Origin of the sequence: Paenibacillus sp. LHD-38 (assembly GCF_031157315.1) — a bacterium.
In the GTDB taxonomy this organism is placed as follows: Bacteria; Bacillota; Bacilli; order Paenibacillales; family Paenibacillaceae; genus Pristimantibacillus.
Map to the genome: position 1 here is coordinate 1 of NZ_JAVIFU010000040.1, position 57,671 is coordinate 57,671.

Annotated in this window: 47 protein-coding genes and 2 pseudogenes (1 of these 49 running past the window's edge); 41 read left to right on the top strand and 8 right to left on the bottom strand. The window is 45.4% G+C overall.

The genetic code is table 11. The features are described from left to right. Positions 1-457 precede the first annotated feature (457 nt). The 5 genes from RCO25_RS25835 (at position 458) to RCO25_RS25855 (ending at position 4,681) form a co-directional block, all read left to right on the top strand. Positions 458-1,102, top strand: a complete 645-nt coding sequence (locus tag RCO25_RS25835) for a hypothetical protein (RefSeq protein ID WP_308998959.1) — start codon at positions 458-460, stop codon at positions 1,100-1,102. Positions 1,103-1,318: 216 nt separating this feature from the next. Beyond that, entirely contained in the window at positions 1,319-2,062 is a 744-nt protein-coding gene (locus RCO25_RS25840) for a GNAT family N-acetyltransferase (RefSeq protein ID WP_308998960.1), read from the top strand. A 272-nt stretch (positions 2,063-2,334) separates the two neighbouring features. Further along, a complete protein-coding gene (locus tag RCO25_RS25845) occupies positions 2,335-2,856 on the top strand; it encodes a hypothetical protein (RefSeq protein WP_308998961.1) in 522 nt (173 codons plus the stop codon). A gap of 551 nt (positions 2,857-3,407) precedes the next feature. After that, on the top strand, positions 3,408-3,746 hold the full coding sequence (locus RCO25_RS25850; protein ID WP_308998962.1) for a hypothetical protein: 339 nt from the start codon (positions 3,408-3,410) through the stop codon (positions 3,744-3,746). Positions 3,747-4,216: 470 nt separating this feature from the next. Further along, on the top strand, positions 4,217-4,681 hold the full coding sequence (locus tag RCO25_RS25855; protein ID WP_308998963.1) for a hypothetical protein: 465 nt from the start codon (positions 4,217-4,219) through the stop codon (positions 4,679-4,681). 232 nt (positions 4,682-4,913) lie between these two features. On the opposite strand, the gene RCO25_RS25860 is transcribed toward RCO25_RS25855, so the two are convergent. From RCO25_RS25860 to RCO25_RS25870, 3 genes are all read right to left on the bottom strand, one after another. Next, a complete protein-coding gene (locus RCO25_RS25860) occupies positions 4,914-5,717 on the bottom strand; it encodes a class I SAM-dependent methyltransferase (RefSeq protein ID WP_308998964.1) in 804 nt (267 codons plus the stop codon). Between the two features lie 242 nt (positions 5,718-5,959). After that, complete coding sequence (locus RCO25_RS25865; protein ID WP_308998965.1) at positions 5,960-6,916, bottom strand: ABC transporter permease; 957 nt, start codon at positions 6,914-6,916, stop codon at positions 5,960-5,962. Beyond that, the gene (locus RCO25_RS25870; RefSeq protein WP_308998966.1) at positions 6,909-7,829 is read right to left on the bottom strand and encodes an ABC transporter ATP-binding protein; all 921 of its coding nucleotides are present in this window, start codon (positions 7,827-7,829) and stop codon (positions 6,909-6,911) included. The genes RCO25_RS25865 and RCO25_RS25870 overlap by 8 nt, the downstream gene beginning before the upstream one ends. Before the next feature lie 353 nt (positions 7,830-8,182). Here RCO25_RS25870 and RCO25_RS25875 point away from each other — a divergent pair, with 353 nt between their 5' ends. Further along, positions 8,183-8,443, top strand: a complete 261-nt coding sequence (locus RCO25_RS25875; protein WP_308998967.1) for an MFS transporter — start codon at positions 8,183-8,185, stop codon at positions 8,441-8,443. 477 nt (positions 8,444-8,920) lie between these two features. On the opposite strand, the gene RCO25_RS25880 is transcribed toward RCO25_RS25875, so the two are convergent. Next, positions 8,921-9,751 carry an AraC family transcriptional regulator gene (locus RCO25_RS25880; protein ID WP_308998968.1) on the bottom strand — a complete coding sequence of 277 codons (831 nt, stop codon included), beginning with the start codon at positions 9,749-9,751 and terminating at the stop codon, positions 8,921-8,923. Between the two features lie 117 nt (positions 9,752-9,868). Here RCO25_RS25880 and RCO25_RS25885 point away from each other — a divergent pair, with 117 nt between their 5' ends. The 7 genes from RCO25_RS25885 to RCO25_RS25915 all read left to right on the top strand — a co-directional run bounded on the left by RCO25_RS25885 (position 9,869) and on the right by RCO25_RS25915 (position 20,073). Then, the gene (locus RCO25_RS25885) at positions 9,869-12,124 is read left to right on the top strand and encodes an FAD-dependent oxidoreductase (RefSeq protein WP_308998969.1); all 2,256 of its coding nucleotides are present in this window, start codon (positions 9,869-9,871) and stop codon (positions 12,122-12,124) included. A 69-nt stretch (positions 12,125-12,193) separates the two neighbouring features. Continuing rightward, complete coding sequence (locus tag RCO25_RS25890; RefSeq protein WP_308998970.1) at positions 12,194-13,735, top strand: response regulator transcription factor; 1,542 nt, start codon at positions 12,194-12,196, stop codon at positions 13,733-13,735. A 35-nt stretch (positions 13,736-13,770) separates the two neighbouring features. Then, positions 13,771-15,549: a cache domain-containing sensor histidine kinase gene (locus RCO25_RS25895; protein ID WP_308998971.1), complete on the top strand. Its 1,779-nt coding sequence runs from the start codon at positions 13,771-13,773 to the stop codon at positions 15,547-15,549. Positions 15,550-15,779: 230 nt separating this feature from the next. Then, positions 15,780-16,712, top strand: a complete 933-nt coding sequence (locus tag RCO25_RS25900) for an ABC transporter permease (RefSeq protein WP_374992165.1) — start codon at positions 15,780-15,782, stop codon at positions 16,710-16,712. Beyond that, positions 16,706-17,566, top strand: coding sequence for a carbohydrate ABC transporter permease (locus tag RCO25_RS25905; protein ID WP_169084203.1), 861 nt, complete (start codon positions 16,706-16,708; stop codon positions 17,564-17,566). The genes RCO25_RS25900 and RCO25_RS25905 overlap by 7 nt, the downstream gene beginning before the upstream one ends. A gap of 69 nt (positions 17,567-17,635) precedes the next feature. Further along, positions 17,636-19,189 carry an extracellular solute-binding protein gene (locus RCO25_RS25910; RefSeq protein WP_308998973.1) on the top strand — a complete coding sequence of 518 codons (1,554 nt, stop codon included), beginning with the start codon at positions 17,636-17,638 and terminating at the stop codon, positions 19,187-19,189. A gap of 74 nt (positions 19,190-19,263) precedes the next feature. Beyond that, entirely contained in the window at positions 19,264-20,073 is an 810-nt protein-coding gene (locus RCO25_RS25915; protein ID WP_308998974.1) for a phytanoyl-CoA dioxygenase family protein, read from the top strand. Positions 20,074-20,463: 390 nt separating this feature from the next. On the opposite strand, the gene RCO25_RS25920 is transcribed toward RCO25_RS25915, so the two are convergent. Beyond that, positions 20,464-21,285: an AraC family transcriptional regulator gene (locus RCO25_RS25920; protein ID WP_308998975.1), complete on the bottom strand. Its 822-nt coding sequence runs from the start codon at positions 21,283-21,285 to the stop codon at positions 20,464-20,466. A 144-nt stretch (positions 21,286-21,429) separates the two neighbouring features. Here RCO25_RS25920 and RCO25_RS25925 point away from each other — a divergent pair, with 144 nt between their 5' ends. From RCO25_RS25925 to RCO25_RS25970, 10 genes are all read left to right on the top strand, one after another. Further along, positions 21,430-23,733 carry a glycoside hydrolase family 2 TIM barrel-domain containing protein gene (locus RCO25_RS25925; RefSeq protein WP_308998976.1) on the top strand — a complete coding sequence of 768 codons (2,304 nt, stop codon included), beginning with the start codon at positions 21,430-21,432 and terminating at the stop codon, positions 23,731-23,733. Between the two features lie 181 nt (positions 23,734-23,914). Continuing rightward, complete coding sequence (locus tag RCO25_RS25930) at positions 23,915-24,928, top strand: response regulator transcription factor (protein ID WP_308998977.1); 1,014 nt, start codon at positions 23,915-23,917, stop codon at positions 24,926-24,928. Positions 24,929-24,930: 2 nt separating this feature from the next. Further along, positions 24,931-26,763 carry a cache domain-containing sensor histidine kinase gene (locus RCO25_RS25935; RefSeq protein WP_308998978.1) on the top strand — a complete coding sequence of 611 codons (1,833 nt, stop codon included), beginning with the start codon at positions 24,931-24,933 and terminating at the stop codon, positions 26,761-26,763. 80 nt (positions 26,764-26,843) lie between these two features. Continuing rightward, the gene (locus tag RCO25_RS25940; RefSeq protein ID WP_308998979.1) at positions 26,844-28,364 is read left to right on the top strand and encodes an extracellular solute-binding protein; all 1,521 of its coding nucleotides are present in this window, start codon (positions 26,844-26,846) and stop codon (positions 28,362-28,364) included. 101 nt (positions 28,365-28,465) lie between these two features. After that, on the top strand, positions 28,466-29,425 hold the full coding sequence (locus RCO25_RS25945; RefSeq protein WP_308998980.1) for an ABC transporter permease: 960 nt from the start codon (positions 28,466-28,468) through the stop codon (positions 29,423-29,425). Next, a complete protein-coding gene (locus RCO25_RS25950; protein ID WP_308999006.1) occupies positions 29,425-30,294 on the top strand; it encodes a carbohydrate ABC transporter permease in 870 nt (289 codons plus the stop codon). Before RCO25_RS25945 ends, RCO25_RS25950 begins: the two co-directional genes overlap by 1 nt. Positions 30,295-30,369: 75 nt before the next feature. Next, positions 30,370-32,385 carry a glycosyl hydrolase 115 family protein gene (locus RCO25_RS25955; RefSeq protein WP_308999007.1) on the top strand — a complete coding sequence of 672 codons (2,016 nt, stop codon included), beginning with the start codon at positions 30,370-30,372 and terminating at the stop codon, positions 32,383-32,385. 32 nt (positions 32,386-32,417) lie between these two features. After that, a complete protein-coding gene (locus RCO25_RS25960; protein WP_308998981.1) occupies positions 32,418-35,510 on the top strand; it encodes a glycosyl hydrolase family 2 protein in 3,093 nt (1,030 codons plus the stop codon). Positions 35,511-35,765: 255 nt separating this feature from the next. Next, positions 35,766-36,719 (top strand): D-2-hydroxyacid dehydrogenase, encoded by a 954-nt coding sequence (locus RCO25_RS25965; protein WP_308998982.1) that lies wholly within the window; start codon positions 35,766-35,768, stop codon positions 36,717-36,719. A gap of 304 nt (positions 36,720-37,023) precedes the next feature. Then, on the top strand, positions 37,024-37,356 hold the full coding sequence (locus RCO25_RS25970; RefSeq protein WP_308998983.1) for a hypothetical protein: 333 nt from the start codon (positions 37,024-37,026) through the stop codon (positions 37,354-37,356). 300 nt (positions 37,357-37,656) lie between these two features. Here the strand turns inward: RCO25_RS25970 and RCO25_RS25975 are convergent, their stop codons facing one another. From RCO25_RS25975 to RCO25_RS25985, 3 genes and pseudogenes are all read right to left on the bottom strand, one after another. Beyond that, positions 37,657-38,565 (bottom strand): transposase, encoded by a 909-nt coding sequence (locus RCO25_RS25975; protein ID WP_308998984.1) that lies wholly within the window; start codon positions 38,563-38,565, stop codon positions 37,657-37,659. Positions 38,566-38,722: 157 nt separating this feature from the next. Further along, on the bottom strand, positions 38,723-39,502 hold the full coding sequence (locus RCO25_RS25980; protein ID WP_308998985.1) for a stalk domain-containing protein: 780 nt from the start codon (positions 39,500-39,502) through the stop codon (positions 38,723-38,725). 583 nt (positions 39,503-40,085) lie between these two features. Next, a pseudogene (locus RCO25_RS25985) lies at positions 40,086-41,332 on the bottom strand (IS110 family RNA-guided transposase). A gap of 293 nt (positions 41,333-41,625) precedes the next feature. Between RCO25_RS25985 and RCO25_RS25990 the strand changes: the two are divergent. The 18 genes and pseudogenes from RCO25_RS25990 to RCO25_RS26075 form a co-directional block, all read left to right on the top strand. Beyond that, positions 41,626-42,240 carry a chloramphenicol phosphotransferase CPT family protein gene (locus RCO25_RS25990; RefSeq protein WP_308998986.1) on the top strand — a complete coding sequence of 205 codons (615 nt, stop codon included), beginning with the start codon at positions 41,626-41,628 and terminating at the stop codon, positions 42,238-42,240. 40 nt (positions 42,241-42,280) lie between these two features. Next, positions 42,281-42,901: a chloramphenicol phosphotransferase CPT family protein gene (locus RCO25_RS25995; RefSeq protein ID WP_308998987.1), complete on the top strand. Its 621-nt coding sequence runs from the start codon at positions 42,281-42,283 to the stop codon at positions 42,899-42,901. A 187-nt stretch (positions 42,902-43,088) separates the two neighbouring features. After that, the gene (locus RCO25_RS26000) at positions 43,089-43,379 is read left to right on the top strand and encodes a hypothetical protein (protein ID WP_308998988.1); all 291 of its coding nucleotides are present in this window, start codon (positions 43,089-43,091) and stop codon (positions 43,377-43,379) included. Between the two features lie 58 nt (positions 43,380-43,437). After that, on the top strand, positions 43,438-45,216 hold the full coding sequence (locus tag RCO25_RS26005; RefSeq protein WP_308998989.1) for a sensor histidine kinase: 1,779 nt from the start codon (positions 43,438-43,440) through the stop codon (positions 45,214-45,216). After that, positions 45,191-46,750, top strand: a complete 1,560-nt coding sequence (locus tag RCO25_RS26010) for a response regulator transcription factor (protein WP_308998990.1) — start codon at positions 45,191-45,193, stop codon at positions 46,748-46,750. Before RCO25_RS26005 ends, RCO25_RS26010 begins: the two co-directional genes overlap by 26 nt. A 137-nt stretch (positions 46,751-46,887) precedes the next feature. Next, complete coding sequence (locus RCO25_RS26015) at positions 46,888-48,216, top strand: ABC transporter substrate-binding protein (RefSeq protein ID WP_308998991.1); 1,329 nt, start codon at positions 46,888-46,890, stop codon at positions 48,214-48,216. A 99-nt stretch (positions 48,217-48,315) separates the two neighbouring features. Then, the gene (locus RCO25_RS26020) at positions 48,316-49,194 is read left to right on the top strand and encodes a carbohydrate ABC transporter permease (protein ID WP_308999008.1); all 879 of its coding nucleotides are present in this window, start codon (positions 48,316-48,318) and stop codon (positions 49,192-49,194) included. Positions 49,195-49,219: 25 nt separating this feature from the next. After that, a complete protein-coding gene (locus RCO25_RS26025; RefSeq protein WP_308998992.1) occupies positions 49,220-50,053 on the top strand; it encodes a carbohydrate ABC transporter permease in 834 nt (277 codons plus the stop codon). Between the two features lie 188 nt (positions 50,054-50,241). After that, the gene (locus RCO25_RS26030; protein ID WP_308998993.1) at positions 50,242-51,705 is read left to right on the top strand and encodes an IS1182 family transposase; all 1,464 of its coding nucleotides are present in this window, start codon (positions 50,242-50,244) and stop codon (positions 51,703-51,705) included. Positions 51,706-51,880: 175 nt separating this feature from the next. After that, positions 51,881-52,237, top strand: a complete 357-nt coding sequence (locus RCO25_RS26035) for a hypothetical protein (RefSeq protein ID WP_308998994.1) — start codon at positions 51,881-51,883, stop codon at positions 52,235-52,237. 341 nt (positions 52,238-52,578) lie between these two features. Then, the gene (locus tag RCO25_RS26040) at positions 52,579-53,424 is read left to right on the top strand and encodes a DMT family transporter (RefSeq protein ID WP_308998995.1); all 846 of its coding nucleotides are present in this window, start codon (positions 52,579-52,581) and stop codon (positions 53,422-53,424) included. A 269-nt stretch (positions 53,425-53,693) separates the two neighbouring features. Further along, positions 53,694-55,067, top strand: a complete 1,374-nt coding sequence (locus tag RCO25_RS26045; protein ID WP_308998996.1) for a hypothetical protein — start codon at positions 53,694-53,696, stop codon at positions 55,065-55,067. A gap of 551 nt (positions 55,068-55,618) precedes the next feature. After that, positions 55,619-55,747 (top strand): annotated as a pseudogene (locus RCO25_RS26050) (shikimate kinase); the annotation flags it as partial. Continuing rightward, positions 55,723-55,938, top strand: coding sequence for a hypothetical protein (locus RCO25_RS26055; RefSeq protein ID WP_308999010.1), 216 nt, complete (start codon positions 55,723-55,725; stop codon positions 55,936-55,938). The pseudogene RCO25_RS26050 and the gene RCO25_RS26055, both read left to right, overlap by 25 nt. Before the next feature lie 151 nt (positions 55,939-56,089). After that, positions 56,090-56,257 (top strand): hypothetical protein, encoded by a 168-nt coding sequence (locus tag RCO25_RS26060; RefSeq protein ID WP_308998997.1) that lies wholly within the window; start codon positions 56,090-56,092, stop codon positions 56,255-56,257. A gap of 82 nt (positions 56,258-56,339) precedes the next feature. Beyond that, on the top strand, positions 56,340-57,125 hold the full coding sequence (locus tag RCO25_RS26065; protein WP_308998998.1) for a hypothetical protein: 786 nt from the start codon (positions 56,340-56,342) through the stop codon (positions 57,123-57,125). Beyond that, positions 57,125-57,391: a PqqD family protein gene (locus RCO25_RS26070; RefSeq protein WP_308998999.1), complete on the top strand. Its 267-nt coding sequence runs from the start codon at positions 57,125-57,127 to the stop codon at positions 57,389-57,391. Before RCO25_RS26065 ends, RCO25_RS26070 begins: the two co-directional genes overlap by 1 nt. Next, a protein-coding gene (locus RCO25_RS26075) for a signal peptidase I (protein WP_308999000.1) crosses the window boundary here: on the top strand, positions 57,381-57,671 show its 5' portion. The gene runs 177 nt beyond the window's last position; 291 of the gene's 468 nt are visible here — the first part of the coding sequence; the start codon lies at positions 57,381-57,383; its stop codon lies off the right edge, out of view. Before RCO25_RS26070 ends, RCO25_RS26075 begins: the two co-directional genes overlap by 11 nt.

Genomic DNA, 57,671 nt, shown 5'->3' on the forward strand with positions numbered 1-57,671 from the left:
TCATGCGTTGCAAGATGCTCTGCTTCAATTCCTTGTTCACTTGGTTCATTGTCCTCCACCTCGGCCTCTTTTTCCTCACTATACGTTCTTTTGAGGGGGGCGACAACTATTCTGACACATGGGGCACTATCCATTTTTAACCTACGATTCGAAGTAAATACGGGGCTGTTTTACGTTCATCATAGCTAGTTAAATGAAGGACTCTATACAAACGAAAAAGGAGCTGCCGCGGCAGCTCCTTTTTACAGCTGCACAAACTATAGGTTTTTGTACATATGTAGCTGATTGGCGTTAGCGGGCAGAATAATGGAATGAAGAAGGAAAGAAACCCCAACTCGTAGAATATTACTATCTACACTAAAAGAAAGGAGGAGGATTTAATATGTACTTTCACTGCTATAAAAAGCCGATAAGAATCCGCAACCTCCCTCAATCTTAACAATTGAGGAGGGTAAATATGAAAATAAATGATAATTATTTGAAAGAACAGTTAAACCATGTTTATTGGTTGAATGGCGGATGTTGCGCTGGGAAGACCACAATGACAAAGAAATTTATTGAGGAGTTAGGTTTTCAAACACTGAGCGATGATGTCTTAAGATATAGACCATTCACTAGCCCTGTTGAATACCCTGCCCTTCAAAATCCTCATCCCAATTTAGACTGGGAGAGGTGGTTTAATAGACCCACGGATGTAAAATATCAATGGCTTTGTCAATTAGTCGTAGAGATGATGGAATTTTTTGTTATCGATTTGTTGAAAATGCCTACTGATAAACCAATCATTATAGATTTAGGAATAATGCCCGAACATATACTACCCTTTATTCCCAAAGAAAGAACGATCTGTCTTTACACGTCTGATACAGAAATAGAAAGACTATATTTTTTTAGAGAAGACCATAAGATGATTTTGGACGTCATTAACGCTCATACATCAAATCCAGCGGAAACGATTAAACATGGTAACAAAACTATGGTTAAATTCTCTAATGAAATTAGAAAAGCCTGCGTTAAAAATGGTATCAAAACACTGGAAAGAACACCTAGCTTGAGTGTTGAAGAACAATTTAAATTAGTTCGTGAACATTTTGGATTATGAGTTGAGAAATCCCATAGCTTATTTCGCTGACAGGCTGCCAACATTAGGCAGCCTGTTAATGCTAATGGGTACAATTGTTGAAACATAAGCGATGGAGCCAATCCATCGATTCGTTGTGCTAATTGGCAGAAGGGTTTTATAGTCAATCCCTATTCGTAATGTAAAAAAAGAATTTCATTTTCTGCGCCGTGGGCGAAGCGAAAGGAATGGGTAACGATGATTATGACACAAAAAGAAATGCTGTTCATTGTGCAATCACAACTTGCAATTGACCTGAATTGCTCGATCGATGACCTGAACGGTGAGAAGGACAGCATTATTTTTGTTGAAGCTAAAGAAAATCCTGGACGAAGACCATTTCCTAGGAAGGCACGTTTTTTCGAAATTGTATCTATGGGGAAATCAATTGTAGTGTCGGCTACACCAGAACGGTTGTCAATTGCAAAAAGACAGATGCAAGGCAAAGATAGGGATACGGTATTTTCCTTGCCATTTATCAGAGGTCTTTACTTGCATTTTCTGCCTGATGTAAAAAGAATAAAGCTAATGTCAACACCGAATTTTTTTTCATTTGAACTGATTAAGCGAGAAGAAGTGGTCAGTTTACTTGATGTTACAAGATTTAATAATGCTATTATATATGATACGCATCTTCCTTGGCAGACTGATCTGGCTGTACTTGCAAAGCAAGACGGGGAAATTGTTGGTATGGCAGGAGCAAGCAAAACCTGTGCAAAACTGTGGCAAATTGGCATAGAAGTATTACCCGAATATCGTAATTTGGGATTGGCTAGTTATCTTGTAAACAGGTTAACTTTTGAAATATTGGAACGTGGTGAGGTACCGAGTTATGACGTAATCGCCAGTAACCTTGCTTCACAAAGAGTAGCTCAACGATCAGGGTATTTACCCGCATGGGTGTCTGATTGGCGATGCAATTTTGAAGGGTTTGAACCTTAAAAAGTTTCAACTAACGGGTACGATAGTGGAGGAGCTTGCTTTACTGCAGCTCCTTTTTTTTCATTCGTCAGTACCAAACAAATTTCTAAACGTTTCGGAAACATATTTCGAGTACGCATTTAGAGTGGAATAAAATCAATGGTAGCTGCAATCTATATATTTTTTAGAATTGAGGAGTTTTTTATTACATATTTAAATATGTAAGTGAAAAACCGCATAAATATAGGAGGACAGGAAAGAATGGCTATTAAAAACCACAATGGGGTGATAGCATGCAAGAAGCTCGAAAAGATGGGTGGAAGTCTGATGAAGATCATTTACTAGCAGAGATCGTCCTAAGACATATTCGAGAAAAAAGTTCACAGCTAGTAGCATTTAATGAAGCTGCACAACAATTAGGAAGGACAGAAAGTGCATGTGGCTTTAGATGGAACTCCCAAATACGTAAACAATACGTATCGGAAGTTGAAGCAGCCAAACAAGAACGAAAGCAAAGCTCCTACGCTAAACAGGTAACGCAACAGATAAAAGTTTTCACTATTGAAGAAGAAATAGAACAGGAATACATGCCAGATTACATGGAACAGATTATTCTATTAGCTGACAAGCAGAAGCAACTTATTATAAATATGGCTAATCAAATCAGCAACTTAAAAGAGCAATTACAGCAGAAAAACAATGAACTTGAACATTTTAAAAAGAATGATCAACAAAACAACATTACTGAAGAGACATTAAAAGAAGACTTCGAAACGTTACTCCAAATATTCCATAGAGCAAAGCAATTGGCTTAACAATTGTCAAAGGATAAGAACATTGTCCGATTGAAGTCCGCTTAAATCGCGGGCTTTTTTAGTTATAGGATTAAGTTCTTTTCAATTGACGATGACAAGTACATTATCCGATTGCCGACAGAGATAATATACTTAGCGAAGATCGATTTCCTTTAAGTCTCCAAATCAGCATCACCCTTAAAAATCTAGAGGCCGCCGCCGGTATTAAGGGTCTCGGCGTGGTAACTCTTCGTTAAACTAACGGGCAGGATAGTAGAATTACCTGTATTTTTAATAAATTGATATTTATAAGCATACTATTGTTTTAGAAGATGATATAGAAATCACTGAAAGGAATGATGGGCATGAAAAGCAAATTATCTCACTCGATAATTATAATTATCTTTCTTTTAACCGCATGTTCATTAAATTCTTCAAGTACCACGAAAATCAATAAAACAAGCTTGTTGGAAAATACACAAACAATAACAATCGCATCTAGCTACGTTTTTGATATATCCGATACACCCAGGCTTGTTGGATAGGCAGATAATGTATTTATTGGAAAAGTGATGAAACAGAATGGAACTAAATCATTGGATGGTTTTCCTGAAACTCAGTTTAAGGTGGAAGTGTATGAAAATGTAAAAGGAAAATTTAACGGAATAGTAATCGTAAATCAACAAGGTGGATACCAAGGAGATGAATTAGTTCTAATAGAAAATGACCAATTAGTTAACGAAGGACAGTCATATCTATTTGTAACTAAACATTTGAAGGAAGAGAATTGGAATACCTTAGTACCAGTTTATGGCGATATTCTAATTGACAATGAAGAAGCAAAAAAAGAACTAATTGATAAATTCACAACAGCTTATAAAAATGAAATCCCATTTAATATGAGCAGGTAATTCAACTAACGGGCAGGATAGCGCAACTTTGTATAGATAAATAAGTATTATATTAATCAATTAATTAATTGCGATTAGGACGTGCTCTAATATGCTCATAATATTTCTAATTGGTTTTATCATGGTCACAATGATGTTCTTTATGATCTTTTATAAATTGATTGAAAAAATAATGAAGCTCCGTAAACTATATATTGGGATCCTTTCAGGTACGATTGTATCTGTTATTATGTATCTTTGGATGATGAGCACGTTGAATAACTTACTAACCCCTATGCCATGAGACTCCAAATGATTGGACTAACGGGTACGATAGTTGAACAATTTTTCCTCTAGTTTCGATTAGAAAACCGGGTTCCCTTACTATAAAAGCCCCCGGTTCATGCGGATAATTGCTTAGCGTACGATTAATTCCGTTTCGTGAGGTGACCCCTATATAGATTGTGGACTTCAAAAAAGGGGAATATGAAATGAAATTTCGAATGGTTGTTTTACTCCTAGCATTTATTACTGTTGTCACAGGTTGCGCGAGTATAGTTACCCAAAAAAATGTTATTCAAGATGGTCCTGAGTTACATCCTTCAGGTGAATCCGCTGCACTTATCGCGGATAATAACGAAATTATTTATTTTCCAATTTCTGGGTCTAGTTTTAATAAAGATTTCAATATTCCAGCCCATTTCGGATGGGTAAAAGTTCGGGTTCATAATACATCATCTGAAACCCTGAGGGTCCGAGTTACTCAAGGCACAATTACGGGAACGGAAAAAATGTTCTTCGAGGTAGCTCCTGGTGCTCAAAAGGCTGTAAATGGAACGCAACCTTGGGAAACGGACACTCACTGGGTTGCCCTCAGCACTAAAAACGGTGGGATAATGTCAGGGTTTCTGTCTGTTGAACTGGAAAACACGAAGGAAGAACCAAAGAAGATGTAATTGATCCGCTAACGGGTACGATAGCAACAACCAAGGAGCAGTTTGCTGCGGCAGCTGCTCCTTTCTTCGTTAAGCTAACTGGCAGTTTAGCGTAACAACGCCTTATATTTATGATACGGATCACCGTAATGTATCTACCACAAAATATACATCAATATATAAAGACAAAGCCACTCTTGAGAATGGAGTGGTTTCTTTGAATAGAACTTTTCTTTTATTTCACTATCGTATTCTATAGTTTTCGTGCCTTGATTACAAAGGTTACAGGAAGCATCTTTGCTTTTTTTGCAAAATCGCCGTTACTCGATTGCATAATTTCTTCATCAGATTCCTCAATCATTTGCTCAATCGCAAAACCCTCTTTTGCCAACGCATTCACATAGGTTGATAGTTTTCGGTCTGATAATGTTAGCGTACTTTCGCCAAGAGTAACCGAATACCAAGATTCATCGAAATAACATTTTTTAAAAACAAGCCTATCATTTTCTGCAGCAACACATTTGTGTATCGGGTGAGACCAGCTGAAAATAAATACCCCGTCTTTTTTTAGGTAAGAAGCAATGCGGCGAAAAGTACCCTCAAGGTCAGTTGTCCAGCCTATGGCATAAATCGAATAAACAAAGTCAAAATAATCCTCTGGTATGCCACATTCTTCTTCCATGGGAGAACAGATTAATGTCGTTGAAAGACCGCACGCCGTCAAATGCTGCTTTGTCTTTTCGATTTGGTTTTCCGATAAATCCATCCCCCATAGTTCAGATGCTTTGCGTTCCCCCAAATATTGCAAGGATTGACCGCTTCCACAGCCTATTTCTAGCATTTTTTTTCCCGAGACATCGCCAAAAAGCTGGCACTTTTCTTCCGAGACAAATGCTCCAAAGAAAGGAAGTGCGGTTGCTCCTAAAACATCATTTCCTTTTGTATCCCAAAATAAGCTATTTGTTTCATGAATACTACGCTTATCCATGTCGACCGAGATGGCACTAACCTCACCACCGCCTATCATGTTTGTTCTATAAACAGAATTCTTGTCCATGCCGTCGTCCTCCCCAAATAAGATTAACTAAATATAACCAAATATTCCAACCTATCATATCGCACGTATGTTCTTATGTAAATGCCGTCTATTATGAATTTAATTACGAACTAGAAGACGAAATTGTGGCTTCAATGAAGTAATTATTAAGCTAACGGGACACGTTAGTTGAATTAAAACAGAAGAACCTCGACACAGCTTCTTGCAAGCAGTGCCCGAGGTTCTTAGTATTGGAATTGCCCTTAAGCGGCGACGTCGCGTCTCGTAAACAGTAGCCAAGCTAAGAATTGGAATACGATGTAGTAGGCGACAAGTATCATAATCGAGAACGTCAACGTCATTTCCGGTCTTAGCGGCGACGCGCCTTGCATATATTGCGTCAGGTCGATGTTGGAGAAGAGCAAATACTTGACCCAGCTATAGCCGCTGAGAAGCGCCGATAACGTATTGCCGACCAGCATGAACAGAAGCGAGAAGGCTATGGCCATCGAAGAGCTGCGGAACGCGGACGAAATCATGAAAGCCATCGTTACGTACATGAGCATTGATACGATCGAGAAACCGTATTTCTCCAACGAATTCAAGAAATAGGAACTTTCTTGGATAACACCGCCATCGGTAATCGATATTTTCGCTTGGCTTGTTCCTTCGAAGCCTTCGAGAATACCTCCGGCCGCGTAAGCAGACGCAAATGTCAATATGAGCAGCAGAAGCGCGAACCCAAGCGTGGCGATGTATTTGCTGATCATAATCTTCGTGCGCGAAGCCGGACCGACAAGAAGCAGCTTGATCGTGCCCCATGTGAATTCGGCCGCAATCATATCGGCAGCGATAATGACGGTTAGAATCGTCGCTAAAATAATTAAGTATGATGATGTATCTACATAATTCCACAATGACAATTCGTTAGGATTTATATTTTGTTCCAAATAATATTCATTGAGCTTGATTTCGTTAGCGAAGTATGTTTTGTCCTCTTCCGAGAGTTCTTTGTTTTCTTGAAGCTCCTGCTGCATGTTGCTATTCCGTTCGGTCAGGTTGTTTTGCCAGTCGATCGTATTATTTTGGCTTGATTCCCACTTCATGATGCCGCTCATCAATGCGATTGTTAAAACGAGGAAGGCGATCATAAGCCATGTACGAGGACGACGATATATTTTCATATTTTCGTTTCGAATTAGTTTAGACAGACTAGACAACCATCTCACCTCCGGTAATTTCCAAGAACTGTTCTTCAAGCGACTTCTGCGCCGCTTGAATGCCGAGCACGTCAATCTCCGAGCTTACAAGCAGCCTTGTAATATCGGGGATGGCAGCTTTGTCAGCCGCAATTTCGAGCTGATTGCCTTTCACCGTAATGCGGGTTGCATCGAAGATGGCGGATAGCAGCTGCCGAGCGGCAAGTAAATCGCCGACTTCGATAACGATCTTCGACTGTATCGAATCGCGAGTTTCCTGCAGCGAGCGAATATCGATGAGCTTGCCGGCTTGTATTATCGCAACCCGGTCGCACATAAGCTCCATTTCGGACAGAAGATGGGAAGAGACGATGACGGAGATGCCTTCTTCTCTCGTCAGCTTGCGCAAATAATCGCGCAGTTCTCGAATGCCCGCAGGGTCGAGCCCGTTTGTCGGCTCATCAAGGATGAGCAACGATGGACGATGCAGAATCGCTTGGGCAACGCCAAGCCGCTGCCTCATGCCGAGAGAGTAACGCTTAACCTTCTCGTGAATACGGTTCTGAAGTCCGAGAAGCTTAACGACCTCATTGATCCGTTCCTTCGTAATGCCTTTATGCCGACGGGCAAAATGAACAAGGTTTTGATAACCGGTCAAAAATTTATACATTTCCGGATTTTCGACGATCGCTCCTACATGCGTCATGGCAAGCTCGAAGTGCTCGCGGACGGATACGCCTTTAATTAGGGCCTCGCCCTTCGACATCGATATCAAGCCAACAATCATCCGTATTGTTGTCGTCTTGCCGGCACCGTTCGGTCCGAGAAATCCGAATACTTCGCCTGCGGGTATATCGAAACTAAGATTGTCGACGATCTTACGTCCGCCAATCGATTTGGTCACGTTGCGAAGCTGCAAAACGGCTTCTGTCATGCGTTAAAACCTCCTAGTGTTATCGTACATATGAACTATACTGGAGGTTGCTTTGTCATAAAATAGACCTTTGATCAGGATTTCCCCCCTGCTTAGGTCGAGTATGAACGTTTTTCAAAGCATTTTTTAAACAAATACATAAAAATATGCTTGATAAAACAACTAAGGATTATTTACAACATAATGAGGTATCTCTCGAATTTGAACAGGAGGGTATAGGTGCACTGGTGTCGATAGATCTATGCGGTGAACAGAATCATAAATTGAAGTTCTGATCATTACCCTGACTAGACAAAACCCGAAAGATGATCACTTTTTCTAAAGTGTCTATCTTTCGGGTTGCAGTTCACTTTATGGGATCGGCAGCTCCTTTTTTTAATGGCCCTTATATGGCGATGATTCAGAGAGCGTATGAACCTGCGGTGTTGGGACGAGTTATTTCACTTGTTACAAGCGTTATGTTGCTTTCCTCGCCAATTGGACTCATTCTAGCGGGACCGATTGTTGATAGATATGGTGTCCAAATGTGGTTCTTCTGGTCAGGTGTTGTCATTATATTGACCGGTGTCTTCATATTTATTAAGTTCAAGCGTATGCATGCGGATCTAACATAAAATAAAAAAGACTCCTAATTAAGTTCAATTAATGGGAAATAATAGTTGCTTTCATAAGTGGAAAATGAAACTTCAAATCGGAAGAACCTATTCGTTGTACAAAAACGGATTAAACCAGCTCTTTAGGTTGATCAGTCTTTACGGTAACGAGGAACTATAATTGAACAAGAAAGGAGCAGTTCAACGACAGCTGCTCCTTTCTTTATTAAGCTAATGGCTGTAATGTAAAATATCTTTATTTCAATTAGAGGTATAAGCCAAGAGTATGCTGAATATGGAAGTTTACAATGGCATGAGGAGGAATAATGTGGAACGTCCTGGTACGTGTCATGTTTGTGGAGAAGGTGTTTTTAAACTGCTATTTATCAATCGTATACTAGTGCGGAAATGTAAGGAATGCAATGCGTTATTTGATACAGAGAAGCTTGCTCCATATATCGATGAGGCTGCTTCTTCCTTCTTTCCGCTGTGTTAACGCTATACCCGATTCATCCGACGATATTCAGAGGGGCTGACCTTCACTTTTTTTGAAAATATTCGGCTTAAATAAAATCCGTTGCTGTAACCGCATGCTTGGGCAATTTGCTCTAATGGCAAATGGGTCTCGGTCAGCAGTAATTTGGCTTTTTCTATTCGAAGCGTGGATAGGTAGTGAGAAGGCGCCAAGCCTACGCTCCGCTGGAACCTGCGGCTAAGCTGTACAGGACTTATGCCGAGCTCAGCTGCAAGATTATGCATGCTAATATCCTGATAGCGATTCTGATGAATGAAGGCCTTGGCCTGTTCAATAAGCGGATCAGCAAGTTCAGCCTCCTGATTGATGGGGGAGGATTCCGTCTGGCGGCAAAATTGCCAAATATCGTTCAGTATATGATTTTGCCAATACAGATTCTGATCCTCATTGTATCCGGATTGCTGCTTTAGGCTATTCAAGTTGTCGGCCAGACGATTCCGGTGCTGAATGATCAGCTTGTATACGGATTCGGACAGCTGCTGCTGGACTGCCTGTTCACGTTCATTCAAGCCGAATGCGTCGCTTGAAACCAAGCCAAGGGTAAATCCGATAAAATGAAACGATAACGCATGGATCACGCTGCGATGAAAGCGAAAGCCCGGCGGACAGACGACCACATCTCCCATTCGAGCTGTTCCCTCTACTTCCCCTATTCGATACGAGAAGCTCCCGCTCTCCACGGCAAACAGCACCCATAGATCATACGTATCTACGCTTAATTGAAACTGGGACTTGCTATCCCAAAAGATATGGTGAGAAAGAATAGGATAAAGGCTGGAGCTGAGTAGCGTCACTTTTCTCTACCTCCACGATGAAATAAAGTATATGGGTATATGATAGCGTAGTGCATGTTAAATCACTAGCCTCCATATTATGATGAAGTCAAATCGATGTAGTGGAGGTTTAGCCAGATGAAAATCGAACATATAAAATCCGATATTACCGTAATTGGCGGAGGGCTTGCGGGTGTTTGCGCCGCCGTCTCTGCTGCCCGTCTTGGGCAGACCGTGTCTTTAATTAATAACAGACCGGTTCTCGGAGGCAATTCCAGCAGCGAGGTCCGGGTATGGGTGTGCGGTGCAACGGCGCATGGAACGCAGCGTTATGCAAGAGAAACCGGCATCATGGGTGAAATGTTCGTCGAGAACCAATACCGAAACCCCGAAGGGAATCCTTATTTATGGGATCTTGTTGTTCTGGAGACCGTTCGCGCGGAAGAAAATATTCGCTTATTCCTTAACACGGATGTGCATGAGGCGGAAGCGGAAGGACCGGAGCATGACCGGGTCATTCAAAGCGTAACAGGCTGGATGATGGGCTCAGAGCGTAAAATTCGTTTCGAGAGCAGCATGTATATCGATTGTACCGGCGATGGCCTTGTTGGCTTCCTTGCCGGAGCGAAATACAGAATCGGCCGCGAAGCCAAGGATGAGTACAACGAGGATTGGGCACCGGAGGTGGCGGATGACATTACGCTTGGCAGCACGCTGCTGTTTTATACGAAGGAGGCCGACAGGCCGGTCAAATATATTCCGCCAAGCTTTGCCAAGGATATAACGCAAACGACGATTCCGATGAAGCGAGTAATCCGCAGCGGAGACTCTGGATGTCACTATTGGTGGATTGAATGGGGCGGAGAGTTGGATACGGTCCATGACAACGAACGGATACGTGACGAGCTGTGGTCGGTTATTTACGGGATTTGGAACTTTATTAAAAATTCAGGCCAATTCGATGCGGAAAATATGACGTTGGAATGGGTAGGATCCATTCCCGGCAAACGGGAGTATCGGCGTTTTCTCGGGGATTATATGCTGAACCAGAACGATATTATGGCGCAGGAGCCATTCGAGGACCGTATTGCCTTCGGGGGCTGGTCCATCGATCTTCATCCACCGCAAGGCATGTACTCGGAAGAGAGCGGCTCGAAGCATCTATACCCGGACGGCGTCTATCACATCCCGTTCAGAAGCTTGTATTCAAGTAATGTTCGCAATATGTTGTTTGCTGGCCGGGACATTAGCGCGACACATGTTGCTTTCGGCACGACAAGAGTGATGGCAACCTGTGCTGTAATCGGGGAAGCGGCAGGCAGCGGCGCTGCGCTTTCCGTACAGAAAGGGATTACGCCGCGTGTGCTTCACCGCGATTATATGAAGGAATTGCAGCAGGTTATGCTGAGGCAGGATGCATCAATCATTGGTGTGGCCGGCAATGATCCGGATGATCTGGCAAAAACCGCCCGCATTTCCGCATCCAGCACGCTGGAGCGAATTGCAATTGAAAACGCCACAATCGTGCATTCACTGGATCGCGATATCGGCATATTGTTCCCGGTTCATCCCATGCTGTCATCGGTTGAGCTGCTTGTCGATGCAAAGCAGATCACAACGCTTGAGGTGGAGCTATGGCACACGGGCAAGGGAGAGAATTACGTACCTAAGCAATGGGTGAAATCAGCTTCCAAGTCCGTTGCCGCGGGCAACAAGCAGTGGGTTAAACTGGATTTGGGTTGGCAGCCGGAGTCAGCCTGCAATGCTTTTGTTATCGTCAAAGCGAATGAGGCTATAACGCTGCACGTATCGGATGAGCCGTTAACCGGTGTGCTTTGCTTTGAGAAGGGGGATAAGCCGGTAGTATCCGCATTGCTGGAGGATCATCAGCCCGACCAGCCGGTCGCGCAGTGGAGCATGCGCAAATGGAATCGTCGGCCGGTATGCTTGCGGGTAACGCCAAATACGGAATCCTATGCGGCGAGTCAAGTTACCGACGGCTATATACGTCCTTATGCTGGCCCGCATATGTGGGCATCCAACCCATTATCCGCAAATTCCCAGGAATGGATTCAATTATTTTGGGATAACGAGCAGGAGATTGGTGAAATTCATCTAACCTTTAACGATGACGTAAATGAAGATTTAATCAACCTGCATCATCATCGAACGCCATTTGCTGTTATTCCCGAGGTCGTGCAAAGCTATCGCATTCAAGCTTACATCGCTGGGGAATGGGTTACGATCATAACGGAGCAGGATAATCACAAACGAAAAAAAGTGCATCACCTCCCAGAAGCGATTATTACTAACCAAATAAAACTATGCATAGAGGCAACGAATGGATGTCCCCGTGCGGAGGTTTGCGAGATCAGAGTCTATGGTTTATCCTAATCTATTACTATTGGAATCGCTTACAGCATAGACTGGTATAGGTTAGGCGAAAGGAAGGGAGAAGGTATCATGGCTGAGAAACCGTTGAACGTTCTAATTGTCGATGACGAGGTTCCGCTGAGGCAGGAGCTTCGCCTATTCCCATGGGAGGACTGCGGCGCCGTCTTAATCGGCGAGGCCGGGAATGGCGAGGAAGCGCTGCAAGCGTGCGGGGTCTGCATGCCGGATGTCGTGGTTACAGATATCACGATGCCGATTATGGACGGAATTACGCTCATTAGGGAGCTTAGGAAAAGATATCCTGCCATTCAAATTATTTTGCTGACTTGTCACAGCGATTTCCATTATGTTCAGGAGGCGCTCCGGCTCGGAGCGCTTGAATATTTATTAAAGGTATCGATGGAAGAAGAGGAAATGAAGCAAGCGATGATCAAAGTAAGAGAAGCGATCATCAAGGAGCGCCGTTCCCTTGATAATGAAAGATCTGAACGGCGGCTGCTGCAAGCGGCAGCGTTCGGGAAGCTGCTGCGCGGTCATGCGCTTAATAGCGACGATTGGAAACCTATCGAGCTGGATGGAGCGGGGACCTATAGATTGGCGCGTTTGATTCTGGATGCGCCGAATGCCTCTTACATTCCCGCGAGGCAGCGAATCCAACAGACATTGAAAGATAGAGAAAGATCTGATCCAAATTGGCTGACTTGGCTGACTACAGGTGAGAATGAGTATTTCGTCCTACTGGCACAACAGCAATCCGAAGCGCAAGCAGTTGCAACGCTTAGCGGGGTCGTACAAGCTCTTGAATGCTGCTTGAAGGAGTGTGAAGAGCTGCCCGAACACCTGGTGATGGTGCATGCGATTATCAGTGAACCAATCACAAGGAAGGAAGAGCTTGCGTATTCGCTAGCTCATACGACTGAATGGAAAGACGCGCTTTTTTATGATGGCTCGTCTGGGAGCAGCGTACGGATCGGCAGGCCACTTCCTTTGAGCGAGATGACGGATAAGCATGCGAAGGAACTGAATGAGATGTTAAGAATGGCTAGCAGGTCCTCTGCATACCTAAAAAATTGCATACAAGGGGATTTACCCGAATGGTGTTCAGCGATACGCATTCGGCCTCAGCAGCTCAAGCAGCGCATGCTGAATTGGCAGATGGAATGGCTGAAGGTCCATGAGGGTGCTGAGCTTGATGGCCGGGGCATTACGCAATTGATGGGAGCGCAAACCTTGGGGCAAATGATCGCTTGCCTCATCCATAATATCAACGAAATCGAGAGCGGGGGATCGCGCTCGCGCATCGAAATACGCTCCGCGATCCAGTGGATTCAAGCGAACATGCAGCAGCCCATTTCGCTGCCGATCCTTGCTGAGCAGGTCGGCTTAAGCCCGCATTATGTCAGTCGGTTATTTCGTGAACAGACCGGCGACACGGTTAATCAATATATTACCCGTCTTCGAATGGAGAAGGCGGTCGAGCTGTTGAAGCGAACCAATAAAAAGGTGTACGAGATCGCGGAAGAAGTCGGAATTCCGAGCTATCGTTATTTTACCGTTACGTTTCGTAATTGGACAGGGGTGTCTCCGACGGATTACAAACGGAATCCTTAAACAATTGCGGGATCGGATACGGGGGTATGGAGCATATGTCTAAGTTGGTCAATTGGTATAGCAGTCTAGGTCTTGCTACCAAGCAGTTCATCTATTTATTCATCGTGACGCTTCTGCTCGTGATGGTGCTTGCCTATCGCAATCTGAGCGAGGCAGAAAGTCTATTGAAAAATCAAGTCATACGCGATGCCGAGCTGCTTGTAGGCCGGACAAATCAATATATTGATGCCAGTCTCGACAATGTCGAGAACATGCTCCTGCTGCTCTCTACCCGTTACGATCTGTTCGAGGAAGGAAATGAGGCGATTGCGGACGATACGCTGCGCAAATTCGCCGATAATAACAATTCGATAGCCAAGACGCTGTATTTGGTTCGAACCGATGGGAAGGTCTACGCGAACTCGCAAGTCAATTATGATATCATCGGCAATCCAAAGCTGCCGGAGCTGTATGAGCTGGCGCTTCAGAATTATGGGGCAATCAATGTAAGCGAGCCCTATTCCTCCCCGATGTCTGGTCACACGCTGGCCTATGTTTTGCCGGTTACCGATTTGCACAGACAAGTGAAGGGTGTTGTCGTTGCAGAGGTGAATCTGGATTTGCTTACGGAGCGAATCGCTCCGATGATTTACCAATCGTATGCTTTAGTAACGAAAGACGGGAATATTATTAACCGGCTTGATTCTCGCGATAAAATGCTTCCTTTTCAGGCTGCGGTGTATCCGCCTGTACTGGAGGATAGCTTTCGGGAGCAGCTTGTTTCCCTTAAAGTCGGCGTTAGCCAGATCGAAGGAAATGGTTTGAAACCGCTTGTTGCCGTGAAGTCGACGAAAAACCGGCTGGGCTGGTCCTTAGCGGCATTTATTGAGGAAGACTATTTCTACCAAGACCTGCAGCAGTTAAATTATAATTACCGAACGGCCAGCATCGTGTGGATGATCATTCTGTTGATAAGCGCCTACCTGATGAGCCGATCCTTCACGAAGCCTATTCGCCGGTTCGTGGAAAAGATGGACCGGTTAAACGATGTGCAGATTGTCGCGAAGCTGCCGGTCACAAGAAAGGATGAGATCGGCCGGCTGACACAAAGCTATAATGACATGCTGGAGCGAATTCAAACGTTGCTGCAAAAAACGAAGTCGGCGGAGGAGCAAAAAAAGGAATATGAGCTAAAAATGCTGCGGAGCCAGATTGCGCCTCATTTTCTATATAACACGCTAGCCTGTATAAGCAGCCTTGCCAAGCAGCAGAGGATTGACGAGGTGCGCGATACCATTCGATCCTTGGTTAAGCTGTTAGCCTTCAGCTTCGATAAACAATCGGAATACGTCTCAATCGAAGAGGAACTGGAAGGGCTGCGAATGTATATGCACATTCAACAGGTGCGTTACGGCAAACAATACAAGTACCGTTTGGATATCGACCCCAGTCTGCTGCAAAACCGGATTCTTAAGCTAACCCTGCAGCCGCTTGTAGAAAATGCCTTGTTTCATGGCATTTCACCGCGTAGCGGAGGTCTTATTACCATTAAAGGGAGGTTGGAGCGGGGCATGATTAGGCTTTATGTTCGTGATAACGGCGTAGGCATTTCAAAAGCCGAAGCTCGCAAAGCGCTGCATGACCATTTCGGGCAGGAGCGCTCGAAATACCGTTTTACCGGAATTGGCTTACGCAATGTGCATGATCGAATCCGTATTCATTATGGCATGCCCTATGGCTTGCGAATAGGAAGTGCCAGCGGCGTCGGAACCGTTATCCGGGTGGACATCCCCGTTCTTACCGAAAACGATGAGCGTTTAGGTGTTTTGAGCTAAGCGTTCTATCAGAGTTCGAGGCTGTCCTGCGGGATGGCCTCTTGGTTTGTTTGGCACATTTAGAGCCGCAATTACATACGTTCCTTTTCTCTTAAATCCATACACTTTTTACGTTTTTGTGTATATCGGCAATCGGAGGTACAACTTATACTTAAGACATACTTTGAAAGCGCAATCATAAAAGGAGGGCTTACATGGAAGCCGATCAAAGCTACATACCAGCCTCTCGAATGCAGCCTACTCCGCAAACGAAGCTGCAGTCGGTTTTAAGAACGATCTGGCGTTTCCGGGCATTTTACATCATGCTGCTCCCGGGTGTGATCTATTTTATTATTTTCCGATATTTTCCGATGTACGGGGTCATTATTGCCTTTAAAAACTTTGCCATCATGGACGGCATAACCGGGAGCGCCTGGGTAGACCCGTGGTATAAGCATTTTAGAGATTTTTATCAATCCCCCTATTTCAGCCAGCTCTTGACGAATACGTTGTTAATTAGCTGTTACAAGCTAATCTTTGGCACATTCCCCCCGATCATACTTGCGCTGCTGCTGAATGAATGCCGCGTTCGTTGGTTGAAAAATATTGTCCAAACACTGACTTATTTGCCGCATTTCTTATCGTGGGTTATTATTTTCGGCATCCTGCTGACCTTGTTCTCCCAGAACGGGGGACTGGTGAATCGATGGATTGTGGAGGCGGGCGGCCAGTCCATCCCATTCTTGACCTCAACGGACTATTTCCGCAGCATTCTGGTCGGTTCCGAGGTGTGGCAAAATCTTGGCTGGGGAGCGATCATCTACTTGGCAGCAATGGCAGGAATCGATCCTACTCTCTATGAGGCGGCAAAAGTAGATGGCGCGAGCCGGCTGCGGATGATTTGGCATATATCGCTTCCAGGAATTCAAAGCATCATTGTCCTCCTCTTCATTCTGAAGCTGGGCCATCTGCTGGATGCCGGGTTTGACCAAATCTATATCCTGTACAATATTCAGGTGTATCCGGTTGCCGACATTTTGGATACTTGGGTATACCGAACAGGCTTGCAGCAATTGAACTTCAGCTTAGCTTCAGCAGTCGGATTATTCAAGTCACTCATTGGGCTGATATTAGTGCTAGGAGCTAACCGGCTGGCGAAAAAGTGGGGTGAGGGAATATGGTAAAAAGCTTGGACGATAAAATATTTAATGGCGTCGTATATGTTATTCTAGGGCTGTGCGGTCTTGCCGCCATTCTACCGATGCTTTATGTCGTATCGGTATCCATCACTCCATTCGGGGAAGTATTGCGAAACGGCGGATTTATTTTGTTCCCGAGCGAGATCACGTTCTCTGCTTACCGCACGCTGTTAACAGAGTCAAATATACCGAAAGCGTTTCAAATAACGGTCCTCATTACGGTTATAGGGACGGCAGTCAATCTCATATTGACGGGCTTGATGGCTTATCCGCTCAGCCGTAAAAACCTGCCAGCAAGAAGGTTCTTTCTCCTGATGATTGTGTTTACTTTATTGTTCAGCGGAGGACTTATTCCGACCTACCTGGTCGTCAAATCGATGGGGCTGCTTGACACGATCTGGGCGATGATTTTGCCAAACGCCGTATGGAGCTTTAACGTGCTCATTATGAAGAGCTTCTTCGAGGGACTTCCTGAGGAATTGTTCGAATCTGCTAGGATGGACGGCGCCAAGGAATTTCGGATTTTGCTCCAGATCGTCACGCCGCTCTCGATTCCGGTCTTGCTTACTGTCGGATTGTTTTATTTAGTTGGTCATTGGAATGAGTTTTTCCAAGCGATCTTCTATGTGACAGACCGGACGCTGTTCCCGCTGCAGGTCATCGTCAGAGAAATTTTGATGCAAAGCCAGCAGCCGCTTGAAAATGCGGAGAACATCATGCCTACCCAGACGATGCAGATGGCTTCCGTTATGATTGCGAGTCTGCCCGTTATCGTGATCTATCCCTTCCTCCAGAAGCACTTTACGAAGGGAATGCTTCTCGGATCGATTAAAGGTTGACCTAGTCGCCGTATGGATAACTGGCCAGCTATACGGACCTATTCAATAGATAGATTTCAGAAAGGGGATATGAAGATGAGAAAAGTATTTTCATTCTTGCTGACCATTTCATTGTTAGGTGCTTTGCTTGCGGGTTGTTCGGGAGGCAGCGGCGAAACCAAAGACGGAAATACAAAAGAAGGCGATACGCCTAGTAAAGCCTCTACCGCTAAGCCAAGCAACGGGGAAAGCGACAAACCGATTAAGCTGGAAATTATCGAGAGCGGCAATAACCTGCCTACGCCGGACAAGGATATCATTAAGAAGGAGCTGGATAAGGCGCTGAACATCGACCTGAATCTGACGGTCTATCCTTCGAATGATGATTACGTAAACCAATTGAATGTTCGCATGTCCTCCGGTAATTTCCCTGACCTGTTCATGGTGAGCCGGCAGCAGCTCATTCAATTTTCCAAACAAGGACTATTGCTAGATATAACCCCATACATGGATAAATTACAGCAGACGGTCGACTACATCGGTGAAGATAGCGTCAAGAAAGGCATGGTAGACGGGAAAGTTTACGGTATCTCCAAATCCCCGCAAATCCCTTATAACACGTTGTGGATTCGCAAGGATTGGCTGGATAAGCTGAAGCTGCAGGTTCCGACAACGATTGAACAATTGAAGGACGTAGCGGAGGCCTTCACCACTCAGGATCCCGATGGCAACGGCAAACCGGACACGTTTGGTTTGACTGGAGGTAAGCTGTTCGCATTTTCACCGGTATTCGGAGCGTTCGGTGTCGGTATGCCAGGAAATTTCTATGAGAAAGACGGGGCAGTTGTTAATGCTCTGTACGACCCGGCAATGAAAGACGCACTGACGCTCATTCAGCAAATGATCGCTTCGGGCTCGGTTGATCCCGAATTGCTAGCCAACAGCGGGCTTCAGCATCAGGAGAAGGCCATTAAGGGGCAAGCTGGCATGGTCTATATCGATTGGCCGAATATGACGAAGGAGCAATTCGTCGAGCAAATCAAGACCGTTAATCCGAATGCGGAGTGGCTGCAAATGGCCGCGCCAAGCGGACCAGGGGGACAATTTGACGGCTCGTGGGATATTGGCGCAGCACCGGGGCGATTTGCTATTCCGAAGGCACTGGAGAAGGACCCGGAGAAGCTGCAGCGCGTCTTCGATCTGCTGAACTATATCTCGAACCCGGAAGGCGGCTCGATGCTCGTTCAATTCGGGGTGAAGGACACTCATTTCACCATTGATAATGGAAAGCCAAAGATGACGGATAAGGCAGGCGACGTCGGTTATTCATGGTTATACCAATTCACAGGAAGGCCTGAAATGGAATATTTGCAAGCAAAGTTCACCTTGCAGTCTGATGCAATCAAATTTGCTAACGATCAGCCTCGCATTAAAGCGCTCAACGGATTTGCCGATAATCCCGAAGGCTTTAATTCGGCTGACGCCGATCGGTATATCGAGGAAGAGATCGCGAAATTTATTTATAACAAACGCCCAATAAGCGAATACGATGCGTTTATTAAGACGCTTGAGACATCCATGAATTATAAAGCGTTCCTGGATAGCGCATACGAGCAGTTGAAGGCGCTAGGGTACGGAGGCTAACGCATTGAAGGCTGCAAATGGAGTGTGAAAGAAAAGCGGCTAATTACATGTATGCAAGCAGGAGGAGAGGCCTTATGGAAACGACTTCGCTGAATATTCTTGAATTGAAGAACCAATTTGACGAGCAAGGGTACTTGATTATACCGGATGTTTTATCACAGGATAAGGTAACCCGTTTGAATGCAGCGATCGATGAAGTTCTCGCAGAGGAGCAAGAATCGCTTGCTCACAATATTTATAATAGCGTTTCTCGGCATGCTGAGATCGCTTCGTTGATCGACCATGCCACCATCCTACCGTTAATCGTTAATTTGCTTGGCCATAATATTCAGCTGCATATCTCCCATCTGACGGTGAGGAAGCCTAATCCAAACGATGTGAAAACAGCTACGCACAGCTTCATCGATTGGCATCAAGACGGCCCTCATCCGCAGTTTCCGGTCATAGCAGGCTTAACGGCTACCTATTATATTAAGGTCTGTTATATTTTAAGCGATATGTCGCAGCCAAATAGAGGCAATACAAAGGTGATTCCGGGCAGCCATAAGCAGCCATACAATCCGAACCATAAGGATGTAAGCCAGCAATTGGATGGGGAGATACAGGTATGCGGAAAGCCGGGGGACGTGTTTATTTTTGCGCAAAATCTGTGGCATGCCGGCTCAACAAATCATTCCGAGTTCACAAGAAGACAGCTGTTTCTAGGCTACAGCCCGATCTGGATGCGTCCAATCGATTACCATCAGGCAGACGAGGTTCTCTTGAAGGACGCTGATCCGATCCGCAGTCAACTGTTGGGACAAATTAGCGACAATAAATTTAAGTATTATGTCCCTGAAGATTCGATGGTGCCGCTCAAATCAATGCTCATCGGCCATTCTTAATGTTTGAATCGGGCTCAAATTAAAGCTGAGTAATCGTTTCGCTTATGTGGTGACATTCCCGCAGCGCAATAAGGATCAGTTAAAAACGAGTAATTGTCGTTTTTAACTGATCCTTTATTTATATATAAGAATTTATAAGTTTTGACTTATAAATGTGCTTATATATCTCCGCGAAACGAGCTTTTGCCGCTAAAGGACGGCTGCAGCCGTTTACGCTTGTCCAAGCAGATGTAATTAGATCGCTTTCACCAGCAGCCCCGCATAAAATTCCGCACCATGACGCTTTAAGTGGACACCGTCCCAGTTGGATTAATCCAACTGGTTTTTTTGATTAGTAGTCCGCTGCCTTCACCGAGACAATGAATCTATGGTGAGGCATTAACGGTACGATCAATAATGAATTTTTCTGAATTGGCTAGGACTTAATTGTTCATGCTTCTTGAAGACGGAACAGAAATAGTTGACATCTTCAAATCCCGTTAGCGATGCAATTTCTTTCACTTGCATGTGAGGATGCTGCAATAGTAGCTCCTTGCTTTTCTTGATTCGAACGGAATTAATATACTGGAAAATTCGAATGCCTGTCGTTTTCTTGAACACTGTGCATAAGTGCTGGGGCGTATAATCCGTGATTGCGGCCATGTCTTCTAAAGTCAGAGGCTGGGCAATGTTCTGTTCAATGTAATGGAATAGCGGTTTCAGCCTAATATTCAGATTCGAAGCACTATTGTTTGGCTGCGTGGAAGTATATTGCAAAATATACGTAAGCACTGCATAAATGATGTTTGAGCACTGTACGCCCATTAAGGGGGCATCCCGCTGCTCGATATCCAGTATTGATTGAATTTTGGCCGAGAACACTTCGGGCCTTGATATGAATAAAACTCCAGATGACGAGATCCCGGCTGTACGCTTCAAGAACGCTTCCACCTGATGACCGTCAAAGACGACCCAATCCACGATCCACGAGGGGCTTACGGCGTAATATTCATGGGCAATACCCTTGAGCAGAAGCATGGCCATCCCTTCTTTTACTCGAAACGTCTTTCCTTCCACCCGCAGCTCGCCTTCGCCTTCTACGACTTGAATCCACTGGTATAGATAGCCGTTCGGACGGACGACATGCTCTTGATTCCAATTTCGCCCTGCCTGCACAAGATAATAAGGTAACTCCCTATCCGATTCCGTAATGATGGGAATGTATCTTTTCATAATTTAATCACCTTAATATATTCCTATTCTTCTTAATATCATTAGATTGTTAGCCATTTTATAGAGTCTTAAAATAAAAATATAACAAAGGTATAGAATGTGCAAGCGAATCTCAACTAAATGAAACGAAAGGATGTTAATCGTATGTGTCGTGTAGAAACAAAAATCATGGATGGTTGGGAATTTACCTTAAGAGAACCTGAGGATCATCACTTCGAACCCGTTCATTTGCCACATGATTGGGCAATTACGGCTCCAATTAATCGAAACATGAGACAAGCGAAGGATCAGGGATTCAGAGACAGATGGGGAATTGGCTGGTATCGAAGGCATTTAGTCATCAAAGAGATAAAGGAAAGCTTTGTCTACCATCTGCAATTCGATGGCGTTTATGAGAACAGCACGGTATGGGTGAACGGCACAGAGGCCGGTGGACAAAAATACGGCTATTCCAGATTTACACTTGATATTACGAAATACATTAAGGAAGGGGATAACCTCATCCTGGTCAAGGTTGATAATACATCCTTCCCGGCCGACAGATGGTATTCGGGTGCGGGGATTTATCGCACCGTCAAGTTGCTTGAATTAAGAGAGAACCATCTCCAGCCGGAAAATATATTTGTGAAAACAACTGTTAGTGGGGATAAGGGTATATTAACGATCCAGACGGGCGCTACTTCCTTGGTTAAGGCCTGTGTCACGTATGACAACATATCGGTGACCGGCGAGTCTGACAACGGAACGATCCATATCGAAATCCCGCAAGTCAAGCTGTGGAGCCCGGATCAGCCGAATCTATATCATGTGGAATTAACGCTTATGGAAGGTAATCAGATCGCGGACATTTATCAACTGCGAATTGGTGTTAGAACAATTGAAATGGTTGCTGGCAAAGGAATGTTAATTAATGGCCTAGTAACAAAGATAAAGGGGTTCTGCGTTCATCAGGATGCAGGCTGCGTCGGCGTGGCCGCCACTCCTGAAATTTGGAAAGATAGACTAATCGAATTCAAAGCAATGGGCTGTAATGCTATTCGCACCGCTCACCATATGCCAGCAGCAGAACTTCTCGATCTGTGCGACGAGCTGGGACTGCTTGTCTATGAGGAGCCGTTCGACAAATGGACGGGCGGCTCGTACCGAAGATATTTCGAGACGGAGTGGCAGCGAGACCTGGAATGTATGGTCCGGAGGGATCGGAACCACCCGTGTATTTTTATATGGGGGGTCGGGAATGAGGTTGAAAATCAAGGGCAGTTTTCCATGCTGAAGATTCTTCAAATGCTGAAGGACCACCTGCTTACGCTCGACGATACGAGACCGGTCACTTATGCCATGAACCCGCACTTTAAATACGAGAACAATGTTGATCTATCGAAGGTGGAAGATATTCAACAGTTTGTTGATACGGAAAGTGATACGGAAATCTACGACCAGGCTGATAGGGTCGAACGCATTCGGAGAATTGGCGAGATTGTAGACGTTATCAGCTGTAATTATCAGGAGCAATGGTACCCTGCCATACATGAGGCTATTCCCGACAAATTAATTTTAGGAACGGAGACATACCAATATTTCAGAGGCGATCCTGATCAAATGCAAAATTTTAGCGAAGATGTGCCTTGGATCGATGTTGAGAAACACGATTATGTGATCGGCGGCATGCTATGGACAGGCATCGATTATTTGGGAGAATCCATGGGGTATCCTGCAAAAGGCTGGGCGGGTTCCTTGTTCTATACCAACAACGAGCGTAAGCCGCTTTCCTATTTGTATGAAAGTTATTGGTCGGAGAAGCCGATGGTCTATATGTCCGTGATAGACTATTCCTTGCAGGACGAAGGAGTGAAGGAACACTGGGACGTGCCAAGATACGCAAGCCATTGGAACTTCCCGCAGTTCAATAAGACGGTTATTCCGTATATGATCGCCACAAATTGCGAAGAAGTAACGCTGGAACTGAACGGCAAGCAGTTCTATGTGAAGCAACCATCTTCCTATCCGAACAGAATAGTCACCGGCTATCTGCCTTATCTGCCCGGAACCATAACGGTGAGAGGGTTCATAGACAAGCAGGAAGTCTGTCAGTATACATTGAGAACGGCAGAGCCTGCTTCGAGACTGAGTTTTGATCTAGAAGAAATCAGATTGGAAGCCGTGGAAGGTTATCAGAAGTTATTCACTGTCCGGGCATTTGACAAGGAAGGAACCCCTGTATTCCGTGAAAGCGCAAAGGTAACTTTTCAGGTTACCGGACCAGCGGAGATCATAGCTATCGATAATGGAGATCTTTGTTCCAGCGAGCCCTACGATCGGAATTGGATGCATATGTACCGAGGATGTGTAAGTACAGTCATAAGATTCACGGGAGAACGAGGGCGCGTTGTGTTGTCAGGTTTTGCTGAAGGAATGTATCCTGCGGAGCTTGTCATTACTATCGATTAATGTAGCACGTAATAAGGGGATGTGTAAGCGTCACACAGCCCTCATCTTGAAAAAACAAGGTGGGGGCTGTTTGACGTTTAAGCTTAAAGGGAATCGCTGTGTAGTAACTTGTAATATTTCTTCCTTCCAACAAGGAACCAAATAAGCTATTGTTACTTTAAAAAAAGCTATGGAGGTTCGTATGTTAAAAGTATTGGTGGCAGAGGACGAGCCATGGATTAGAGCGGCTATTGTTGAAATGGTGGAGAGTATAGGCCATGACATTAAAGTAGTGGGGGACGTCACAAACGGCGTAGAGGCATGGCACATGATTCAGCAAATGTGGCCTACTGTATTAATTACAGACATTATGATGCCGGAAATGGATGGACTGGAACTGGTTCGAAACATTTCGGAGAACAAAATTCCCATGGCCGTTATTATCATCAGTGGATATGAAAATTTTCAATATGCGCAAAAAGCAATTAGTTACGGTGTCAACAGGTATCTTCTTAAGCCTGTCAATCGGGAAGATCTGCGGGATGCTTTGTTGGAAGCAATGGGGAAATTGACTGAAATTGAGAAAATGAACCATTATTTAATTCGAATCCAAACTTACTTCGATACCATCAATGATGTCGATCCCTCAGGGGGCATAAAAAGTATATACAAGCTTGTTGATGATATAAAAACTATCAAACACTTGAATTACGGGGCTTATTTAAGCTTGCTTCGAATTATCGAATCCAAGATCGGCTCTTTGCTTGCCAGCATCGAAGTCGAACATAAAACGATGTCCCAATTCAATGGAATTCCGGATCAAGAGATCCGGGCGCATTTAGGCAAATTGGCTGAATCTTGGTTTCTTAATCCGGAACGTAATAAAAAGGAATTCAAACAAATCATTAAATCCGCTTGTGATTTTATTCATACCCATTATCAGGATGACCTCACACTGACGCAAATGGCGGAGTATACGGATTTAAGCATCTCTCATTTCGGTTCCCTCTTTAAGAGGTATACTGGGGAATCGCTTATTAGTTATATCAACCAAGTACGGGTGGAGAAAGCGAAGGAGTTGCTTCGAAACTCTAACGATAAATTATATTCGATTTCCGAAAAAGTGGGGTTCTCGAGCCAGTCATATTTCATACGAGTTTTCAAAAATTATACTGGGATGTCTCCCAATGAATATCGGAAGAGTCTGGGGATATGAACATGAAAAGGTTACTCTATCGCTTGTCCTTAAGGCAAAAAATCATCTTGAGTTTTATCAGTATCGCAATGATTGCAGTGCTATGCATGAACTACATCTCTCACTTCTACTATAGTCGCACGACCCAGCAGGATTTTTACAACATCGCAGAAACGACGACCGAAAGCCTCAACCATCAATTGGAAATCTATTTTCAGCAGATCGCCAAATCCACTTACGCCATGAATGCAGGGGTATTGAGCTATTCAAGCGTACTGATGCAGCAAGGGGATTCAAGCTTGATTCAGGATTGGCTCCGAGACGGTTTATCAATAGGTCCGGAGAAGCAAGCAATGATCCGAGAAATTCTTAACAAGTACATTGCGTTTAATTATCCTGAAATTGATAATATGTATCTCATGTCAAAGGATCACAGAGTACTACAATCGTCAGGCACCACCACCGATACCGAATTGGCAAGACAACCATGGTATCAGTTACCATTGAGCACAAGTTTGGAAATAATGCCTACCATGTATAGGGAAGGGAGTAGTATGCCTCTTATATCAGCTTCTATCCCGATTTTTGATGTGAATGATACGAAGATTTCCGGACGTCTTGTGTTGCAGATGAGATTGACAGAAATCAAGAACATGATCGGTAACATGCGGATCGGCAAAACCGGTTACATTTTTATGGTATCTTCGGATGGGGAAATTGTGTATCACCCTAATTCCAGTTTGCTATCCTCTCCTATCGATGATACGGAGCTATCTTGGCTTAAACTTGGGGAATCGAACTCCCTGCAGGAGTGGGAAGGGGAAAAATATCTTGTTTCTTACAGTATTTCGAACCTAACTGGATGGAAGACGATAGCGCTTGTGCCGCTGGAGGAGATGGCGACAGGACTGGAAATAGCTCAAATTTCCGCAGTCGTTGTAATGGCGCTACTCATTATGCTTATTATGATTGCTGTACCCTTCGCGGCAAATCGTATTACACATCCTATGATGCAACTGAAAAAAGCAATGGAAAAGCTGCAAACTGGTGATTTGTCCGTCCGGGCTCCCATTACTCCAGGGCGCGACGAAATACAACTGCTTAGTGTGAGTTTCAATCGAATGGCGGAAAGGCTGAGCGAACTCGTCAATACGGTGTACAATATGGAGCTCAAAGAAGTTCAGATGCAGTTGCTCCAAAAAGAAGCAACGATTCAGGCGCTGCAAAATCAAATCAACCCTCATCTCTTGTACAATACCTTGGATATCATCAAGAGCATCGCTTTTTTGGAAGGGGTTCCTAAAATAGAAAAAATGGCTGAAAATTTAGCGTACTTGTACAGGTTTACCTCCAAACTGGATCAGAAGGAGATCAGTCTTAAAGAGGAACTGGAGCAACTTAAAAAGTACCTGGAGATTATCCACATACGGTTTACAAAGCATTTCGAAAGCAAAGTGTACGTGGACGAAAAATATTTGGACGCACGCATAATTAAGCTATCCTTACAGCCTATCGTTGAAAATGCCGTGAAATATGCAGTTGAACCCCGTAACGGAAAGGCCGCTGTTCTGGTCAGTGCGTACCCTGATGGTAATGACCTGATGATCGAGATTGCGGACAACGGTTTAGGTATGGATGTAGCCATTTTACGCAACCTCCAAGAACGTCTGGCTTCCATCACGAATCAGGCGGAACAGAGAATGAAATCATACGATTCGCTGGGACTCACCAATGTTCACCATCGATTGGTGCTTTTTTACGGAAAAGGATATGGAGTCGACATTCACTCCTTTCCAAAGCAAGGGACAGTCGTTTCGGTGAGAATTCCGTTTATCAAATCGTATAACATTTCGTGAGATTGTACAATTTTTAGGGCTGGGAGAGGCTATATACTTAACATTGTAAAGGACATATAACCAAGGGGAGTGTTATTCAAATGAAGCTATTGAAGATGGTTGCCGGATCCCTCCTGGCCCTTAGTTTGATTGCAGGTTGTTCATCCGGCAATAGCAACAACGGTGGAAGTTCACCGAGTGAAGGGCCAACATCGGAAGCCGTAAAAAATGAAGAGATAATTCCGATCACGATAGCCGCTCAGTACTGGGGTGGACCGAAATGGGCGGAAGACCACCCGACCATTAAGTATTTGAATGAAAAATTTAACGTTGACATTGAGTTGCTGCTTATTAACGGGCCTGAATACAACGAGAAGCTGAAAGTGATGGCAGCGTCGGGCTCTTTGCCTGATTTTTACCGAGTAGACGGACCCACTTATCTCGCATGGCAACGTGAAGGCGCCTTTGTGGAGCTAACAGATTTGCTGCCGAAATACCCGAACCTGACAACGGTGTATCCGGCCGACCATGAAGCGATGAGGGTACTGAATCCGAGTGGAAAACTATTCGCTTTACCTGATATTAGCTGGACTGTAAGGGATACGGTGCAAATTCGACAGGACTGGCTGGATAATCTCGGCATCACACTTCCTTCCGCCGAAGAGTTTACGGTCGATAAATTTTATGAAATTGCGAAGGCATTCGCGAAGCAAGATCCTGACAAAAATGGTCTTAACGACACAATCGGCTTTGCGGCCAACAACTATGCTCTACGAAATGCATTCGGCATCGCAAATGAATGGATCGAGAAAGATGGAAAGCTAATCCCGCATCAGACTCAGGTTGAGGAGTATAAAGCTTATCTGGCCTTCATGAAGAAGGCTTACAGCGAAGGTGTACTGGATCAAGACTTTGTGCTTCGCAAATCGACTGAAATCGAAGAGTTAATAAAAGCGAACAAACTGGGGCTGTATACTTTTAAAAACAATTACAACGTTGTTTTACCAGATATAAAAAAGGCTGTTCCGGAAGCGAATCCAGTTATTGTTCCCATGGCTCCGCCTATTGGACCAACGGGGCTTCGTGGAAACACGAACGTGCCGATTGGCATGAGCAAGCAGGTTATCAACGGGAAAGCAAGTAAGGAGAAAATCGATCAGATACTGCAAATTCTTGATTGGTGGGTCACCGATGAAGGTACGAGTGTCATGAAGAATGGTATCGAAGATATCCATTATAAGAAGAACGCAGAAGGTAATTACGAGGTCACCGAACGGTGGGAGCCCGAGATGCCGCGGTTCTTGAACAGCTCTCTATTTGCTCGACCGGGTACGGATTTTAACCTCTATCCCTGGACAAGCCAAGAAGACATTAAACTTCATGAGGAATACACGGCGCTCGCCGAGAAATATCCGTGGCCGAATGCTGCTATGGGACTCGAATTCTATTCAGACACTTACACGACAAAAGGTGCTGATTTGAATAACAAATTCCTTGAAGCGACTTATAAGATTATTGTGGGCCAGGAGCCGATCGAATACATCGAAGAGGCTTCCAATGACTGGCTTGCAAACGGCGGAGAAAAGATCATAAACGAAATCAACGAAGCGGCACAGAAATAACGACTAACACGAGCTTCGGTTTGGACAGGCCGCAACTTTTCTTGCGGCCTGTCCTACTCTTATCGATCGTGTTACGTCGGACTAGGAGGGAGTAAGAAACTATGCATCAAACCGCAACACATACGAAAACTGCAGGAGTACCTTCGATTCCTTCGACGAAAACGAACGGAAAGTACCTGAAACGCGCATACCCGTTTTATTTGATGATCTTACCCGGGCTGCTGTATTTCCTGATCTTTCGATACGGTCCGATGTTCGGTTTATTCATCGCATTCAAGGATTATACACCGTTCCGAGGCGTTTGGGAGAGCGAATGGATCGGAGTCAAACATTTCGTTCGATTATTCTCAGAGAGCGACTTCTTGCTATTATTAAAAAACACATTATTTTTAAATCTTCTGGATATTATAATTGCTTTTCCATTCCCGATTCTAATCGCCATTTTGCTCAATGAAGTGAGAAAGAAATTTTTTAAAAACGCCGTGCAAACCATTTTGTATGCGCCGCATTTTTTATCCTGGGTCGTCATTGTGGGAATCACGATGTTATTTTTTCGGTCACAGGATGGCGGCGTAAACATGTTGTTGGAAGTTATGGGGTTCGACCGGGTCAATTTGATGACGGACCCGCAATATTTTCGATGGGTGTGGTTATTTCATAATATTTGGCAAGGGGCCGGTTGGGGCGCGATTATTTATTTAGCGTCAATCGCTTCTATCGACCCGGCTTTGTATGAGGCTGCGACGGTAGACGGCGCAAGCAGGCTTCGCCAGATCTGGCATATTACCGTGCCATCGCTGAAAAGCGTCATCCTGATTATGCTTATTCTGCGGCTAGGCAATTTTATCGATGTCGGCTTCGAACATATTTTCTTATTGCAGAATCCATTAAACATTCAAGTATCGGACGTTTTCGAAACGTACGTGTATCGTCAAGGTCTTGTGTTAGGCGACTTCAGCTATTCTACAGCTATCGGATTATTTAAATCCTTTGTCGGGCTCGTGCTGGTCTTAGGTGCCAATAGAATCGCGAAGCGTTTCGGAGAGGAAGGTGTGTATTGATGGTGAAACGTCTCTCAAAGGGCGACCTGATTTTTACGTGTATTGTATACGTATTTCTTATCGTCTTCACGATTTCGATATTGTTTCCGCTGATTTACGTCATTACGACTTCTTTTGCTCCGGTTCGAGATTACTATACGAGGGGTTTCTTTCTTCTGCCAAGCTCTTGGACATTGGAAGCGTATCAATACTTATTGCACAATCCCGGCTTTATTAGCGCATTCAAGAGTTCCGTAATCATTACCGCCGTCGGAACGGTTATAAATATAACACTTACCTCTTTGATGGCATACGGTTTATCGGAATCATGGATCAAAGGCCGGTCCGTTGTAAACTTTTTGATCTTGTTTACGATGCTATTCTCCGGCGGCCTGATCCCCTCATATTTGGTAGTGGACGCACTTGGTCTCATTGACACGTATTGGGCGCTTTGGCTCCCGGTGGCGATCGCCCCTTTTAACGTGATCGTCATGCGCAGCTTCTTCGCTGCCCTTCCTTATGAACTTAAGGAATCGGCAAGGATAGACGGCTGCGGGGAGTGGAGGATGTTAGCAAGGATTATCCTGCCTTTGGCAAAGCCGGCAATCGCTACGTTTACCTTGTTTTATTTGGTGGGGAACTGGAATACCTATTTTTCGGCCGTCATCTATCTTAATAACGATTCAAAGTGGCCGCTTCAAGTGTTCTTAAGACAAATGCTGATCCTCAATGACGATAAAATAGGTCAGTTAAATGAAATGATATATTCTTACACTCCAGCAGCCCGAATGGCAGCGATTCTGATTACGGCATTACCGCTGCTTATCATCTATCCGTTTCTTCAGAAGTATTTCAACAAGGGGATGTTAGTAGGGTCAGTTAAGGGATGACGGTTATACAAGAGGAGGAGGAGAACTTTGGCATTTATCATTGAACGGAATACAAGGTACCGCATTCCGGAGGATATGACTTCGCCCGTCCGTCATGCTTGGGAAATGGTAGAGCGAGACCATAAACAGGTTCTCGGCGCAACTTCGACCCTCGTCTCGGGAAAAGCCGAGATAGCAAACGTCGTAATCCGTTACTCAGTACCAGAAGACCGCTGTCCGGCGTGGCCGGAGGCGTACTGCTTCCGCTTTGTACAGAACGACGGGAGCACAGAACTTCACATTGCCGCGGGCGACGATCTTGGGCTTGTGTTCGGTATGCTCGAATATAGCCGAAAGCATCTTGGCGTCGATCCTTTCTGGTTCTGGGCGGATCTTCCCCCTGAGAGGCATAGTCGGATTGAGCTGCCTGCTGATGATTATGATTCTCCTGAGCCGTATGTTCGGTTCCGCGGCTGGTTCGTTAACGATGAGGTTTGTCTGATCGGATGGAAGGAGGTGTATCCTCCGACCCGCGAGGTATGGATGCCGGTTTTCGAAGCTCTACTGCGCTGCGGCGGGAATATGGTTATCCCCGGCACTGATCTGCCGAAGCATGGCATTCACGCAGATCTGGCAGCGGAGATGGGGTTATGGGTAACGCACCATCACGCCGAGCCGCTTGGCGCGGAGATGTTCCTGCGGGCCTATCCCGGAAAAAAAGCAAGCTATCGAGAAAACCCGGAGCTGTTCGAGACGTTATGGGAGGAAGCGATCGAGCAGCAGAAAGACCGTAACATTGTTTGGGTGTTATCTTTCCGAGGACAAGGAGACCAGCCTTTCTGGGCACAGGATCCTGCGTTCGACACACCGGAAAAACGTGGTGAAATGATCAGTCGTGTCGTTCGCAGGCAATATGATATGGTGCGGAGTAAGGTATCAAATCCTCAGTGCAGCGTCGCGTTGTACGGAGAGATCGCGGAGTTGTATAAAGCGGGTCATGTAAGTATTCCGGAAGATATTATTAAGATCTGGGCGGACAACGGCTACGGAAAGATGGTTTCCCGACGAAACAACAACGAGAATAATCGCATTCCTTCATTGCCAGGCACGCATGACAATGGCAAGCACGGCATTTATTACCACGTAACGTTTCACGATCTGCAGGCTTCTAATCATTTGGCTTTGTTCCCGTCTCCGACAAGCTTCATCAGAGATGAGTTGGAGAGGGCATTCCAGGCCGGCGCCAAAGATTACCTTCTCGTCAACAGCGGCAATATCCGGCCTCACATCTATACGCTGGATTTGGTAAGCGAACTATGGATGCGGGGTGAGGCGGATGCGGAAGTACATCTTCATTCGTTTGTTAGCCGAATGTACTCCTCAGGCAGGGTTGAAATTGCCGACTTGTACCGCGACTACGCTCGCAATACGGTAACGTATGGTCCGAATGAGGACGACCGGGCGGGAGACGAGTTCTATCACCATCCAGCGCGCAAAATCGTCGGACACTGGCTTCAGGGGAAATCTGACTATCCGCTTGAACAATTATATTGGGCAACGGGGGAGGTTGATTTTCCGGAGCAAGTCGAATGGTTTCGCCGGAAGTGCGCCGATGCCTTTTCAGGCTGGCTCGAGTTGCGGGAACGAATCGAAAGACTTATTCCGAGGCTTGCGGAGCCGGAACGCCTCCGGTTGAAGGATCATTTGCAGCTGCATGTAGAGTTGCACTTGTCTGGCTGCGGAGGCTTCGATAAATTGGGGCAATCGTTCGCAGCATACCGCGAAGGAAACTGCCCTTTAGCATTCGTTTATGCCTCCCAGGCGATATGGAAGTATCAAGAGGGGCTTGTCGCGCTGCAGGCAGCCGAGCACGGAAAATGGGCTGATTTCTTCCGAGCAGACTGGCTGACGAATATTACGAGTACGGTGCAAAACATGGATACACTCCGTCGCTGGCTTCGCATGCATGGAGACAGTCCCGATTTCTTCCTTTGGTATAAGCAATTTCTTATGCCTGAAACTGAAAAATATATATATTTGGAAAACACTCACCGCAATCCACTGTCAGATGACGAACTGGCGAAGAGACTGGCGGATCAGTTCGGTGTGTGATTCGTCATGAATAAAACACTCGGAGGACATATATGGGACATCAAAAATATGAGGTTGACGCATTGTTTCAGGATCCCCCTGCCAAATTCCGCGGTGCACCGTTCTGGTCGTGGAACTGTGAGCTGGATAAAGAACAGATTGTAAAGCAGGTGGAGTATTTTAAAGAAATGGGCATGGGTGGTTTCCATATTCATGCGAGAACCGGGCTTGATACGCCGTATCTCGGCGAACAATTTATGGACGCTGTTAAAGCCAGTATCGAAAAAGCAAAGCAAGAGAATCTGCTTGTCTATTTATATGACGAGGATCGCTGGCCTTCCGGATTTGCGGGAGGAATGGTGACGAAAGAGGAAAGCTTTCGCGGTAGACACTTGGTATTAAAGCCGCGTTCCGGAGATACCAGAGTCTATGATCCCGAACGGTCTTCGAATGAGAGGACGCTGATATTAAGCTACGATATCACGCTGGAAGACGGATATTTAACATCCTGGCGGATTCTGGGGAAAGGCGAGGAAGGCGAGAATGTATGGGATTTATATTTGGAATTCAGGCCGAAGCTTCCATGGTTTAACTACGAATCCTATGTGGATGTAATGAATCCGGAAGCGATCAAGCGTTTTATTGAAACGACCCATGAATTGTACTATAGGGAAATCGGAGAAGAATTCGGCAGTGTCGTTCCGTCTATTTTTACGGATGAGGCTCAGCTTACAGCGAATACTTTTTTAGGGTTTGCAGATGGAAAAGAAGGTGTTACATTCCCATTTACCGATAAACTTTCCGAGCTGTATATGGAGCGGTACGGAGATGACTTCTTCAATGATATATTCCCGCAATTGGTATGGGAGCTTCCGGATGGTAAAGGATCAACGGCGAAATACCGGTACCGCGATCTTGTAGCGGAAATGTTTGTAACTGCCTTTGCCGATACCATAGGGGAATGGTGTAAAGAGCATGGGATCACCATGACTGGGCATATGAAGAGTGAGGATACTCTGCATGCCCAGACAGCTGAACTCGGTGAGGCGATGCGTTTTTACCGGAGCTTCGGACTCCCGGGGATTGATGTATTATGCGACGATCGGGTTTATTCCACTGCTAAACAGGCGCAGAGTGCAGCACATCAATATGGTCGTGAAGGCGTTATGTCAGAGCTCTACGGTGCTACGAATTGGGATCTTGATTTCAGAAGGCACAAGCTTGGTGGAGATTGGCAGGCTGCGCTGGGCGTTACCCTCAGAGTTCATCATTTGGCTTGGATGAGCATGGCGGGAGCAGCAAAAAGAGACTGGCCTGCATCCATTTTTTATCAGTCGCCTTGGTATAAGGAATATGCCCTGATTGAAGATCACTTTGCAAGGGTCAATGTGGCGATGACGAGTGGAAAGCCGCGAGTTCGCATAGGCGTAATCCATCCGCTGGAAACCTTCTGGCTATATACAGGGCCGAATGAGCAGACGAAGACAATTCGTGATGAGCTTGAGAGAAATTTTCAAAATGTCATTGAATGGCTGCTTTTTGAACAGCTGGATTTTGATTTTATAAGTGAATCTCTGCTTAAAGATCAATATGTGGAAAGTTCGGACAGAAAATTCCATGTCGGCGAAATGTCCTATGATGTGGTACTGGTTCCCGGTTGCAATACGATTCGTAGCACAACGCTTTCGGCATTGCGAAAGTTTAGAGAAGCCGAGGGGGATGTCATATTTGCCGGGGAAGCGCCAACTTATGTGGATGCCTGTATTTCGGAAGAAGGAAGCTTGTTTGCAGATGTCTGCACTTGTGTAACATTTTCGAAAAACAGGATCGTTCGGGCGTTGGATCAATATCGGGATATCGAAGTTAGAAAGCCGGACGGTACAACGGCGAATTCTATTATATATCAAATGCGCGAGATCGAAGACGACGGCCGCTTTGTATTTCTGGTCAATGGGAGAAAAATCGCCAATGAGGATTTAATAAAGTCGGAATTGCTTACGGTAAGTATTCCCGGGGTTTGGCAGGTGACGCATTACGACACGCTGAATGGTACCACGAAAGAAATAAAGCCCGATTATGGAAAGAACAGCACGGTATTCAAATGGAGAATGCATGAAGAAGACAGTCTTCTCTTGAAGCTTGAAAGAAACGATGAGGCCTGTGTCAAGACATGCCCGGCGGAAATCGTGGATGCAGCAAAGGGCGCGGATTGGGAAAAAGTGTTGACGATCGTGAATCATGTGAATTACTCGCTTTCTGAGCCAAATGTGCTTGTGCTCGATATGGCGGAATATCGGTTGAATGGCGGCGAGTGGCAGCCTGTAGAGGAGTTACTTCGCATGGATAATAAGCTCCGCCGACAGCTTGGCATGCTGGTACGCCATGAGAGAGTTGCCCAGCCGTTTGCGAATCCGAAGGGGAAGCTGGAGCATGTGCTTGAACTGCGTTTCAAGGTTGATTTGGAAGCGGGCCTAGATGAAATGTATCTGGCGTTAGAGCAGCCGGAAATGACGGAAATCTTTGTGAATGGCATCAAGATCGAGAAGAAAGACTGCGGATACTATGTGGATGAGAGCATCAGAAAAATTGCTCTCATGCCGGTGCTTGCCGGGGAACTGGACATTCACGTAAACATAGCTTATGCGGATTACTTCAATGTGGAAAATATGTATCTTCTCGGCGATTTCGGGGTAAAAGTGGTTGGAAATAAGGCCGAAATCATAAGACTTCCTGAAAAACTCGGATTTAGCGATATTTGCAGTCAGGGGCTGCCTTTTTACGGAGGGAATGCCCTGTATGAATGCGAATTCGAAGTGAAGGAAGCCGGCGAATACGAGATAGGGGTCACAAAATTCCGCGCGCCGCTAATCGGTGTTAGCGTGGATGGAAGTAGAACGGGAACGATTGCATTTTCGCCTTACCGTGCATCGCTCGGATATCTGGAAAAAGGGAAGCACACAATCTCTTTGGAGGTATTCGGAAACAGGATCAATACGTTTGGACAGCTTCATCTGTCCGACGAGAAGCTGAGATGGTACGGCGACGGTTCATGGAAGACGGTGAATGAGAGCTTTTCTTATCAATATCAACTCAAAAAAATGGGAATCTTGAGAGAGCCGGAAATTTTTAAAAGAAAAATGGAATAGTTTACACCGGATTACTAGTAAGTCCGCTGGAGAAGATAGGACACTGCCCTAGCGGCAGTGTCCTATCTCGTATATCCGATATGATGAAACATGCAGCGGGGTCACATGATCTGCTATTTCAGAATCTGGTGGTGGAAGATCTGGCATTTATTTTCTTATGTAAGTTAGTATACTTAAGATAAGCTCTTTCTTACCAGGCGGCGATTCTTTATACTATAGAAAAACCTATTGTTTGGGAAAGAAGAGGATAGCCATATGCCTAAGATCGTATTTTTACGTCTACTGTCCCAGAACCAACTTGAACAGATTTACACGGTAATTCCCTCTGAATGGGAAGTGATTCATGGCGATAAAGAGCAGTGGACTCCCCATCTGAAGGAAGCTGAGATTATAGTCGGCTGGAACGGAACGGTCGCGGAGCAATGTTTGAATCCGAACACGAAATTAAGATGGATACAGAATTGGGGGGCAGGTGTGGACGGAATGCCGCTTGCCGAGATGGCTGCCCAAGGGATCGTATTGACAAATGCTAGTGGCGTACACGCTTTTCCGATTTCCGAAACGATCTTGGCGATGATGCTTGCTTTTTCCCGAAAGCTTCATCTTTCGATCCGCCATCAAATCCAAAATACCTGGAAATCTACGGGAGAGTTGGACGAAATTCATGGCCGAACGATGGGCGTGATCGGAGTCGGGGAGATCGGAGAGGAAACGGCCAGGTTGGGCAAAGCGTTCGGTATGAAGGTACTTGGGGTAAGACGATCTGGAAAGCCTTCACAATATGTAGATCAAATGTTCGATAATCTCGGACTCGATGAGGTGCTCCGGCTAAGCGATTACATCATCGTTACACTCCCATTAACACCGGAGACATATCGTTTATTTGGACGCAGGGAAATTGGTCTCATGAAAGCTTCCGCACACTTTATCAATATCGGCAGGGGCGGAACGACGGATACTGATGCTTTGCTTGAAGCGCTGTGTGAGGGCAAGATCGCCGGTGCAGGCTTGGATGTATTCGAGCAAGAGCCTTTGCCCGAGACGAGTCCGTTGTGGCAGATGGACAATGTCATCATCACCCCGCATAATTCGGGATCAACGGTGTATTATGATGATAGGGCAATGGAAATTTTCATAAAAAACATAAAGGCATACCTTCATAACGGTCAACCGTCCTGCAATCTCGTGGATTTCGATAAACATTATTAAACAGAAAAACTATAATTGCTGTGGACACTTCTACCGAGGAGTGTCCTTGTTTTGTTGACAAAATAAGTCTGATGCCACATGAATTCGTATTTCGCCCTATTTGCTAGCCATTACGCCAACGGGTCGTTTAATGCAAGACACGGAGGCGGCCGATCACAATGATCGGCTGCCTTTTCAACGCTAAGGGGCAGGGGAGTACAGAAAGTACTAGCACCTGACAGGGTACCCTTTCCAAAATAAATATCATGATAAAGGTTTATATGGTATCATATGGATGAAATAATCGCCTAGGGGTTGATGCATTTTGGCAATAAAGAAACGTTTTGGTTATGGTTCGTTTTCTTTAGTTCTTCTGCTTTCGGGATTCTTAATAAACTGGAATTTTGGGAATGAGTTGATTGTAAGCCATTCTCTCTTTAAAATAATCGGACTGGATATATACTCAAACGGAACTGATGGTTTTCACTATACTTTTTTAGCTTCAATACCTTTCTGGTTAGCGGCAGTATTGGTTTCCAAGAGGTACGTAAATGATTTTGGGGCAGTCGTGAGTAATAAGATTGGCGAGTTTATGCTTGCGATAAGCGTGGTTGTTACGATAATTTTTCTAATACTCCCTATTTGGATTAAGTTTTAGTGGGAATTACAAAGCTTAAGCATCTCCATTCGGTTGGTAGGTGCTTTTTTATTACTCAAATGGGCTTTTGACAAGTCATTACGCTAACGGGCACGTTAGTTCAATAAAACAGCGGCAGTCTAATACTTCATTTTCCTTGAACACCAAGGTATGGACATGCCTTTCCAGCTATCGCTCCTTCCTGCTTAAAAACGGGAAAGCAAATGCAAAGGGGCTGTCCCAAAGTAGTAAGCTCGCTGGAGAGATAGCTCGCTTTGAACAGAAATGTTGGAAAACGTGAAAAAATAGCGGTACAGGGGACTATTCCTGTACCGCTATTTTTCTATTCTGGTCTATGGCTGCTTGCTTATGTAGATTATGGGCAAGCGAAAGCCACCCGACCTCTAAGCTTACTTTTGGCAAGCCGCGAAGCAGAAACCGCCGGAATCCCCGGTTATTCTTTATCTGCCCGAATACACTTTCGGGTTCAATCATTCGTCTCACCGACAGCGCATAACCTTCCTCGCTGCACAGCTTTTCCCTCACCTGCTGCTTGTAGCGCATATATCTCAGACTGACTCGAATCTCTCGGTCGCCTTGCGCCTTCGTACAAGCGGGTTTGAGGGGACACCCTTCACAGCTCACGCTGCGGTAATGACGATGTCGGATTTCAAATCCACTTTCTGTTGTATCTTTACTTTCATGGCGAAAGACTAGTTTCTGTCCATTCACTTTCTCCTGCAGCTTCGCATTCTGTTTCACCATCGCTTTCCCCCAGACAAACGTATAGCGGTTGGCATTTGCTTCGATCTTGGTGCCATCGACAAAGTAATGCTCAAGGTTCACGTACTTCTCTTCAGCCAGAAACTGAAGAACGGCGGTAAAGACAGTTTCCAATGTCTCTTTCATTCGCTCAGAACGAAACCGATTGATGGTACGGAAGTCTGGTCGTTGCCGGCCTGCAATCCACATAAACATAATATTTTCACGAACGGCCTTAGCGATTTGACGGGAGGAGTAGATGCGCTGGGTGTAGGCATAAATGATGACTTTCGCTAACATTTTCGGGTGATAGCTGTCTCGGCCGCCGCCGGGATAAGCGTCGGCAAAGATGCGATCGCTCAGACGGTTCACAGCATCGTTCACGACACGAACGAGGTGATTTTCGGGGATATCTTCCGCCAAATCCATTGGCAGGGTAAGTTGGTCCATGGTATATTGAATGTACATAGAAATCTTCCTTTCGAAGATGGTTGGGTGGTACCTCCATTTTACCAAAGGTTGGTTTCTTTGTTTTTTTCAGATTTTAAACATTGAAGAGGGTGCCCTAAGCCTATGGCTTTTGGGACACCCTCTTTTTAAAAAATCAGTTAACATGCATAGATAATCAAGCTTCCGTGTTTTTATCGATGATAATTGCGCTGGAGGTTTCTGTATCCCATGTTACATTGGTGTTCAGTGCTTCGCTTAGAAAACGTAGTGGTACTAAAATTCTGTTGCTTTTAACCTTACCGGCAACGTCAAGCGTAACGGTTTTCCCATTAATCTTAGCGATTTTGCTGCCTAGCGTCAGTTTGACCACGACACCATCACGCGTAACGGTCACCGTTTTCGAAACATTATCATAAGTAACTACGGCATTCAGCGACTCGGAGATCGCGCGGAACGGAACAAGCGTGCGTCCGCTCTCAACAACGGGAGATACTTCAGTACCTAGCGTTTTGCCATTTACATAAACCTTCACTTTTTTGTCGCCGAGCTTTACTTTGATCTTGCTAAGTTTCTTATATTCTTCAATATTGGCAGGATCCTGCGAGACAACCTCAGCTTGCACTTCTGCTGCAGCTTTTAGTTCTCCATCCTTCTCCAATGTAGTAACCAGTGTAGCTAAACTAGTGTCAGCATTCACATCAATGTTATATTTTGTTTTAAGCAGCTCCGCAATCCGAACGCCTGCGGGTTTATCTTTGACGTTTTCATACGCATTTTGAAGACCTTTAGAGCCATCGTTCTTTCCGTCGTCATAAACGGAACCGCTCACAGTAGTACCTTCTGCTTCTACTTTAATAGTTGCTTCGTTTTTGCCTTGATTTCCAGGTGCGGCAAAAGCAGTGGACGCCATTAGGCTAAGTGATATTACACCAGCCAAAATTACGGATTTTTTCATTTTATTACCTCCATGAGTATGTAGTTTGTGCAACACCTACAACTATTCGGAGGGCATAAAGTTTTTTTGAGGGTACACTGAAATACCTATTACAGGATATATGAAGTATCTCCTACTAATGTGAAATTTGTTAAAGAGGGAGGAGATGTATCTCCAGAGGCATACGACTAATCTGTATTTTACTGGTAGACCCATTACGCTCCCTTGGTACGATATGATTTTCTCACGAATGCTCGCTTATTCGCAGGATTTCGCCCGGTTGGTCAGGGCTGAAAGACAAGAAGTGGAACGCCCTGTTAGACTTCGGCAACATGAAGGCGCACGGGAATAGAGGGGGGATATAACCATCCCATATACTTCCATTTACTGCACGCATTCTCCACGCCGCCCTTGGAGGTTTTCACTCCCATGTCTTAACGGATCAAAGCCCTCTCATTCCTTCGTTACGCCTATCCAAGGGGTGGAGGCCGGTCTTGCTAACGGTACGGGTCGGTGCCCTTTGGTTTAATGAATCCGGTACGCCGTGCTTTCTTTGAAATCCTGCGAATAAGCCAAAACTCGTACAACGAAACGGGTTGTTAGGTTAAGCTGCTTGCAAGAGCGGTAACGTTTTTTGTGGCATGTAGGCTTGACCGCTGCGCGCCATCCCGACTAGTATTCTAGCCAATTTACCGCATAGTTTCATAATGGACCTCATTTTCTTCATCTTCTTGCATTGCACATTGTAGGCATGCATCGCTTGAAATTCCGAATTGTTCATGACCAAACTCATAGTAGCCATGAAGAGGAAACGGCGAAGGCGGGATCGTCCGCGTTTGCTAATCTTCATTTGCCCCGTCCATTTGCCTGAGCTCGCTTCTGCGAGGTTAAGTCCTGCATGGCGCAGCAAAGCATTTCCGTGAACAAATCCGCTTAAGTCCCCAGCCTCACCCAAAATACCAGCTAGTGAAATGACACTAATTCCTTTAATCGCGAGGATGGATTTTGCAAAGGGAATGCGTTCTAATACGGTTGAAATTTCCTTCTCCACAACCTCTAGCTGTTCGTAAGCAAGGTCGTACTCGGCGAGCAATTGTTTCAAGTGAAACTTGTAGTAATGCGCAGCTGACTGAGATCCTACAGAATGGTTGGCCAGCTCGATGAGTGCTTTTGCTTTTCTAGCACCACAGTGCCGTTTCATGATGGTTTTCCATCCCTGAATCAGGTTCTGAGGCTGCAGCTTACTGAGCTCCGCTGGAGTAGGGAAGAGGCGAAGCGTAGCGATGGAACCGATACAGGTGATGTCCTTGAATACGTGGCGTAGTTCAGGGAAAACAACGTCAACCCAGCGGTGAATCTGGTTTTTGGCACTAACTAGCCGCTTCACGACGAAGTCACGATTAGAGAGAAGCACACGTAGATCCTCGAAGGCTTCGGGGGTCGTGCGAGTTTCTGAGTAGTAACCGTTCTTGACCATGTCGGCGATAACGAGTGCATCCTTTCTGACACTCTTTGAAGGCATATTGTCGCGATGCGGATTGACTAAAACGACTTCAAAATGGTGTTCTGTGAGCCACCGAGAGACGTTAAGCCAGTAATGCCCGGTTGTTCCATCCCGACGACGGCTGCGCTTAATTGATGGGTGGTTTGCAGCTTTTGAATCCATAGCAAAAGATTGTGAAACCCCTCCTCGTCATTAGAAAAGGATAAGTAGTCTCCGATGATGATGCCACGAAAATTTACAGCGCGGGCAACATGCATCTGCTGGGCGATGTCGATCCCGACAACTAAATGCTGAGCAGTAATTTTTTCAATGAGTTGATTTTGTTTCGCTTGCGATTTAAACTTCATAGTAGAGCGTCCTCCTGGATGATGGGATTTTTAGGGCTATGACCCGTTGCGTACTCCCATCGTACCGAGGCGCTCGTTTTTTTGCAAAGCGGAAATTTAACGCTCTACAGGAATGCTAACGGGCAGAATAGCACAACAATATAAGATTATTTTCTAGTTCAATTTTACACCTTATTATTATGAATTTACAGACTGTTCCATTAGCCGCATAGTTGCTACAATCTCTAATGTAACTTCCAAAGATGGAAAAAACATTCACAGTATGAGCGAAATCATTGTATGGAGGGAAACGCATGTCACATGAAGATAAACTCGGACAAATAGTCATTCTGAACGGCAATCCGCGGGCCGGGAAGTCCAGTATTGCCACCGCGATCCAGAATATGTTTGAGGTTGTATGGATGAATGTGGGGGGCAGTCAGATCAAGAAAATGACCCCCGAACGCTACCAGCCTGGGATCTCGCTTCGGCCCGGTGGAGAACGCCCTGAACTTGAGCCTCTCATTGTGACGCTGTATCAAGCCATGTATGAGGCCATTGCTGCACACAGCCGTCTGGGACTGAATGTCGTGGTGGATGTCTGGCACCACGATGCTTATTCGATTCCGCGGGGGATTCTTCCCAACTGTGCCCGGATCCTGAGTGGACTGCCGGTTTTGTTTGTGGGTGTGCGATGCCCATTAGAGGTAGTCATGCAGCGGCGGATCGCTACCTGGAATTCCGGCTACGAAGAGGACGGCTCTGTGCCAAAGCCGGTGAGATTGTGGCAGCAGGCTGTGCATGTGCCAGGTATCTATGACCTGGAGGTTGATACCTCGGTGCTCAGTTCCGAAGAGTGTGCCGCCCTGATCCGCCAGCGCCTCGAAGAGGGGCCGCCGCCTTCGGCTTTCCAGCGTCTTGAGGTTTAGGGCAGGAACTTCTATTCATTACAATCAAGGGGGGAAGCAAATGTTACAGGTAGATAAGCTCGGACAGATTATTATTTTAAACGGGACTCCGCGGTCAGGGAAGTCCAGTATTGCCACTGTTATTCAGAATACGTTCGAGGGTGTGTGGTTGAACATGGGAGTCGACCGGTTCATGCAGATGACCCCTGAACGCTACCGGCCAGGGATTGGGCTTCGTCCTGGTGGAGAACGCCCCGACCTTGAGCCACTCATTGTGACCCTGTATCAAGCCATGTATGAGGCTATTGCTGCGCACAGTCGCCTGGGACTGAATGTTGTAGTTGATGTCGGTCACCACGATGCTTATTCGATCCCGCGGGGGATTCTTCCCGGCTGTGCTCGGATCCTGAGTGGACTGCCGGTTTTGTTTGTAGGTGTGCGATGCCCATTAGAGGTTGTCATGCAGCGGCGGATCGCTACGTGGTATTCCGGTTACGAAGAGGATGGCTCTGTGCCAAAGCCGGTGAGATTGTGGCAGCAGGCTGTGCATGTGCCAGGTATCTATGACCTGAAGGTTGACACCTCGGTGCTCAGTTCCGAGGTGTGTGTCGGCCTGATCCGCCAGCGCCTCGAAGAGGAGCCGCCGCCCTCAGCTTTCCAGCGTCTTGAGGCCATGACGTAGGTGGTGGAGTATCCACTCTGAAACTACTCAGAAAGCGCAACAGTCGTATTATCTACCAGGTATGGCAGGGGTCAGACTACGTAAGATATTAAGCCTGAACCCCCGTTTCTATTCGGAACTCCAGGCGGAGCTGTCATTCGGAAACGCTGAGGCGAAGGATGCAAAATCAATTGAGGAATTCATCGAGATGTACAAGCTATTTTTAGATCAGAGCAGCCCTGAATGGCGTGGAGCGGATAAGGAAATCATTGCTCGACGGAACGGGGCTAAACAATTAACAAATAAGCTCATGGGGAAATTAGAGCAAGCAGTTATCCAAGAACTGGCTTACCAGGAGGCGATATGGTCAGCAAATTATGAAAAAGCGCTCGAGAAGGCGACGAGCGTTGCATCTTTACTCGATGGTGACGATTTAAAGGGATATCGAGGATTTTGGTATTATCTCGCAGGCAGCGCGGCGTGCTATTGTAAGCGTTAACATGATTTAAGTAAGATAGAAGTTCATCTTACAAGCAATGATCACAGGGGGAAAATCCGTGCGGTTTCGTCATTTTCATTCGATCGTCGTCCAGCTCTTCTTGCTCTGCTTTATCGGTATGACTCTTCCTGTTCTGATTATGGGCTTCTTGTCTTATCACAAATCGTCTTCCATCGTAGAGGAGCAGGTTAGCAAGGTGGCGTCACTTACCATTACACAGGTGAGCGACAAGCTGGACCTTTATTTCAAAAAGCTCGATGATTCGTCCATGATGGTATTAAACAGTAAGGTTATTCACAATATTTTGAATGAGCAATCGAAGGAAAAGCCTTACGAAACCACCCTCCAATATCAAGACGGGCAAGACATGCTTACTTCCTTTATGATCAATTCCCCTGAAATTCTCGATATTTATATATTTGATGTCTACGGCAACAACTCGGTACTCAGCTCGGACTCTCTGATGTCAGTTCCCGATCAATGGGATTCCGATTGGTACAAAGCCATAATAGAGGCCAACGGCAACAACGTATGGTTCGGGCTATCTGAGAACTCCTACTTAAAGAAAACGAAAATGGGGTTTCCGGTATTCGGGCTTGGCCGAGCTATTCGAAGCTGGGAAACCGGTAAAATTATCGGCGTTATGTTCTTTGAGATTATGGGCGAGGTGCTGATTAATGAGCTTAACCGCGTTCAGTTCGGGGACACAGGCTATATTTATGTCACCAAATCGGATAACCATTATTTTTATCACCCGGATCCCGAGCAATATGGAAAGCAGTCCAAATTTCTTCCTCCCTTACAAACTATGGAGTACCGCCATAAAAACAAAAACACTCTGCTGATTCCTGAACGTCTAGATATCGGATGGGATGTGGTCGGTGTCGTACCGCTTGAGGAGCTGACAGCCGGGTCGGCAAGTATACGCAAATTCACGATGTGGATCGCTCTGTTCTGTATCCTCGCTGCGATGGGAATGGGCTATTATGTTACCCGAAAAATAGGCAATCCCCTGGTTAGCTTGAGCAGATTAATGCGCAAGGGCGAAGAGGGCGACTTGACTGTCCGAAGCAAAAGCGTAGGCCGCAACGAGATTGGTCAGCTTGGACGCAGCTTCAACAAAATGATCAGGCAAATCGATCTGCTGATCGCCAGAATCGCCAAAGAGGAGTCTGACAAAAAAAAGGCCGAAATCAGGGCGTTGCGTTATCAGATTAATCCCCACTTTCTGTATAATACGCTCAATTCAATCAAGTGGATGGCCAAATTAAATCGGACCAATGATGTTGATAATGCCGTCACCACGCTCGTTCAATTATTGGAGGGAAGCCTTGGGCGCAATGGCGTGTTTATTACGCTCGGCGAGGAGCTGGAGCTGCTTCAAAAATATATGGTCATTCAGGAATATCGTTATGACCACAAGATTCATTTGAATATCGATTGCAGCGATGAGCTGAGACCAATACAAATTCCGCTAATGCTGCTTCAGCCGCTCGTGGAAAACGCGATTTTTCATGGCATTGCTCCGAAGGATGATGATGGTTCGATCTGGATTGAAGTCGAGCAGCACTCTCAAGATATTGTCATTCGAATAACGGATGACGGGGTCGGTATCGATGCGGGAAGGCTTGACCAGCTGCAAACGAACGAAAATGAACGCAGCAGCAAAGGGATGACGAACATCGGGCTTAAACATGTTCATCAGACGATTCAATTATATTATGGGCATAAATACGGCCTTAGTATCTCAAGCGTCAAGGATAAGGGAACCGAGGTGCTTATTAAAATTTCCAAAGAAAAGGGGGATACCTATGTACAGAGTGCTGTTAGTGGATGATGAGAAAATAGCGCGTACGGGCCTTCGTTTTACTTTTGAATGGGAAAAGCATGGTTTTACCCTGGTAGGGGAAGCATCCAACGGTGAGAAGGCTATGAAATGGATTAAAGAGCAAGAGATAGATATATTGATTACGGACATTGCGATGCCGGTAATGGATGGACTTGAGCTCACGCGCAGGACGAGAGAGCTGTGTCCGTGGGTAAAGGTATTGCTGCTTAGCTGTCACAATGACTTCGAGTATGTTCGGGAAGGCATACGGCTGGGAGCGAGCGATTACATATTGAAGCCAATGCTTAATGCAAGTTCGCTCGAAGAGGTTCTCAAGAAAATGAGCCAAGAGCTGCAGGAAGAGCATGAGAACAGGCTAATCCTGAAGCGTTATGAGGACCAGCAACAAGCCAATAGGCAGAGAGAGCTGGAAGGGATATTAGGAAAGGTATTCTGCGGGGATGGGATCGCTGTCGGGAGGCTGGAGAAGGAGTGTCCGGGCGTTTTTTATCGGGTTGCCGCGCTGGGGATAAATGTGTTTGGAGAAACGGAGGCCGAAATGAATCAGGTCCTTACTGAGCAGGGTGAAGCGCTTAAGCTGTTTCTCTATCAATCGCTCGAAGCCTTTGTATCGGTCTTGTTTCGTCCGGATTTAATGGTGTCTGTGTTTCCTGCACATGTTGACACTTATGACATTTTTAGCGAACGAATCAAACAGTGCTCGAAGCATACGGACAGCACTCGCTTACATCTCTCCGTTGGGCTCAGCGGCGTTAACACCGACTACCACAGCCTGGAGACCGCTTGCAGGGAAGCAAAAAACGTACTGGCGCGCGGGTTTTTCCGAGGACCGTGCAGCTATCTGACTGCTGAAGAGCTGCATGCTTCCATGTGGGCGCCTAATTACCCGTTCGCTGCGGCGCTTGGCGAATTGAAGGAGTCGTTGTCCATGGGCTATGCTTCTAAGTCGGAGAAAATCCTTGAGCAAATGATGAATTGCTGGATACCGGGATATCGCGAGAAGGAGGAAGTGATTCAGGAGGCGGAGGAATTGCTGAGCCTGTTGGTCGTATTTAGTGAAGCCGAATCCTCCATTGTCAGAAAGATTCGCGAGTTGAGCAGGCTGGGCTGCGTCAAGGACGTTATGACGTACGTCAAGGATTGTTACCTTACAATCGGCAGTGCCGACGATTCATTGAGACCGGATAAAACGCGGCATCAGAGAATCGTGATAGAGGCCGCGGCTTTTATTGAAAAGCATTTCAGAGAGCCGATCTCGCTGCAGCAGGTAGCGGATGCGGTTAATGTCAGCAAAAACTATTTCAGCGAAATGTTCAAACGCGTGACAGGAGATAATTTTATCGATTACCTTATATCGCTGCGCGTAAAAAGAGCCAAGGAGCTGCTGCAGGGATCATCGCTCAAGGTCTATGAGGTCGCCGAGCAGTCCGGCTTCAATGACGTCAAGCACTTTAGCAAGCAGTTCAAAAAGCTCGTAGGATTATCTCCGGCTGAGTTTCAAGGGTTATGTCGAAAGGATTAGGTCCCGCAAATTACGGAAAACAAGACACCCTTTCGGAACATAAGCCGTTCACAGCGGCTGTACGAAAGATCTATAATAAAAGCGCTTACAATTATTCGGCAGGTATAAGAATGATATTTTGAGGGAGGAAAAATCAAATGGTAAAAATCAAATGGACTCTACTCATCATGATGATTGCTGCAACTGCTATTCTTCAGGCTTGCGGAGGGGGCGACGGCGCCGCAAGCGGAGAAGGATCGGGAACGAATACACCTAAAGGGGAGAAAGTGAAGATTAAATGGGCTACCTGGGGCAACCCGGGAGAGCTGACAAGGTTTCAGGATTTCACCAAAGATTTTAACGAGCGGCATCCGGACATTGAAGCTGAACTGATCCCGATTCCAGGGGAGTATGACCAGAAAATATTAACGCAATTAAGCGGCGGGACCGCACCTGATCTTTTCTATGCGGGCGATGCTTTTATCGTCAAACTGATCGAAAATGGCAGTATTGAGGAGCTAACGCCGTTAATGGAAGATCCCGGAAGCGCTGTTAAGAAGGAAGACTTCTTCGAGAGCTTATGGGGAGCCGCTAAGCGTGACGAGAAAATTTACGGAGCGCCGGTAGACAATAATCCGATGGTGCTTTGGTATAACAAGAAGGTGCTTAAGGACGCTGGCATTATGGAAATGCCTGCCGATTTGCAGAAGAACGGCGAGTGGACCTGGGAAGCTTTTCAGGATATGACCGATAAAATCCGTGAGAGCGGAAAATACGGCTACGTGCTTGATAATTCATGGAACAGCACGCACAGCTGGGTAAGCTCAAACGGAGGAACAGTATATGACGACAACGGAAAATATGTGGGCTACACCGATCCGAAAGCGATTGAAGCCTTTAGGTTCTTATATGATAACGTGAAGAGCAAAAACATCACATTCGCCGGAACGCTTCCGAAGGGACAAGGCGGCGATGCGATGTTCATGTCGAATCAGGTTGGCTTCGTGGGTGCTGGACGCTGGTACCTGCCTCTGTTCAAGCAAAATGAAACCCTTGAGTACGATATCGTGACATGGCCGACGAATACCGGCAACAAAATCGAACCGGCCGGTATCCCGACAGCGTATATGGTGCTGAATAAGACAACGAAGCAAAAAGAAGCAGCCTATACCTTCTTCGCGGAATTCGTCAATGCCGATGGCCAAAAATACCGTCTGCAAGGCGGCGGAAACGCGGTTCCTTCCGTATCCGGAGCGGATGAGGTAGTGCTTGAAGGCAACCTCCCGGAAAATGCACAATTTTTCCTGGATGCCCGCGAGGTGGGGTATGCATTAACCCCGTTTGAAGCAGGCATTCCGGGATTGAGCAACGACATTAACTCCCGTTTTGAGGCGCTTTGGCTGAAGGACGAGGATTTAGATACGGCAATGAAAGAAATTGAGGCATTAGCGAACAAAAAGATCGAGGAATATAACAACAAAAAATAAAAGCAGCAAAAGAGAAAGGTGGAGAACATGGATACGAAAGCGGTCAATCACACGGGACCCTCTCCGTCTTTAAAGCAGTTGGGCAGGAATCGCAAGACTATGGGTACGAAGACGATGGATAGCCTTTGGGGACTATTCTTCATTCTTCCGCAGATGGTCGGTTTAATCATCTTCTCCATGATTCCGCTTATTCTGGCGTTCATGCTCAGCCTGATGAGCTGGGACGGCTTCGGAGAGAGGACCTTTGTCGGACTGGACAATTTCGTCGGTCAATTTAAAGATCCCGATTTCAGGATCGCTCTTGTTAACACGCTGTATTATACCGTTCTAACCGTGCCTACCGGTATTATTTTGGCCATGCTGGTTGCCGTCGGCTTAAATAAGGTAAAAGGCAAGGTGCTTTACCGGCTTATCTATTTCATGCCCAGCATTACGATGACCGTAGCGGTGGCCGTCGTCTTCATGTGGCTTTTCAACTCGGATTTCGGGCTTATCAATTTGTACTTAAAGGAATGGTTCGGCATTGAGGGTCCCCGTTGGTTGACGGATACGCGGTTCGTCATGCCTTCCATTGCACTGCTTAGCATATGGATGGGGCTTGGAGGCAGCATGGTATTATTCCTTGCAGGCTTACAGGGGATATCCGCCACTTATTATGAAGCCGCGCAAATCGACGGCGCGAGCAAATGGCAGCAGCTTCGTCATATTACGATTCCCTTGCTGTCATCGACGACCTTTTTTGTCACCATCATGTCTGTCATCGGGTCATTCCAGGTGTTCGATCAATCGTTCATCATGACCTCGGGCGGACCGGCAAAGGCCAGTTACACGCTTGTGTACCATATTTATGATTCGGCATTTGTTGATTTCACCTTCGGAACCAGCACTGCGGCTGCCGTTACGCTGTTTGTGATGATTTTATCGCTGACTTTGTTTCAGATGAAAATATCGAAACGCTGGGTTCATTACGAGGAATAAGGATGATCAGGAAGGAGAACAACGCATGAAAACGAAAAGCCTTCAGCCCTCTACGATTGTGCTTCATACCGTGCTGATCATTGGGGCTTGCATCATGGGGCTGCCGTTCATATGGATGATACTCAGTGCGCTAAAGGATTTGTCTCAAGTATTTATCGTTCCGCCAAAATGGATCCCCGATCCGTTTGTATGGTCGAACTTCAAGGAATCGTTGACGGCTCTGCCCTTCGGGCGCGCGTACTTCAACAGCTTTTATATTAATGTCATCGTTGTCGTATCGCAATTGTTGACCTGCTCGATGGCTGCTTACGCATTTGCCAAAATAAATTTCCCGTTCCGGGAGCCGCTGTTCGTGCTGTTCCTTGCGACCATGATGGTGCCTGGACAGGTAACGATTATTCCACTGTATTTGATGCTGAAAAATTTCGGTTGGCTGGATACGCACCAGTCCATCATCGTGCCTGCAGCTTTATTAAACGCATTCGGGGTATTTCTGCTTCGTCAATTTTTCAAAGGCATTCCGAAGGAAATGGAAGAAGCGGCCATCGTGGACGGCGCTAATCGCTTTACGATTTATACGCGCATAATGCTTCCGCTTGTCAAGCCTGCGCTTTCGGCACTTGGGATATTCACGTTTCTGGGGATGTGGAACAATTTCTTTTATCCTCTTATTTTCCTCAATAGCCCGGAGATGTTTACCGTGCCGATGATGCTGAATCTCTATCGGGGCATGTATGCCACGGATTGGACGCTGATGATGGCCGGCGCAACGATAGCGCTTCTTCCGGTATTGCTCGTGTACATCATCGGCCAACGTTATATCATTGAAGGGGTAACGCTGTCCGGTATAAAAGGATAGCCCTTCGGTATGATCTACAGCGCAGTGGTTGAATAGGTGAGGATAATCGAGTAGGAGGGAGCGCCTAGCTCCCGACCTCTCACACCACCGTACGTCAGTCTGTCTAACAATTATTAAAAAATCTCCGTTTTTGGGCATGAAAATGGATGACATTTGTCGAATCTCTGCATCTAAGGAGATGAGCGCATATGTCTTTTATCGAAGGTGAAGATAGACATCAAATTCATTTATTGCCAAATACGTTGGACGATTTTGTAGAAGAAGAAAATCCTGTACGAGTTATCGATGCTTACGTCGATAGCTTGACCCTAGAAGAATTGGGGTTTCAGGTGTATTCGGGCTCCAAAGCGGGGCAAAAACCTTACCGTCGGGAAGAGCTTCTCAAGCTCTATCTTTACTGTTATATGAACGGCATCCGTTCCTCTCGTAAGATGGAAACCGAAACGAAAAGAAATATTGAACTGATGTGGCTAATTGGTAAGCTCCAGCCGGATCACGGCACTTTATCTGCTTTCATGAAGTGTAACCAAACGGCCATAAAAAAGCTGTTTAAAGAATTCACCTTATTGTTAAAAGGTTTCGGGTTAATCGATGGTCGACTTGTCGCGATTGACGGCACAAAATTAAAGGCGGACTGCTCTAAAAAGAAACACTTTAATGACAACATTATCAGTAAGAAGCTAGAGCATATCGATGAAAAAATCGATGCCTATTTGCGCGACTTTTTAACGCAGGACAATCACCTCAAAAAGCAGGAAATCACGGAAAAGTTAGAGGTCTATCAAGAGAGAATGCACGAGTTGCAGGTAATGAAACAAGAACTCAAGGAAACAGGTGAAAACCAGTTTTGTGTTACCGATCCGGATGCCAAATCAATGAAAAACAACGGGAAGCATGAAGTTTGTTTCAATGTTCAAACTGCGGTGGACAGCAAGTACAAATTGATCGTGGACTGCGATACGGTCAATGATGTCAACGATCAAGGGCAGCTATCCAATATGGCAAAGAAAACAAAGCAAGTTTTCCGTGATCAAAAAACCACAATTCTGGCCGATACAGGCTATTATAACTATCTTGAAATCATCGACGTTGTCGACGAAAGCACCGAACTCTTAATTAAGCCGCAGAAGGGAAAGCATAACAAAGTAGCTAGCGGATTTGATAAAGAGAAATTTGAATATGATGCCATAAACGATAGATATATTTGCCCGTTGGGTTATGAATTGCCTTTCAAATGGAATGGAAAACAAGATGGAAAAGAGTACAGGCGATACACATGCAATGCCTTCGATATTTGCGGACAAAAGGATCTCTGCACTACTGCCAAAGGCGGAAGGTCGATAACCAGGTTGAAGGACGAAGAAGTGATTGAAAAAATTGCAAAAAATACGCGCAGTCAAAGTCAGATTTATAAGCAAAGAGCGGCCATTGTTGAGCACCCCTTCGGGACGATAAAACGTCACTTGGGCTATACATACTTTTTAACACGAGGGTTGGTATCAGTAGGCATTGAGACCAATTTGATTTGTCTTGCCTATAATTTCAAGAGAATGATCAAAATAAAGGGCGTGAAGGAGCTCGTACGTCTCTTAAGAGACCGATCTCCTTCGAAATCACATATGTATGACGTTTATTTAAGCAAAATTGCATGAACCCTCATCTTTAAGAGTATATAGAAATCAGTTGTTAGACAGACTGACGTACGGTTTGATGAGGAGGGGCTGGGATCCCCAGCCTTTTACTCTACTATGTTAAATAAAACCGCTTGACCCAATTCCTTGAGATGTTACAATTAACCCTAAAAATATGCGAAGGAAGAATAAAAACGTGTTCAAAAAACTTGAGGAATGCGTATCGAATGTACCATATATCCGACTTGGCAGTTTCCTACTTCTTGTTATGGCTTTAATTGTTCTATTTACGATAGAAACACGGGTTCCGGGAATATTATTTTTTATTTTTTCAGGTTTATTCTTAATTGTTGAGGGATTACATCGTTCTGGTGTGTGGAGCGGATGGAAGTTTCTTATTGACTGGGTATTTCCTGATGACTTACTGCGGATTAAACTCTTAATTCTGGTCAAAAAATTCATTATTTTTGTAATAAGACTCCAATTTATTGTGATTGGACTTTATTTTGGTTCATTTGGTTTATATGGTCTTTTTCATTGGCTCTTTGACTAATGGATACGTTAGTTCAATAAACCAGCGGCAGTCTAGGACCCGATCCAAGGCTGCCGCTGGTTTATTACTTAGGTAGTCTAATACTTATTTAAGCGGACTTGGCGCTTTTCTAGGGACACCTCGATTACCCAAAATGAATTAATTCCATTATAGATCATAGTGAGCTTGTAAAAAGTGCAAAATGAACCGAAATATTTTTCATATTATGCCCGTGGCAGCGGCCGTTAAGCTAACGGGCAGTATACATTAATGAATTACATAAGAAGAAAAACCCAGCTGTAGGTGGAATATATGGTAAAATGTTGAATTAGTCAGTCTGATATTGGATGGTGGCAGACCTATTGTTTAGTTTAGCTGTAATACTCGTACTCTGTTCTGGTTGCCTTCATTCAATTTGGAACCTTTATACTAAAAGAAGCATAAATAAAAATGTTTTTCTATGGTTTTGTCAACTTGTCGCAATTATAGTATTTTTGCCTTGGGCTATAGTTGAATGGGATAGTAGCATAAATATTACTGGTTGTTGGGTAATACTTGCATCCATGTTCCTGCACGGACTGTATATCAAATTACTAGCTGTTACATATTCAGTAGGTGACTTGTCACAGGTTTATCCAATTATGAGAGGAACTAGCCCTTTATTAGTACCACTTTTAGGAGTGACTTTACTTAACGAAAAGTTAACTACATTTGGATGGATAGGTGTAACCTGTATTGTCTTAGGAATCGTGTTGCTAAGTGACATAAAATTCAAGAGTAATGAATCATCATCATTGAAAGCACCATTGTTGGCACTGGCAGTGGGGATATGCATCGCTAGTTACATCGTTATTGATAAGATTGCATTAAACTATGTTTCACCTGTAGTTTTAAACGAAGCAACAAATATAGGGAATTTACTAGCTCTTTCATGGGCAACTTTTAACTCCAAAGGCATACGAAAAGAGCTAAACATAAACTGGAAGATAATTTTGTTAGGTGGAATTATAGCACCCGCTGGTTATCTATTGTTCTTGTTTGCCTTATCACTTGCACCAGTAGCTCAGCTCGCTCCTATGAGGGAAATAGGAACAGTATTTGGTACGGTCATGGGAATAATTATTCTCCAAGAAAAACAAGGCACAAGACGGTTACTTACATCAATTTTAATTACGTTAGGAGTTATCATTGTAGGAGTATGGGGCTAATTTCGATAAAAGGCATTGAACTAACGGGGAACTAAAGCTTAACAATCACCAGAACGAGGCTGCCGGCAAGAAACGGCAGCCTCGTTGTGCTAACGGGCAGTTTAAACTCGCAGAGAACCGTAATGATACAGCAAAGGATCGATGTTTGTGTATTTTTCCTGATGATAAAATAGGTAAAAATGAAGAAGAGGCATAAACCAGCCGTCCAGGACTGTCGCCTAATCACCTTCTACTGAATACATCTGAAGTATAAGATGCTTCAGGAGAGGATGTTGGCCGTGCAAGCTGTTCCTCATGATCTCGTTCAAGGATGGATCGCCTACACGTCGGACCGTGGCGGAACGTTCGTCATTTGGCTGTACCGACCTCAGGACGGTCTTAATTTTCAACTTACACAGGGGCTTGGTGCCGAATATTCGGTTCCCTATTGGTCTCCGGTCAGCAGGATAATCGCTTTCATCGGAATTGGTAACGTGGTCCACCTGCTGGATAGCGTTACGCTCACCATCGCCCGGATCGACCAAATCGAACCCCATACGCTGCTGGACTGGTCCCCGGACAGCCGGTTTCTCGCGTATGTCAAAAACGGGCGAATCGTCATCTATGATACATTCTCACATAGCAGCTATGCCATCCTGGAGCCGGGAGCTAACGATGTCCAATGGTTTCCTTCGGGTACAGAGCTTCTGTTCGCGGCTCCGGATTCCAACGGCATCACCCAGCTCTTCCGCATCCGGACCGATGGCACAGACCGGAGACAAATCACGCAAAATACGGACGGACCGCTCCATGACGTTCGGCTTTCCCCGGACGGAACCTTCGCGCTTTATACGTTCCCCGGTGGCAGCATCTCCATCATCTCGACGGTGGATCTGACCACCGGCACCATCTACACGCTGGATGGCGGACCGCTCTCCAAAAACTATTTTCCGGCATGGTCCCCGGACTCTCGGAGCATAGCCTTTAGCGCAACCGCCTATAAGGAGCCGAATTATTATACTCTCATCCAAATCGACAGCCGTACTTGTCAGAATCAAAGGATGTTGGCGACTTCGGACTGTTTCGCTACTCCTGTCGGCTGGTCGCCGGACGGCAGCAAAATCGCGTATTTATCGGGATGCGCAGGTGTAGATAGCGTAAGTCAGCTCTGGATTGTTGATATAAGGGAGCCGATGCCGGTGAACGTCCTCAGTGGCGGCCGGATTACCGCCTTGCAGTGGTCTCCTCGCGTCAGAAGGGTTCCGGAAAATATCTACACAAGCTTCGTGTACCGGGTATCCTTTCCGTATCCCGCAAACTGGCTCCGGGCCAGCGAAGAGAGGTACGAAGGGCCCGGTGGTTTTTTTCAGGTATCCGCGATTTTAGCAGGCGACCGGATTGCCGATGTATGCAGCTCCGAAGCTTTTCATCCATTGATGCCTTACGGCTCTTCTCCTCGGATTGTCATGATGACGGTACAAAACCGGGAGGCCTGCTTCATTTTTCCATCGGCCGACCAACCAGCTGAGATGAACAAACAGGCCGCCCTCATCGTGAGATATCCCCGCCCAATCCAAATCGGGGAAACGTTGTACAATTATTTTATCCTGTGGGCCGACTTCAACCACATCCGCCAAATTGGCAGGTGGCTGTCATTCCTTTAGCCAACCTTCATTGATGGCTGGTTTTTTTGAAAATCGTCGGGCTTCCCCAGCCTGCAGCGAAAGTTGTGCCTCTAATAGAACGTTCGCCACCATTAAAAAGTGGCTTACGCCATCAAATTTCCCTACCGGCCGAAAGATGCCTTAGCACAGGCAGCGTATCAGCACATGATTGGCCTTCCAAGGTTTCCATGGAGGTTAATAAGAAGAAACTTGAAGGGAATTCACGTTAAACGAGGAATCAAAAACAACGTTGCGGCGAACCAGTCCATTTAGAGGGCTGGTTTTTCGATAAGATAATTATGTGTTGAAAAGTGTCGTTGAGCTAACGAGCAGGTTAACTTAGGCTCAAAATGTTATAATAGTTGTGGATTATGGGGAAGTTGGTGGTTTAAATGAGTGAAATAAGGGTAATACCTGAATTTCATAAGTATGCTGTTTGTGCAACAGAAGATATGCCCATAAAGGATTTTTACAAGGAACATGATGATGAAGTTTTTGTTTTTTACCATCCTTTCAATAAACCAATATTCGGTCTCCAGGCCGTAGGGAAGATGACAGTGGGCCACGAACTTGAGAAAATCACATCTACGAAGTTGTTTCACAATTATCAGACAATTGAGTTACTTTCTCCTTATTTTGGTTTCGGGCCTGAGATGTGGCGGTTGTCCGATCTATTAAGATGCGCAAGGCGACGAGTCGGGAATGGGATAAAGTTCTTGTCATTTATGACATCAAGTTCTTGTCAATCGACAACCGCGGGATCGGTCTTGCCGTTGTGGAACAGAAGCTTAATCTATACGGGGGCACTATTTCCGTTAAACTGGTGGATGAAAAGGCCATCAGCTTTGAAGTCAGCATTCCTTTGAATTAGCCGATAATTTATTCTTTCAAAAGAACAAATTCCCTTGTATAATAAAAATGAAGATGCAATCCGCTTTGCAACAGCAGCACTGAAGTAATAAGTGCTCCTTTTTTTATATTATTGTTCGTTATAAGGAACAATTATGAATGGAGGTGAAAATATGCAAAAGCCGGCTTACCGTGCGCCAAAGGTTTTAAAGCATCAACCGATTCGCTTTGAAACTTCTCAAAGCTGGAATAGGGGACGTGGACCAGTTGCACCTGATAAAGGAAAAAGCGATGGGGACAATCATAAACATGAACCTTATGATCCAAAAAAAAACAGGTAATGATCATACCGTAACAGAGGAGAGGTCAAAGGTCGTTCTTATGACCTCTCTGCTCGAATTTATTTGTTTAAGGGGTTTTAAGATGGAGAAGCTGATGCTAAAAATTGGGGAGCACTTCATGCAAGCCATATGTGCTTCCAGTGACGCTATACATATGCTCAAGAAAAATTTTCAATATTTGGATGATTCGTTTGAATGTCAACCGGATTTATCTATCCTCCTGGAAGATGGCTATGGGACCCCTTTTGTTGATTATGAAGTTATGATAATTAAAGAATGTAATCGGATTTCTTTCCAGAGAGCCGATTATTCCATACAAGTGGACGCTGATTATACACAGGCGACAGTCGCCGTTCATGATGAATTAGCTCTAAAGCACGCCTTAATGAACCTGTACAGTTCATTTATCGTCCATCGCAACTGGGGACTTTTAATTCACTCATCCTGTGTGATAGAAGAGGGCCGGGCGCATGTTTTCATGGGTCATTCCGGTGCCGGAAAGTCAACGGCAGCTAAATTATCTTATCCAAGAAAACTTTTGTCAGACGAAGCAACGATCTTGAAAATCTCCGAAGAAAGCATCACGGTTTTCAATTCACCATTTCGCAGCGAGCTTCAATCAACGGATCATCAAGAAAACTGTCCATTAGCCAGCATGCAACTCTTAGAACAATCACGTTCCAACAAAAGATTGATGCTAAAGAAATCCGAGGCCCTTCTGCAAATAACGGATAAAGTGTTTTTTTGGTCCTATAGGGCGGAGGAGCCGGCTAAAATTTTTCGTTTATTAAAGCTAGTCGTGAACGAAATTCCGGTTTATGAGCTGCATTTTCAAAAGAACAATATATTTTGGGAGCTGATTTCCTAATGACAAGCTATATTCACAAGGATAAGTTCGAGGTGCTTGAACTTGACGGGGAGTCCGTTATTTTGAATTCAGATGCCTTTATGGTGACGACTCTTAATGAAGTTGGCGGTTTTTGCTGGTCTCTGCTGCAAGAGGCATGTACGATCCGGCAGATCATTCAAACCGTTCGAACTCATTATGCTATAGAGGACGAAGCAATCGAACAAGATATTGAGCGATTTGTAAATCATTTAATGGACTGTGGATTAATCCGGCATGCCAGTTAATTTAACCGCTTGTAATTTGATTAAAGAGGTTATACGGAAACAGGGGTGGGTTGAGCTTCCGGCAGAAGGCACAAGCATGTACCCCCTTATCAAACAAGGGAATATTTGCCGTTTTGTTTCATGTGAAGCGATGAAGCTGAAAAAGGGTGAAATTATTTTATTTCATACCATATCGGGCAGTTTGGTTGCTCATCGTCTGCTGTCCATCGAATCGATGAATGAGAAGGTTACATACTTGTTGAAAGGCGACACGAATTTTGGTGCCGATGAACCGGTCGGT

What these genes read in the sequence shown, in the direction of transcription:
- RCO25_RS25920 (WP_308998975.1), bottom strand. Translation starts at nt 21,285, where the DNA reads ATGAAAAGATACATTCCCATCATTACGGAATCGGATAGGGAGTTACCT.
- RCO25_RS25845 (WP_308998961.1), top strand. Translation starts at nt 2,335, where the DNA reads ATGCAAGAAGCTCGAAAAGATGGGTGGAAGTCTGATGAAGATCATTTA.
- RCO25_RS26045 (WP_308998996.1), top strand. Translation starts at nt 53,694, where the DNA reads ATGTTGGCCGTGCAAGCTGTTCCTCATGATCTCGTTCAAGGATGGATC.
- RCO25_RS26065 (WP_308998998.1), top strand. Translation starts at nt 56,340, where the DNA reads ATGGAGAAGCTGATGCTAAAAATTGGGGAGCACTTCATGCAAGCCATA.
- RCO25_RS25965 (WP_308998982.1), top strand. Translation starts at nt 35,766, where the DNA reads ATGCCTAAGATCGTATTTTTACGTCTACTGTCCCAGAACCAACTTGAA.
- RCO25_RS25900 (WP_374992165.1), top strand. Translation starts at nt 15,780, where the DNA reads ATGCAGCCTACTCCGCAAACGAAGCTGCAGTCGGTTTTAAGAACGATC.
- RCO25_RS25890 (WP_308998970.1), top strand. Translation starts at nt 12,194, where the DNA reads ATGGCTGAGAAACCGTTGAACGTTCTAATTGTCGATGACGAGGTTCCG.
- RCO25_RS25980 (WP_308998985.1), bottom strand. Translation starts at nt 39,502, where the DNA reads ATGAAAAAATCCGTAATTTTGGCTGGTGTAATATCACTTAGCCTAATG.
- RCO25_RS25940 (WP_308998979.1), top strand. Translation starts at nt 26,844, where the DNA reads ATGAAGCTATTGAAGATGGTTGCCGGATCCCTCCTGGCCCTTAGTTTG.
- RCO25_RS26020 (WP_308999008.1), top strand. Translation starts at nt 48,316, where the DNA reads ATGGGTACGAAGACGATGGATAGCCTTTGGGGACTATTCTTCATTCTT.
- RCO25_RS25990 (WP_308998986.1), top strand. Translation starts at nt 41,626, where the DNA reads ATGTCACATGAAGATAAACTCGGACAAATAGTCATTCTGAACGGCAAT.
- RCO25_RS25910 (WP_308998973.1), top strand. Translation starts at nt 17,636, where the DNA reads ATGAAGATGAGAAAAGTATTTTCATTCTTGCTGACCATTTCATTGTTA.
- RCO25_RS26060 (WP_308998997.1), top strand. Translation starts at nt 56,090, where the DNA reads ATGCAAAAGCCGGCTTACCGTGCGCCAAAGGTTTTAAAGCATCAACCG.
- RCO25_RS25950 (WP_308999006.1), top strand. Translation starts at nt 29,425, where the DNA reads ATGGTGAAACGTCTCTCAAAGGGCGACCTGATTTTTACGTGTATTGTA.
- RCO25_RS25905 (WP_169084203.1), top strand. Translation starts at nt 16,706, where the DNA reads ATGGTAAAAAGCTTGGACGATAAAATATTTAATGGCGTCGTATATGTT.
- RCO25_RS25870 (WP_308998966.1), bottom strand. Translation starts at nt 7,829, where the DNA reads ATGACAGAAGCCGTTTTGCAGCTTCGCAACGTGACCAAATCGATTGGC.
- RCO25_RS25960 (WP_308998981.1), top strand. Translation starts at nt 32,418, where the DNA reads ATGGGACATCAAAAATATGAGGTTGACGCATTGTTTCAGGATCCCCCT.
- RCO25_RS26015 (WP_308998991.1), top strand. Translation starts at nt 46,888, where the DNA reads ATGGTAAAAATCAAATGGACTCTACTCATCATGATGATTGCTGCAACT.
- RCO25_RS25925 (WP_308998976.1), top strand. Translation starts at nt 21,430, where the DNA reads ATGTGTCGTGTAGAAACAAAAATCATGGATGGTTGGGAATTTACCTTA.
- RCO25_RS25895 (WP_308998971.1), top strand. Translation starts at nt 13,771, where the DNA reads ATGTCTAAGTTGGTCAATTGGTATAGCAGTCTAGGTCTTGCTACCAAG.
- RCO25_RS25835 (WP_308998959.1), top strand. Translation starts at nt 458, where the DNA reads ATGAAAATAAATGATAATTATTTGAAAGAACAGTTAAACCATGTTTAT.
- RCO25_RS26030 (WP_308998993.1), top strand. Translation starts at nt 50,242, where the DNA reads ATGTCTTTTATCGAAGGTGAAGATAGACATCAAATTCATTTATTGCCA.
- RCO25_RS25935 (WP_308998978.1), top strand. Translation starts at nt 24,931, where the DNA reads ATGAAAAGGTTACTCTATCGCTTGTCCTTAAGGCAAAAAATCATCTTG.
- RCO25_RS25840 (WP_308998960.1), top strand. Translation starts at nt 1,319, where the DNA reads ATGATTATGACACAAAAAGAAATGCTGTTCATTGTGCAATCACAACTT.
- RCO25_RS25945 (WP_308998980.1), top strand. Translation starts at nt 28,466, where the DNA reads ATGCATCAAACCGCAACACATACGAAAACTGCAGGAGTACCTTCGATT.
- RCO25_RS25850 (WP_308998962.1), top strand. Translation starts at nt 3,408, where the DNA reads ATGAAACAGAATGGAACTAAATCATTGGATGGTTTTCCTGAAACTCAG.
- RCO25_RS26000 (WP_308998988.1), top strand. Translation starts at nt 43,089, where the DNA reads ATGTACAAGCTATTTTTAGATCAGAGCAGCCCTGAATGGCGTGGAGCG.
- RCO25_RS25995 (WP_308998987.1), top strand. Translation starts at nt 42,281, where the DNA reads ATGTTACAGGTAGATAAGCTCGGACAGATTATTATTTTAAACGGGACT.
- RCO25_RS26010 (WP_308998990.1), top strand. Translation starts at nt 45,191, where the DNA reads ATGTACAGAGTGCTGTTAGTGGATGATGAGAAAATAGCGCGTACGGGC.
- RCO25_RS25855 (WP_308998963.1), top strand. Translation starts at nt 4,217, where the DNA reads ATGAAATTTCGAATGGTTGTTTTACTCCTAGCATTTATTACTGTTGTC.
- RCO25_RS25860 (WP_308998964.1), bottom strand. Translation starts at nt 5,717, where the DNA reads ATGGACAAGAATTCTGTTTATAGAACAAACATGATAGGCGGTGGTGAG.
- RCO25_RS26070 (WP_308998999.1), top strand. Translation starts at nt 57,125, where the DNA reads ATGACAAGCTATATTCACAAGGATAAGTTCGAGGTGCTTGAACTTGAC.
- RCO25_RS25875 (WP_308998967.1), top strand. Translation starts at nt 8,183, where the DNA reads ATGGGATCGGCAGCTCCTTTTTTTAATGGCCCTTATATGGCGATGATT.
- RCO25_RS25885 (WP_308998969.1), top strand. Translation starts at nt 9,869, where the DNA reads ATGAAAATCGAACATATAAAATCCGATATTACCGTAATTGGCGGAGGG.
- RCO25_RS25915 (WP_308998974.1), top strand. Translation starts at nt 19,264, where the DNA reads ATGGAAACGACTTCGCTGAATATTCTTGAATTGAAGAACCAATTTGAC.
- RCO25_RS26025 (WP_308998992.1), top strand. Translation starts at nt 49,220, where the DNA reads ATGAAAACGAAAAGCCTTCAGCCCTCTACGATTGTGCTTCATACCGTG.
- RCO25_RS25930 (WP_308998977.1), top strand. Translation starts at nt 23,915, where the DNA reads ATGTTAAAAGTATTGGTGGCAGAGGACGAGCCATGGATTAGAGCGGCT.
- RCO25_RS25955 (WP_308999007.1), top strand. Translation starts at nt 30,370, where the DNA reads ATGACTTCGCCCGTCCGTCATGCTTGGGAAATGGTAGAGCGAGACCAT.
- RCO25_RS25975 (WP_308998984.1), bottom strand. Translation starts at nt 38,565, where the DNA reads ATGTACATTCAATATACCATGGACCAACTTACCCTGCCAATGGATTTG.